The organism is Micromonospora sp. LOL_021 (assembly GCF_048060215.1).
In the GTDB taxonomy this organism is placed as follows: domain Bacteria; phylum Actinomycetota; class Actinomycetes; order Mycobacteriales; family Micromonosporaceae; genus Micromonospora_E.
In genome coordinates, this window is record NZ_JBHMIN010000014.1 from 1 (window position 1) to 55,880 (window position 55,880).

Below are 55,880 nucleotides of genomic sequence, written 5' to 3' on the forward strand. Positions count from 1 at the left end.
GGGGGCACACCACACCGGTCACGGGCGGGTGCGCGGTAAACGGTCATCCGGGTGGTACGGGATCGGGCGCGGGGGCGCTGCTGCGCGCCGTGACCATGTACAACCACGCCGGCCCGTCGACGATTCCCGACCGGGTCCGCCCGCCGGGCCGCCCGGCCGGTGCCTGACGGCTACGGGCCTGTGCCCGGTGGCCCGGCGGCCGGTGCCCGACCGCGGGCCCGATTGCGTGGCGCGACCATGCACAACGACCCCGCCCGCCGGATCATTCCGCGCCGGCCTGAGCCTCAGGAACCGCACACGCTCAGCGCGCAGCGTCACCTTTGGCACCCCGGGGCAGCCGGAACGCTCATCGAGGTGACGCTGACGCACGCCATCTCCGCGTTTCAGCGTGCGTCAGCGTCACCTCGATGAGCCACTGGGCGACGGACCGGGAGACCGGGTCGCACCCAGAGCCATCCGGCAGCCCGGCTGAGGGTTGGTTGATTTGGGCGAGGCCGATGCCACAGGTGCATCTTGATGCACCTGTGGCATCGGGCCACTGGACACATCATGGGTCAGGCCCACGGGTCAAAGGGGATACCTGCCGGTTTCGACCTGTTCAGCAGGTTACGGAACCGGTCGTCCCGATCGGTGATCTTGATGCTGGCGGAGCCGAAGTCAGCGGTCATCAACCGGTCCCGCAGCGCCGTGCCGGGCCAGCCGTTCCAGTCGACTACCGGCGGGTACCGCCAGGTGCCGTAGTGGTTCTCCGGTGGGTCGTCGTTGCCGTTCGCCAGCCGGAAGTTGTGCGAGCCGAAGGCGCCTTCCTTGTGGTAGACGACCTTCGGGTGGGTGCCGTCGAACCGTACCGAGGAGCGGGGATAGGTCTGCACCTCACCGTGCACCGTGCGGGACACGTAGTCGACCCGGTCCGACGCCTGGTTCACCCAGGAGACGACGTGCTCCCAGTCGTGCCGGTGACCGCAGCAGCCCGGCAGAACCTGGTCCTTCTCGAAGTAACTCGCGTACACGATGGCGCACCAGCCGTTGTTGCACTTCGACCTGGCGTACGTCTGAGTCCGGTCGAGGTCCTCCCGGTCACGGCAGTTGCCGTTGACCGCCCCGGTGGTGTTCAGTCCGCCGTTGAGGGTGCCGTCCGGAGCGATCGCCGCGACCGGGTAGCACCCGTCACCGTCGTAGTCGTAGGCCGGGGAGAAGGTCAACTCGTAGCCGCCAGCGGACTGCGGCAGGTTGGGCAGGTTCGCGGCCCGTGCGGCCGTGGCGGGAGCGACGATCAGCACAGTGGACAGCGCTGCGGCTGCGATCCAGTTCCGGCTGCGGGTCGGCGTACGGTTCGGGCTGGCGGATCGACGCAAGGCGGCCTCCCTGGATGACCGAAGTGACCAGCTTATTGTGGTCCACGTCGATATCCAAGGAGTTGACTACCGGTGGCCGTACGGTGCACAGCCAAGCGGTGATTCAGAGCCCGTGCGGCAGGGCCCGGTCGGTGTGGCCGAGGCTGAGATCGGGCGCGATACGGTCCCGTACCAGTCTTTTCAGCTCGGGGATCCCCGGGAAGCCACTCTCCCCCCGCGACCAGATCGTCTCGCCGTCCAGCCGGACCTCGAACACGCCGCCGGTGCCCGGCACCAGCGCCACCTCACCGAGCCGCAGCGCGAATGTGGTGAGCAGCTCCTGAGCCGTCCACGCGGCGCGCAGCATCCAGCGGCACTGCGTGCAGTACTCGATCTCCAACCGTGGCTGTTTGGTGGTGGTCACCAACCGAGTATGCCTGCGCCGGGCACCGGGTCGACAAGGTCGCTGCCCGGCATGTTCGGCACGCACCGCCGGCCGGGCCACCGTACCGGCAAACGCTCTTGCCGATCTGGCAAGCTGGGTGCCATGGACGACGACCTCGACCATGCCCTCGACTCGGTCGGCCCCCGGCTGCGGGCGCTGCGCAAACAGCGCGAGACCACGCTCGCGGAGCTGTCGGCTGCCACCGGCATCTCGGTGAGCACCCTGTCCCGGCTGGAATCCGGTGCCCGCCGACCCACCCTGGAGCTGCTGCTGCCCCTCGCCCGCGCCCACGGGGTCAGCCTGGACGAGTTGGTCGACGCGCCACCGACCGGCGATCCGCGCATCCACCTGCGGCCGGTCACCCGATTCGGGATGACCATGCTGCCGTTGAGCCGACGGGCCGGCGGCATCCAGGCGTACAAGCTGATCATCCCGCCGCGCAGCCCGCGCCGGGAGCCGGAGCTGAAGACCCACGAGGGCTACGAATGGCTGTACGTCCTCGACGGGCGGCTGCGCGTCCTGCTCGGTGAGCACGATCTGATCCTCTCCCCCGGCGAGGCGGCGGAGTTCGACACCCGGGTGCCGCACTGGTTCGGCGCGATCGGTGACGAGCCGGTCGAGTTCCTCAGCCTCTTCGGCCAGCAGGGCGAACGCGCCCACCTGCGCGCCCGCCCCCGGGCCAGGGATCGGGCCAAGGAGGGTGGCAGGCCCTGAACCGGGTACGTGTCTGGGCCGCGCTTGGTTTCGTCTGCGTCGCCGTCGGTCTGTCGACCGCGATGGCCTCGCCGTACCTGACCCTGTTCCTCGACGACGCGGTCCGGGCCAGCGCCGGACAGATCGCCCTGTGCCTGGTCGCCGCCCCGGTCTCGGCGGTGGTGATCGCCACCGTGGTCGGACGGCTGTCCGACCGGCTGCCGAGCCGCCGCTGGCTGCTGGTTGCCGCCGCATCGGCCGGATGCCTGTCCAGCGCGCTCACCTCGGTCGTCCGGGACTTCCCGGTCTTTCTACTCATCACCGTCACACTGACCGCGTCGGCGCAGGTGATGGTCCCGCAGATGTTCGCCTACGCCCGGGAGGCGCTGGCCGGGTCCGGGCGGATCGCGATGGCGATGAGCACCTTCCGTACGCTGTTCTCCGTCGCCTGGGTGGCCGGCCCGCCGCTGGCGTCGCTGCTGCTCACCACCGGCGGGTTCCGGCTCACCTACGCCGCGTCCGCCGTGGTGTACGCCGTCGCCGCCGGCGTCGTCCTGCTCGCCTTCCGGCACCGTCGCCGCCCGGACGTCGGTGCGGCGCGGGACACCCACCGGTACGGGGCGGACGCCTCCCGCCGGACCATCTGGTTGAGCGTCGCCGCGTTCGTGCTGACCTGGGCCGCCAGCAACCTCGCCATCCAGGCCCTGCCGCTGCATGTCACCCGGGACCTGGGGTCCGGTGTCGGGACCGCGGGCCTGGCTCTGGGCCTGTGCGCTGGGCTGGAGATCCCGCTGATTCTCGGCTTCGGCTGGCTGTCCACCCGGCTCCCGGTGCACCGGCTGCTACTCGCCGGGGCCGGCTGCGGGGCGGCGTACATGACGGTGGTCGCCGTCTCGGACCAGGTGTGGCCGCTGCTGGTCGGGCAGTTGCTCAACGCGGCGTCGATCGCCGCGCTCGGTGGTCTCGGCATCACCTACATGCAGGACATGCTGCCCCGGCACCAGGGGCGGGCTTCCACGCTCTACTCGAACGCGATCCCCACCGGCGCGCTGCTCGCCGGCCCGGTTCTCGGCGCCGCCCAGCACGCCGGCTACCGGATGCCGTACGCGGTCGGCGCCCTGCTCTACGTGGGAACGCTCGGCCTGCTGCTGCTCGCCCGCCGCCGACCCGACCCGGCAGTACCCGTCACCCGGTGAGGCATCAGCGCGCCCACGACGTCAGCGCGCGTACGCGGCGAGCAGTTGCAGCCGTTCGGCGTCGGCGCTGCCCGGCGCGGCGGTGTAGACGATCAGGATCGGGCTGGTGCGCCCCGGCGGGGTGTAGGCGTCCCAGTCCAGCCGCAGCTCCCCGACCTGCGGATGCGGGAACGTCTTACTGCCGTTGACCGACTCGCGTACGTCGTGACGGGCCCAGAGCCGGCGGAACTCGTCGCTGCGGATGCTGAGTGTGCCGACGATCTCCCGGGCACGCGGGTGCTCCGGGTCAGCGGCGACCGCCGCCCGCAGGAAACCCAGGTAGTCCAGCACCGTCTCCTGCCAGCCGGGGCAGCGGCCGTGCGCCTGCGCATGGTCGAACATGTCGATCAGGGCGTTGGTCGGCCCGATACCGGGGTACAGCGCGGCGGCCATGGCGTTCCAGGCCAGCAGGTCCAGGTGCCGGCTGACCACCACGGCCGGGGTGTGCAGGCTGTGCAGCAGCCGGTGGGTACTCTCCGGGACGGTCTCCCGGGTGCGCCGTCGTGGTTTCGGGGGCTGCTGCGCCCGGCGGGCCAGCGCCCGCAGGTGGCGGGTCTCCTCGGCGTTGAGCGCCAGCGCGCGGGCGATGCCGGTCAGTACGTCGTCGGAGGGGCGCACGTCGCGGCCCTGCTCCAGCCGCTGGTAGTAGTCGGTGCTCACCCCGGCGAGCAGCGCCAGCTCCTCGCGGCGCAGCCCGGCTACCCGCCGACGCGGGCCCGGTGCCAGGCCGATTTCCTCCGGCCGCAGCCGGGAGCGGCGGTTACGGAGGAAGTCGGCCAGCTCGCGGGCGTAGACCGTGCTCGTCACACCATCGAGTGTGCCCGTCGACGCACCCCGCAGGGTAGGTCCCGTGGTCCCAGGTTGGCCAGGTCTGACCAGCAGCCCGTCCGGCTACCTAGCGTCGGCGGTCATGCAGGACATACGGAACTGGACCGAAGAGCAGATCCCCGACCAGCACGGCCGGCGCGCGGTGGTGACCGGCGCGAACTCCGGCGTGGGGCGGGTCACCGCGCTGGAGCTGGCCCGGCACGGGGCCGCCGTGGTGCTGGCGGTACGCAACGTGGCGGCCGGTGAGGAAGCGGCCGCCGCGATCCGGCGCGAGGTGCCGGGCGCCGACGTCGAGGTACGCCGGCTGGATCTGGCGTCACTCGCCTCGATCCGATCCTTCGCCGCCGACTTCACCGGCAACCTCGACCTGCTGGTCAACAACGCCGGGCTGGTGCTGACCGGCCCGCGACCGCCGCTGACCGTGGACGGGTTCGACCTGCAGGTGGGCACCAACGCGCTCGGGCCGTACGCGCTGACCGGCCTGCTGCTGGACCGGCTGGCCGCCGGAAAGGAGCCCCGGGTGGTCACCGTGTCATCAATTGTTCACAAATGGCGCAATCTCGACCTGAATGACCTGATGTTGGAGCGTTCCTACACCGGAAACCGGGCCTACGCGTTGTCGAAGCTGGTCGGCACGATCCTCGGCCTGGAGCTGGACCGGCGGCTGCGGGCCACCGGATCGCCGGTGGTCAGCGTGCTGGCCCACCCCGGCATGACCCGCACCAACCTGACCCCGCGCGCGATGGCCGACCGGGGCCGGCTGATGCGCGCCGCAAGCCGGCTCACCTCACTGATCGTCAGCGACGTCGAGGCCGGGGCCCGACCCCAGCTGTACGCGGCGACCGCCCCCGGCGTACGGGGTGGGCAGTTCTTCGGACCACGCGGGTTCCAGGAGGTCCGTGGCCCGGTCACCGAGGTGCGGGCCAGCGCCCAGGCCCGGGATCCGGGCAACGGCCGACGGATGTGGGCGACGGCGGCCCGGCTCACCGGCGTCACGTACCTCTGACCGACGCGAGATCCCGTTGGACCAACCCATCGATGAGCGTAAGGTCGACCTCGGCTGACCGTAGGACTCGACACGTGCGAGGTGTGCGTTGACGCTCGTAGCCGGAGTCGACTCGTCGACCCAGTCGACGAAGGTCGTGGTGTGCGACGCGGACACCGGTGAGGTGCTGCGCGAGGGCCGCGCCCCGCACCCGGACGGCACCGAGGTCGACCCGCGCGTGTGGTGGGCCGCCTGGGAAGGCCAGCGCCGGGCTGCTGGACGGGGTCGCCGCGCTGGGCACCTCAGGCTGTGTGTCCGGGGTGAGTGAGGTGCCGACCGCCGACCCGAGCGGGCTGGTGGCCGGCTACGCCGACGCGACCGGCCGGTTCCTGCCGCTGGTGTGCACGCTCAACGCGGCCCGGGTGCTGGTCACCGTCGCCGACCTGCTGGGCCGGTCGCTGACCGAGCTGAACGAGTTGGCGCTGTCGGCCGAGCCGGGCGCGGGCGGGTTGACGCTGCTGCCGTACCTGGACGGGGAACGCACCCCGAACCTGCCGGACGCGCGCGGGCTGCTGGCCGGGATCACTCGGGCGAACGCGTCGGCGGCGAACCTGGCCCGATCGGCGGTGGAGGGCATGCTCGGCGGCATCGCCGACGCCCTCGACGCGCTGCGCGCCCAGGACGTGCCGGTCGACCGGGTGCTGCTGGTCGGCGGCGCGGCCCAGTCCCGCGCGGTACGGGCGATCGCGCCAGCGCTGTTCGGCGCGCCGGTGAGCGTGCCCCGCCCCGCCGAGTACGTGGCGCTCGGCGCGGCCCGGCAGGCGGCCTGGGCGCTGTCCGGTGCTGCCGAGCCGCCACAGTGGCCGGTCACGGCCGAGGAGCTCACCGCCGCCGCCACCCCGCAGGTGCACGAACGCTACGTCGACGTCCGCGACCGGGCACTGCCGCTGCTCACCTGAGGCCGGCCGCCGCGCACGCCGGCACGATCCGGTCCCCGGTGCCAGATCGGCTCAGTCAAGGTCGAGCAGGTCCCTGATGTCGGCGGCGGACAGCTGCGCCGAGGCGAACTCGCCCCCGTCCAGCACACTGCTGAACAGCTCGGCCTTGCGCTGCTTCAACGCCATGACCTTCTCCTCGATGGTGTCCTTGGCGACCATCCGGTAGACCATGACGTTCGATTTCTGACCGATCCGGTGGACGCGGTCGACGGCCTGGGCCTCGGTCGCCGGGTTCCACCACGGGTCGAGCAGGATGCAGTAGTCGGCCTCGGTCAGGTTGAGACCGAAGCCGCCCGCTTTGAGGCTGATCAGGAACACGTCGGCGGCGCCGCGTTTGAACTCGGCGATCACGGCGGCCCGGTTGGTCGTCGACCCGTCGAGGTAGCCGCACCGGACGCCGGCGGCGACGAGCCGGTCACGCGCCGCGCCGAGGAACCGGGTGAACTGACTGAACACCAGCGTACGGTGGCCTTCGGCGACCAGGTTGGTGATCTGGTCGGCCAGCACGTCCAGTTTGGTCGACGGAACACCCTCGTGTCTCGGGTCGACCAGGGCGACGTCGAGACTGGCCTGGCGCAGCAACGTCAACGACCGGAAGATCTCGAACCGGTTTTTCTCCAGGTCCCCGAGCAGGCCGAGGACCTTTTGCCGTTCCCGTTGCAGATAGGCCTGGTAGATCCGGCGATGTTTGCGGTCGAGGTCGAGCTCCAGCACCTGTTCCTGCTTCTCCGGCAGGTCGGCGGCGACGTCGGCCTTGCGGCGACGCAACATCAGCGGCCGGATGCGGCGGCGCAGCTGGGCGAGCCGGTCACCGTCGCGGTCCTTCTCGATCGGCGTACGGTAGTAGTCGGTGAACCGGTCCAGCCGGGGAAACAACCCGGGGGCGGTGATCGAGCAGAGCGCCCAGAGTTCGAGCAGGTTGTTCTCCATCGGCGTACCGGTGATGGCCAGCTTGAACGGCGCGGTCAGCTGCTTGGCGCAGCGGTGGCTCTGCGACTGGTGGTTCTTGACGAACTGTGCCTCGTCGAGGATCAGGCCGGCCCAGTCGAGCGCCTGGTAGTCGTCGAACTCCAGCCGCAGCAGCGTGTACGAGGTGACGACGATGTCCGCCCCGGCGGCCGCCCCGGCGAGTTCCATGCCACGCCGCGCCGAGGTCTGGGTGACCGCCCGTACGGTCAGGTCCGGGGTGAACCGCGCGGCCTCGGCGACCCAGTTGTGGATGACGCTGGCGGGGGCGACGACGAGGAACGGTACGTCGGCGCGGGCGTGCCGGATCAGGGCCAGCGCCTGCAGGGTCTTACCGAGGCCCATGTCGTCGGCGAGGATGCCGCCGAGTTGGTGTTCCCGCAGGGCGGCGAGCCAGCGGAACCCGTCGACCTGGTACGGGCGCAGCTCCGCCCGTACCTCCGGAGGCACCTGGTGGTCGACGGCGGCGCCGGCGGTGGCCAGCTCGCGGACCGCGCGCTGCCAGGCGGCGGCCTGGCCGGTGATCTCCCCCACTTCGGCCAGTTCGGCCCAGAGGCCGGCCTGGAACCGGCCGACGCGCAGCACGCCCGGCGGCCGGTCCTCCAGTGCCCGCGATTCGTCGATCAGCTCGCGGAGCTGGGCGAACTCGGGGCGGTCGAGGCTGAAGTACGTGCCGCTGGGCAGGATGAGGTACTGCCGGTCCTGCGCCAGCGCGGTGAACAGCTGATCGAAGACGACCTGTTCGCCGCCGACGCTGACCTGCACTGACAGGTCGAACCAGTCGTGTTCGCCGGGATGGTCGGTGCCGGCGAACCGAATGACCGGCGCCTCGTCGGATTCCCGGTAGTCCGGTACAGGCTCCGCTGCCGATTCGACCACCTCGACGCCGTCGATGTCGGCGAGCCGGGGCACGACCTCGCTGAGGAACCGGATCATGGCGTCGCCGCGGAGCGTGGTCAGGGCGGCGAGTCGTGCGCCGTTCGGGGTCGACTCGATCGCCTCCGGGACCGCTTTGGCCGTCACCTCGGTGACCTGGTCGACGACGGCGTCACGGGGGTCGGCCTGCCCACGTGAGTCGGCGTGCCCGCGCGGACCGGTGGCCCACAGCGGCTCGGTCTGCCGGTGCGCGCCGATCGCGCGGACCCACTGCCAGTGGATCGACAGCGCATGTTCCGGCATCGGTGTCATGGCCAGGGTCAGGGTAGGCGGCAGCACCGGCGGCAGGTGCACCGCCGGGCCGGCGGCAACGACCTCGACCTGTTTGAGCAGCTCCGGGTAGAACCGTTCGAGGAACCGCGCCTCGTCGGCCGCCGGGACGCGGATCTCGGCACCGGAAAGGGCCTTCGCCGCCGCCGGGGACACCGCGCCGGACAGCGGTGCCAGCCTCAGCACCCGGTCCCGGGGCTGCGGCTCGACGCCGCCGCGCTCGGCCCACCAGGCGATCCCGTGCGCCGGTCGGCCGATGAAGACGGAGAACTCGGCGGCGACGGGTACGCCGTCGGCCAGCAGCACCGGCTGCACGATCAGGTCGTCGTCGGCGCGGTCGACCTGCACCGACAGCCGGGCCGGCTGCCGGCCGACGACCACCGGCCGGCCGTACTTGCCAGGTTGGACCAGCGGCAGCCCGGCGTCGTCGGCCTCGGCCAACAGGTCCCAGATCCGCCGGCTCGCGAACGCGTCCAGGAAGATCGTCGTCGGGTGGCTGTAGTAGCCGTACCGGTCCTCGTCCAACCTCGACAGCGTGAGGATCTCGCTGAGCAGCTGGCGGTGCCGTTGGGATTCGGGCGACCGGCCGTAGCCGGCGTATTGCACGTTCGACCAGCTGATGCCGGAGCGGACCCAGCCGGTCTGGCCGGGTACGACCGGACGCAACGCGATGCGTCCGGCGGGCCTGCCGGCGCCGGCCGCGCCCGGTTTGACCAGCTCGAACTGCAGGCCGACGGTGGCCCGGGCCGGCGCGGCGGTGACGACCGGGGCGACGTCGCAGACCAGCGCCGACAGGCTCTTCTCCCAGTCCGCCGTCGGCGCGTCCGGTGCCTGCCGCCGCTGCGGTACCGTCGGCGCGGCACCGACGACGGCCTGCAGCACCAGCGCGTACGGGTGGCCGCAGGACCTCTCGCCGCAGGAGCAGGCACCGTCGACCGTGGCGACGAGGCCGTCGGGGTCGGTGGTGACCGCCGCCGTCACGGTGCCCCCGCGACCAGGGTCCAGTCGGCCCTGGGCGTGCCCGGTCGCCGGATCCCAGCGGGCGTCGGTCAACTCGCCGTCCGCGAGTTGCGCACGGGCGCGCAGGAACGCCCGTACGCCGACGATCTCGCACAGCGCCGCTTCTTCGACGGTGAGTTCCAGCTTCGCCACTGTTCGTCGTCTCCCGAATAGGCCGCGTCGCGAGGTAGGTTAGCCGGGTGCCAGCGCAACGATTGATCGCCGGTCCCGGTGACGCGCCGTGACCCGTACCGATTCGGCAGCCCGGGTGATGGCCGCCCCGGTTGCGCGCGTCTACGCCGCTCTGGTGGACGCGGACGCGCTCGCCGTGTGGCTGCCGCCGCAGGGGATGACCGGCCGGTTCGAGCGGTTCGACGCTCGGCCCGGCGGCGGCTACCGGCTGGTCCTGACCTACGCCGACGCGACGACCGCGCCGGGCAAGGCCACTGCCGACTCCGACATCGTCGAGGCCCGCTTCGTCGACCTCGTTTCGGGCGTACGGGTCGTGCAGGCCGTCGACTTCGTCGCCGACGATCCCGCGTACGCCGGCACGATGACGATGACCTGGGAGGTGACCGCCGTCAACGGCGGCACCCGGGTGGAGATCCGCGCCGACGACGTACCGGCCGGTATCAGCCCGGCGGACCACGCCGCCGGCCTCGCCTCCTCGCTGACGAACCTCGCCACGTACGTCGAGCAGTAGCCTCCGGCGGCTCCGCTGCGGCTGCTTTCCGACTGCCGAGCGACTCACAGGTTGATCAAGCCGGATGGCTGGCCGCCGGGATGGCGTACTGATGGAGATAGTCGTCAAGCTCCAGAAACCCGAGAAGGGCCTGCCTCATCCCCTCCATGTCGGGGCCACCTGTGCTGCACGACGCGACCTGAACCCTTTCGGCCACCTCCACTAGGCCGATGAGCTGGGCAACCGTGTGTCCGGTCGCCCAGGCATCGTGACGATGTCCGGCATCTTTGCCACCTGCTCGCCGACGATGCTGCGCGACAGCGCAGTCGCCAGCTCATCCGCCTGGGCGTGACACACCAACTCGCTGGCGTTCTGCCGAATCTCCCGCAGCTCGATCTCCCGCACCCAACGTTTGTAACACCGTCGAGCTCGATCCGCGGCCCGGCGGCACGCGGTGGTGGGAGACTTGTGGCAGCATCCGTCAGGAGGTGAGTCTGCCGATGAGCGTTGCCGCACTTGATCACCCCGAGCCGTGGACCGAGTCCGAGTACTTCGCGCTCGGGGAGACCCGAAACCGGATCGAGTTGGTCGACGGAGGACTGTGGGTGAGCCCCGCACCGAACAGGCCACATCAGGACATCTCGTTCCTCCTCTTGACCGCGATCCGGCCGGCCGCGCGGTCGGCGGGTCTGCGCGCACACGAGGCGGTGAACGTACGACTGGCCGCCAACCGGATCGTGATCCCGGACCTGGTGGTGGCGAAGGTCGGGCGACTCGGCGGCGTCGCCGACGCACACGAGGTCGTCCTGGCCGGCGAGATCACCTCGCCGAGCAGTGTCGCCACTGACCGCGTACAGAAGATGCAGTTCTACGCGGCCGCGCGGATCGGCTGGTACCTGCTCGTCGAGCCCGACATGGTCGAGTACGAATCACTTACGCTGCGACTGTTCCGGCTTGAGGGCGAGCACTACGTCGAGCATGCGGTTGCCGCAGACGGGCAGCGGCTGACCTCCGACCTTCCGTTCCCGATCGACGTCACGACCGACGCCCTGCTCGACTTCTAGCGCCGCACAGGTGACCTGGTCAGTCACCGGCGCAACGTGTCGAAGCTGAGGCAGATATCTGCAGGTGCGCCCGGCACCGACGCCACCTCGGACCGGTGCCAGTGCGGTCCGACCGCGTCGGTCGCCACCCGCTGCCAGAACGGCTGCGCTCCTGGGTTGTACGCCTGGAAGGCGATCCGCCACCGGCCCGGCCACCCGGCGATGACCTGGCCAGCGGCCACACGTCCCACCCCGGTCCGCCGCAGCGGCCGGACCACGAAGAAATCGTTGATCGAGGCGACCTGATCCACCCGGCCCGCCATGACGAATCCGCCAAGCCCGCCCGCCACTGTGATCAGCCACGCCCGAGTGTCCGGATCCGCACCGGCCAGAAAGCGGTCGAGACGGCGATTGTGGTAGGTGCCGTCCGCGTTCGGCAGGTGACGGTACGCTTCGGCAAGGTCGTACCGGTAGAGCTGCCCCAGGTTGCCGAGCACCGCACGGTGCGACCGGTCGACCGACGTCAGGCCGATCGGCGTCGACGGAAGCTCCGGCGGGCGCATGCCGGCCCCGGTGGTCAGCGTACGGCTGACGGGGTGTGGGCGACGAAGGCGGACCAGGCGGCCGACGCGAAGGCCAACGTGCCACCGGCCCGGTCCTTCGAATCGCGCACCAGCACCCGGCCCGGCAGATTGTCGGCGACCTCCACGCAGTCGCCGCCGTTCGAGCTGCTGCGGCTCGACTTGCGCCAGATCGGCTCACTCGTTTTCATCGATCATCCTCACGTTCAGATCGCGGTGCGGCCCCGGAGAGCTGGGCCCGAAACCGAGCCTGCCAGGCGCTGAACCGGTCACGCAATGCGGCCACATCGTTGGCGTCGAGCCCGTAGTCGATGAAGTCCTGGTCATCGAACCGTGCGATCGAGCCGAGCATCTGTGCGAAGAGCTGCTGGTCGAAGCCAGCATCTGCGGCTGTCGCAAGTGCGCAGAGCTCGTCATGGGTGTACCGGCCACGTGTTACGGCGGCGTCGATGTCGAGGAAGTCGCGTGCTGCCGCGCGGTTGTAGAGCGCGTCCATCTTGCCTGCCATCACATCGTCAGGGTGGAGCACCGGGCCGATCTGCATCTCAACGGGCGGTTGCGTGCGCCAGTTCGCGACAAGTTCGACGCGGTGCTGCTCGCCCGGGGCATCGCCGTGACTGATGTGCAGTCGAGCGAAAGTGTCCAGCCGAAGATCGACGGTGACGTTGAATCCTTCGGCTTCGTAGGCAGCGATGAGGACGTCAACAGCTTGGGGAAAGTCGGCGCGACGCTGCCAGTCGGAAAAGAGATCGACGTCTTCACTCGGCCGATCGAGGATCCCATGCGCTGCCACCGCATGGCCGCCGGCCAACGCGAAGCCGAAGGGTCCGCCCGCTCGCAGACCGATTTCAGCCAGTTGTCGATGGAGTGGGTGAGTCTCGTGCGGCACTACGCGGCGGCCTGCCGCGCATGCGCGAGAACCTGGTGCTTGGACTCCCACACCTGCCGGACCTGTGGAGGCAGGACCAGCGTAGGCCAGATGCGGACCAGCGTCGGGCCGTCCAGCCATTGAATAAGGTCATCCACTGTCGTCGCTTCGCGGAGCACTGTCTCGTACATGCTGGCGAGCCTGCGAGGGTTGGCCAGGTCGTACTGCGCCCGCCCCGACCAGTCCAGACTTCTACTCAACGTGACCTGCCCACTGACCGGGCCATGGAGATCGTCCAGGTTCTCGCTGACCACGTACGGACGCTGGTCGGCGTAACGCGACCCGCTTGGTGCGCCACGCCCCGCCCTGCCGAACTCGTCCACGTCCCAGTCCCCGATCCTGGCCAACACATCGTCAACTACCACGAATCATAACGACGGCGGGCTCGGCTCACCGCCAGCGCGCCGTCAGCCCACGCTGCCACACCAGCATTGTCCCGCCACCGGTCACTCGATGGTGTCCGACCGGCTCGCCCGCTGATGAGATGGGGGCGAGCCGGTCGGCTGAGCGCACATGCCCGAGGGCTTGGTGGGGCGGCGTTGGGGGTGGGTCAGCGTACGGCGGACGGGGTGTGGGCGACGAAGGCGGACCAGGCAGCCGGCGCGAAGGCCAACGTGCCACCGGCCCGGTCCTTCGAATCGCGCACCAGCACCTGGCCCGGCAGGTTGTCGGCGACCTCCACACAGTTGCCGCCGTTCGGGCTGCTGCGGCTCGACTTGCGCCAGATCGGCTCACTCGCGTTCATCGATCATCCTTAGCATCAGGTCGCGGCTCTGGCTGACGGTGAGCGCCAGTCCCGACACAGCATCCCACGACTGTTCCAGGTCGAGCACGTCCTGATCGTCGGTGACGATCCGGCCACCGAGATGGTCGTCGAGGTAGCCGATCCGCCGGGCGTTGGAGAGGCAGGCGACGACGAACGCGCCGGCCAGCCCGACGTGCATGCCGACGTCGGCGGGGAGCACCCGGATCTGCACATCCGGGCGGTGGCCGATGTCGACCAGGTGCTCCAGCTGGTCCTTCATGAAGGCACCGGTCACGCGCAGCGCCGCCTCGGCGATGATCGCGGTGAACTGGATGTCCTCGTCGCGGGCCAGCGTGGCCGACTGGCGTTCCAGTCGAATGGCGAGCGCCTCGTCGAGCCGCCGTCGGGTGCGGGTGCCGACGGCGAGGACGGCGCGGGCGTACGCCTCGGTCTGCAGCAGCCCCGGGATCACCAGCGGCTCGAACGAGCGCAGCACCAGCGCGCGGCGCTCACTCTCCAGCCAGGAGCGCAGCCACAGGGCCTGCGCGTCCTCCCGGGCGGTCCGGGACAGCCGCTGGACCTGGTCGCCGGTCTCGTAGATGCGGTCGAGGTCGACGGCGGTGTCCGGCAGCGGGATCGACTTGCCGGTCTCAAACGCGCCGATGAGGGAATTGCTGACCCGGATGGCCTCACCCACCTGGGCCTGGGTCAGGTTGCGCTTGAGGCGCTCACTGCGCAACAGATCCTGAAGCTCGCTCATCTCCTGGCCTCCATTGGAATCCACTGGTACGCGCTGGAATGACTGACGCACGGCAATCGGTGAACTGAGTATTCCGTGTCGAAGTCGCACAGTCCAGGGTGGAAATCGCCACAGGCGCTTTGACGGCGGCAAGGGAGATCACGTGTTACGCAACGACGGGATCGGCGGCACACCCCGCCTCGCCCGCTACACCTCGATCGGCACGCCACCCGGCGGGAAAAAGGATCATGATCCGACACCGAACCGACCGCCACTGCCGGACAGCGTCCACCTGTCAGTTGATCATCCGGTGGTACAGCGGGCGCGGGAGATCGTCAGCACGCATCTGCCGAGCCGACTCGCCGAATGCCGGGTGTGCAATTCGGCTGCACTCTGCGAGCCGTTCATGAAGGCACTCGCGGTGCTGCGCCGGCACGATCCGGGAAAGGCCCGACGGGTGATGGCCGTACTCTATTTCGCTGGCCTGTGGCCTCCGGTGACCCTCGACGACGACACCGATGGGGGCGGTGACGATGTCGCGTGACGAACTGCTCCGCATCGGCGACACGCTGCGCCTGGGCAAGGCCGACTGGGTGTACGCCGACCGGTCGATGATCGTCCGGGTCGCCGACATCCGCTACGGGCTCGACCAGGAGCAGTCGCAGGTCGTCGGGCTCATCGGCACCGTCGTCGCCGGTGGCCGGGACGGCCGGATGGTGGCGATCGCGGTCTACAAGAGCGCGCTGACCCGCCCCGGTGTCGTCGAGCGCCCCCGCCCCGTCAACGGCGAGACCTACGACAATCAGCCTCATGAGCACTGAGCGCACATCGGCCGTACCACCCGACTCTGCGCACGCGGTGACCGCGAGCCGCCTGTTCGCCTGGCTCATCATGGCGGGTTGGCCGGCTGAGCAGGTTCTTCAGGCGGCTGGGGTCCGGATCCCCGGACCAGACGGCGACGGGGGCAGGATCCCGGACATCCGAGTACGCCTCGGCGGGCATTCCGCAGTACTGGGTGGTCGACTCCGACGGCGCGCAGACCGTCACCCTGCACCGGCTCGCCGCGCACGGCACCTACCAGGAGAGCGCCAAGATGCCCCTGGCCTGGCTGCTGCAGACGTCCCCGGCCGACCATCTCGGCTGAAGGAAACGCGGGGTCAGCGGTCCATCATCCGCAGCGCCATGGTCGGCGCGTCGGCCATCACCGACGTCGGGTTCGACACACCGCCGGTGGCCCAGACCTTCGACCGGGCGATGTGCACCCCCGGGTAGAGCTCGACGACGTCGGTGGCCTGCAACGGCCGGGCCTGGCGTTTGATGGTGCGGCGTTCGTCGTCGTCGGGTGAGCCACCCGGCCGTACGCCGGTGCCGTTGGTGCTGACGTCCTGCACGACGAGCTCCTTGCCGTGCAGCTCGAACCTGACGTGGCTGCGGCTGATCCAGCGCCGCGCCTCCTCGGTGAGCCACTGGCCGAGCATGATGCCTTCGCCGCGCTCGGGTGCCCGGCCGACCACCATCGGGTGGTCGGCGGAGACGACGAACCGCTGCCGGACCATCCCGTCGATCCGGATCGACAGCACCTCGGCCGGCGGGCGGGCGCCGGCCTCGGTGAGTCGTTCCCCGTGCCGGGGGCAGGTCGGCTGGCCGGTACGCAGCGTCGGCGGCGGCTGCCCGCCGGGGCGGCCGACCCGCATCCGGCCGAACAGCGCGCACTCCGGGTCCGGGCAGCTCCACAGCCGGGCCAGCAGCTGGGCACCGGCCGGCGACGGTTCGGCGGTCGCCGGTGTGTTGCCGCCGCCGGCGCGGGCGGTCAGCGCCGGTCCGCCGTGGCCGGGCAGCGGGGCGAGCAGCCGGCCAGGCTGATCGAGCCACTGGTAACGCCCGCGCATGCCGTCGAACCGGTGGCGGCTGAGCACCGGCAGGCCGAGCAGTTCGGCGACCTCCAGCAGCCGGTCGGCGGGGTCGGCGAGCACCTCCACCAGGCCATCGTCGGACCACCGGCGGGCAACCATCCGCTCGTTGGAGGTCAGGTCGGCGTCGGAGAGCAGGCCGCGGTGCACGACCACGTACACCGGCACGTTCTCCTCGGCGACGCTGCGGCCGAGGGCGTCGATCAGCTGCCCGAGGCGCAGCATGTTGGCCGGTCGCCCGTTGTCGAAGTCGACGTACCGGACGACCTCGGCCAGGTCCACGACGGCGCGTGCGGTCGCCGGGTCGGTGCTGAGTCGGCGCTCGATCGCGTCGAGCACCTTGCTGACCTCAAATCTCACCGCGTACCTCTTCCCCGTCAGCCCTGCGCCGCGACGATCTCGTCGATCCGGCGGGCCAGCTCGATGTCCAGGGCGGTGGTGCCGCCGGCCGAGTGGGTGCGGCACCGGAAGGTCAGGGTTCGCCACCGGATGTCGATGTCCGGGTGGTGGTCCATCTCCTCGGCGGTGATCGCCACGCGGGTCACCACGGCGACCGCGTCGGGAAAGGTCGCCAACGAGACGGTACGGGCGATCGCCTCGGGGTCGCCCACCCAGTCGGTCAGCTTCGCGAGCGCGGCCTGCACCTGTGCGGCGTCCAGCACCTCTGCCATGCGGTGACCTTACCGTCTGTCGGTGCGCACGAGGTCGTTCACCTTGTCGGCCGGTTCGGAGTCGTTCCCGCTGCCCCGGTACGCTGCCTGCCGCCCCTTGACCACATCACGCTGCCGAAATACCCCTGCTACCCGAATGATCGAAATTTCCGGGAATGTAGGAATCAATGACTGATTGGTGGATTTCATGAAGACCCGCCGGCTGACCGGGTCTCCGGTCGGCACCCTCACCACGCTCACTTTCGGACTCACCTTCGCCCTCGCCGGATGCGGCGTGGCCGTCCCGACGCCGAACTCCTCACCAAGCACCTCCCCAAGCACCACGGCCAGCTCGACCGGCACGCCCGTTGAGGCACCCGAGGCACTGATCGCCGCCGCTCGCAGCCTCAACGAACAAAGTTCGCGGATGGTGATGGTGGTGTCCAGCCCGTATGGCGGGATGGACATGAACGGACAGTTCGACCCGATCACCCTCGATGCCAGGTACCAGCTTTCGCTCGACGCGGGCGGCGAACAGATGCGGATCGACATGATCCTGCTCGACTCGGACGCGTACCTGCAGATGTCCGATCTCGAACTGCCCGGCCTGCCCCCAGGCACCTGGCTGCACGTCGACGAGTCGAAGATCCAGCCGGGCAGTCCCTTCGATGTGCTGTCCGAGGACGATCCCGCTGGCGCGGAAGGGTTCGTCAACGGTGTGACCACAGCCGAGTGGACCGGTGACGGCACCGTAGCCGGCGAATTGGACATGCGCAAGTCGCCCACGATCGACGAGCAGACCCTCGAGATCCTCGGCGACGGGCCGGCGTTGGCTCCGTTCACCGCCGTCATCGACGGCGAGGGTCGACTCGTGGAGCTGGTCGTCGACGCGGACCGGGCCCTGCCCGGGTTGGGGGAGATCACCTCCCGCTACTCCAACTTCGGTGAGCCGGTCAATCTGACGGCTCCGCCCGCCGACGAGGTCGTCCCACTGCCGGATGAGCTCCTGGGCCTGTTGGAGGCCTGACCGAAGCTCGGCGTTGTCGCCGTGCTCTCGCTCGCGGTCTGGGGCTGGGGGCTGCGGCGGGGCAGCGGCGGAGACCCGGCCGGTGACAGGTCGAACATCGTGCGGTGCGGGGCCACCCCCTGGGGCGGCCCCGCACCTGCTACCCGGCGGCTCATCATGATCACTTGATGCTGAGCTGGGCGACACGCCGGCACCACGCCGAATTTTCGTCAACTGATCATGAGTGCGGCGGCAGCCGCAGGATCAGCGGGGCGCAGCGGCGGCAGCCGGCCGGCTCAGCGCAGCGGCTGGCCGACGGAGTGCAGGTGGCGCAGCGCCTCGGCGTACGAGTCGATCAATCCGGCCTCGGTGTACGGCAGGCCGCGTTCCTGGCAGTAGCCGCGCACGATGGGTTGGGCGTAGCGCAGATGCGGCCGCGGCATGCTGGGGAACAGGTGGTGCTCGATCTGGTAGTTGAGCCCACCGAGCAGCACGTCGACGAACCAGCCACCGCGCACGTTGCGGGAGGTCAGCACCTGCTTGCGCAGGAAGTCCAGGTCGTCGTCCGGGCCGAACATCGGCATCCCCTTGTGGTTCGGCGCGAACGCGCACCCCATGTAGAGACCCCACAGCGCCTGGTGCAGCGCGATGAAGGCCACCGCCCGCAGCGGCGACAGCACCGCGAAGACGATCCCGAGGTACGCGACGGTGTGCACCGCCAGCAGCGCCCCCTCCACGACACGCCGCTTCACCGGGCCGTTGATCACCGACCGGACGCTGGCCACCCGTAGCGACAGGCCTTCGAGCAGCAGCATCGGGAAGAACAGGTACGCCTGCCGGCGGGCCAGCCAGCGGCCGAAGCCCCGGGTCGCGGCGGCCTGCTCCTCGGTCCAGACCAGCGCACCGGCTCCGACGTCCGGGTCGTCGTCGACGTGGTTCGGGTTGGCGTGGTGCCGGGTGTGCTTGTCCATCCACCAGCCGTAGCCGAGCCCGACCCCGAGATTGCCGAGCAGCAGGCCGGCGGTCTCACTGGCCCGACGGGTACGGAACATCTGCCGGTGTCCGGCGTCGTGGCCGAGGAACGCCACCTGGGTGGCGGCGACCGCCAGCCCGACGGCGGTCAGCAGCTGCCACCAGCTGTCCCCGCCGGCCAGCAGTACCGCCCAGCCGGCCAGGTAGGCCCCGACGGTCAACACGATCCGGGCGGCGTACCAGGCGGGTCGGCGGTCCAGCAGCCCAACCTGGCTCACCCGCCGCGACAGGTCAGCGTAATCGCTGCCCCGTGGGCGGGGGCTGGTACGGGTGGGTGCGGCAGCAGTCATCGAATGCCTTTCGTGGCTAACCCGGCCCCTCGGGGCCGGCGATTCGGGGGTGGCGGCATCAGGGTGGCGGCCGTGCCTGGGAATAGTGGCCGTGCCTAGGGTGGTGGCTGGTGCCGGGGTGGCGGTGCCAGGGCTTGCAGGACCGACGGCGTCTCCAGTCTGCGGGGATCCGCCGCGCGGGGTAATCCTGTCTGCCCCCGGAACCCGGGTGACGCTAGCCCCCTCCCGGTCAGGTCATCCGGCCGACAACAGTACGCAGTCTGCGCAGATCCCGGCGCCGGCGCTCGTAGGTGACCGCCAAGGTGATCAACGCCAGGCCGCCGACGGCCAGGAAACTCCACCGGGGCAGCAGGTCCCAGACGGCGACGAGTTCCCGCACCGCGAGGACCGCCAGCACCGCACCGCCGATCATCACCGGGGCCTGCCGGCGGTACGCCGCACCAGCCAGCACCGCCGCCACCGCCCCGGCCCCGAGCAGGAGCCGACGCACCGGCTGGCCGTCGGCGACCAGCACCGAGCCGAGGCTGGGCAGCAGGGCGGCGGCCAGGCCGGGGGCGTACCCGAGCCAGCTGGAACGCTGCGGATGGGCGCGCAGAGTCAGCCAGCCGACGCCGAGCGCGGCCAGGGCCAGCGGCAGCGTGTACGCCTCGGTCAGCGCCACCTGCGCGCTGCTCAGCAGCAGCCACCAAGCGACGATCTCGCTGGCCAGGGCCGTCATGGCCAGCACCCACGGCCGGTGCGGCACGGCCGGCCGGCCCAGCGCCGGCCGCCCGCCGGACAGTGGCGCCGCCGGCCGTCCCCCGAGCTGCGGCACCGGGTGGGCGGTCGCCAGCAGTGCCCGGGCACCCAGTACCACGCCCCACAGGGTGCATACCCCGGCGGCGTACCGGGCCGAGCCGACCGTCATCAGCAGGGCCGCGCCGGCGGCGGCGTGCCCGGCCACTTCGACGCCGATCGACTCGGCCCGCCCCCGTACGCCCCCGGTGGCCGACCGGAGGGCCAGCACCGCGCCGACGGCCAGGGCCAGCGCGGCGACGGCGAGGACCGCGTACCCGCCGACCCGGACCGGTAGGTCGGCGGCGCGCACGGCGGTCGCGGCGAGAACACCGCCGGCGACCACCGCGACGACCCCGGCAGCCACCCGCACCGGGGTACGGCGACCCGCCGCGCCGATTCCGGCGGCGCACGCCACCACGGCGGCCAACGCGGTCAGGGTGCTGACCCGGGTGGGCAGCAGACCGGCCAACCCGGCCCCGGCCAGCGTGGCACCGACCAGCAGGGTGACCGCCGCCTGCGGCGCGGCGGTGGACCGGGCGGCGACCGCCAGCCCGGCCAGTCCGGCGATGAGGCTGAGTGCCGGCACCACCGGCCACGGCGTACCGGCGCTGGCCAGGGCAGCCAGCAGAGCGACCAGGGCGACCGGGCCGCCGGCCACCACCGCGTACCGCACCCGGTGACCGGCCACGGCGGCCACGCTGACGGCGGCCGCGAGCGCGGCCACGGTGACGGCGGCGGCGAGCACGGCCAGGGTGACCGCCCCGGCGGCGGGGACCGACACCGGCAGCGCCGGGCTGAGTCCGGTCCCGGCCGGTACGCCGGCCCAGCTGGCTTCCAGCCAGCGGTACGGGGTGAGCAGCAGCGACGCCAGTACCGGCAGGGTGCTGACCGCCGCCGGCAGCGCCAGGGCTGCGGCGACGCCGGTCAGTAGCAGGCGCAGCCCGCCACGGGAGACGAGGGTGGCGGCGACGGCCAGCAGCAGCGCCGCTGCGGCGGCGTACCCGCCGGTGGACTCCCCCGGCACGTACGGCACGGTGCCGGCGGCCGGGGCGACGAGGGTGCCGACGACGGTGACCGGCAGCGCCGCCCCGGCGTACCAGAGGTATCCGGGCCACTGGCGACGGACCGCGACCAGCGCGACCGGCAGCCCGATCGTGGCGGCCGCCCCGGCGCGGGCCAACCAGCCCGCCGACGTTTCGAGGGTGTGCACGGCGAGCGCGACGAGGGCCGGCCAGCCGGCCACCGCGACGGCGACGCCGAGGCCGCCGATCGGGGCCTGCCACCAGCGGGCTTCAGGTCGCCGCACGGCGCGGCGGGCGACGGCGGCGCCGGCGAGCGCGGTGCTGACCACGACCGCGACGGCGGCCGTGGCGACCGCCGGGCGACCGGCGCTGACCAGCAGCGCGTGGCCGGTCAGCAGGGCGGCGACGGCCGCACTGGGCAGCGCGACGACGGCATGCCGCGACCCGGCGGCCCGTACCGCCGCCACTGCCCCACCGGCCAGGCCGCCGACGGCGACCGCCCACCACGGCACCGGGATCGCCGCCGGTACGGTCAGCAGCCCGGTGGCGGCGCCGACGGTGAGCAGCATGGGCCGGACCGCCCGGGGCAGCAGCAGGATCAGCGCCCCGGTGACCGCGACGACGGCGAACGGCAACTGCCAGTCGCCGGGCACGTCGACCGGTCCGGTGCCGGCCCGCCAGAGTGGGCGGGCCGCCACGATGCCTCCGGCGGCGACGGTCAGAGCGGCCAGCAGTACGCCGGCCCCGAGCAGCCCGGTCACCAGCAGCGCACCCGCCCACGGCCCGGTACGGACCACCGCCGGCAGCCGACCGCGCAGGTACCGGCCGGCGAGGGCGAGCCCGACGGCGGTGCCGGCGACGATGGCCAGCGCCAGCGACGGCGCCGGTTCGGTGCCGGCCCGGACCACGGCGGTGGTGACCGCCGGCGCCAGCCCGGCCAGGCTGATCGCCAGCAGCGCCGGTACGCCGGTGAGCCGGCCGGTGACGACCAGCACGGCGGCGACCGCTAGTAGCGGCAGCCCGGCCAGGGCGGGGGCACCGGCCGGGTGGCCGAGGATGACGGCGGCCAGGGCGGCGATCCCGGCGGCGGCCAGTGCCGCGCCGACGGCCACCCAGCCGGTGATCCGCAGCGCCAGCCGGGCCGGCGGGGTGAGCGCGATCATCGCCAGGGTGCCCAGGGCGGTGCCGAGCAGCAACAGGGTGGTGCCGGCGGCGTCGGCGCGCAGGTCGACGGCGAGCAGCGGCAGCACGGGTTGCGCGGCGAGCAGGGCGGCGAAGCGGGCCGCAGCCAGGCCGGTGATCAGCTGGTAGCCGGCGGCGACCAGACCGGTGACCGCGAAGGTCACGGCGGCGTACCGGGCGGCGGGCAGATCGGCGGCGCCGAACAGGTCGACGTAGCGGGCGGCGTAGCCGTCGAGCAACACCAGCAGCAGGCCGAGCGCGGCGAACGTCTCGGCGGTGCCGCGCAGGCCGCGCCAGGTGGCCAGCGGCGGCAGGGCGAGCAGTACGGCGGTGACGCCGGCCAGGATCGCGGCCCGGCCGCCGACGCCGACGCTGGCCCAGGCGACCGCGGTGAAGACGATCGCGGCGGTGCCGAGCAGCAGTCCACCGAGGACGAAGAGGATGGTCTGCACGGTACGGGTGGAGGTCTCCGGCCGTACCGACGGTGTCGCGGCCGGACCCGGCTGGCCCGGGGCGACCGGCCCTGGTGGCGGGCCGGCGGGTGCGGCGGCTGGTCGGGCCGGTGGGACGGGCGTCGCCCGTACCGCCGCCTGCACCTGGACCGCGAACTGCTGCCGGCGGACCTGCGCGGCGTGCAACTGCGCACCCAGCGTGGCCCACGCCGATCGGGCCTGTTCGACGCGGGCGGCCAGCCCGGCGATCTCACCGTCGAGCCGGATCACCTCGCCGGCGAGCGGGTCGGGCCCCCGGCCGCAGCCCGGGCAGCCGGCGGCGAGGCTCGCCGGCGTGCCGCAGGCCGGGCACGGATAGTGGGCTGTCGCGGTACTGCTCATGACCGCATCGTCGTCGCCCGGCCGGGGCCGCCGACAGAGTGCGGATACTCAGTCCGACCGAGGGAACGACTCGGGTACGGACGGTTCAGGACCAGCCGGCCACGAATGGACGACTGATAGCCGACTCAGGGACGGGTGTGGTCGTACACCCACCGGGCGTAATCGGGATTGCCGGCTTCGATGACGGCAACCAGGATCTCGGGTACGTCGTAGGGGTGCGCGGTGCGGAGATAGGTGACAAGTGGGTCGCTACGGTCGGTGGCGGTCTTGAACTGCACAGACCACTCCTTCGTGGTCTCCACCCGGCCTTCCCACCAGTAGGTGCTGGCCACCGGACCACCGATCTGGGCGCAGGCGGCGAACCGGCCGGCCACTGCGGATGCGGCGAGCACCTCGGCGACCGAGCGGGCATCCACCACCGTCGTCACAACGGAGATTTGATCCACGGGGCGAACCCTACGCCCTCAAGGTGTCCGAGCGGTTCTTCTCGATCCACAAATCGATCCGCGCCCACCAGTCGTAGAGCCATTCGATGCGTTCGTCACGGCCGGCCGGGATCTCCTCGGGCGGCACCGACCAGAACCGCATCACGATCCGTTTGTCCATCGGGAGTTCCCGCCACACGTCGGCGCCGGTCAGCATCCGGTCCAGGCCGGTGTGCGCGACGAAGATGACTCCCGCGTCGGGGGCCGCGTCCAGCGCGGCGAGCAGGCCGCCGGGACGCGGCGCGAGGACGTGCCGCATCGATTCGGCGCGGGCCGCCATCCCGTGCAGTCCCAACGCGTGCAGCCGCTCGATGGCCCGGCTGCGCCGGCCCGGGGTGAAGTTGCCGCCCTCGGGGAAGATGACGAACGCGTCGTTGGCGTCCAGCCCGGTCGCCAGGTGCGCGATCTGGGTCTCGACCGGCTCGGCGCGGCTGTCGCCGGGGGCGATGAACCGGTTGGGCAGCCGGTTGAGCAGGACGTCGATCGCCGGATCCCACTGCAGGGTCTCCTTGAGCACGATGCGCGGCTCCCGGTCGAACCAGTTGACCAGGCCGTGGATCAGGATGAACGAGTCGCCCGGGCCGGCGTGCCGGGACACCACCAGCTCGGGACGGCCGGGCAGGGCGGTGTCCGGGTCGGTGCCGACCACGTCGATACTCAGCCGCAACGCCCAGCGGGCGTGCCAGAAGAAGAACGTCAGGAACCAACCGGTCAGTACGTAGTGGGCGCGTTGGAAGGCCGGGCTGCGGATCTTCCAGCCGCAGCCGGAGGCCAGCCAGAGTCCGAAGAGGGCGATCAGGGCGGCGGTGTCCCACAGCAGGTAGACCACGGCGATCCAGAACAGTCGCAACACCCGCAGCCGGCCGGGTACCAGCAGCGAGGCGGCGGCGGCCAGGAAGACCCAGAACGGCAGTGTGGTGAGCACGGCCGCGGCGAGCAGCGGTACGGCCGGGGCGAGCAGTGCCCGGCGTACCCAGCGGGGCGGCAGCGGCATCAGCAGCCGGCCACGTTGGTCTTGAGGTAGCGCCGGGAGGCGGTGTAGGCGCGGCTGATCCGGCGGCCGACAGCGGTCATGTCCCGGTACGCCCAGGGTGTGTCGTCACGTGTCTCTCCCCCACCGGTCGGCAGTACGTGCACCTCCACATCGTGACCGAGCGCCGCCAGCTCCCGGGCGAACCGGTGCCGGCGGGCGATCTCGAAGGCGACCTGGGCGACCTCCCAGGGCCGCCGGGGCGCGCTGAGGGGCCGCTCGATCCGGCCGACCTGGAGCACGAAGATGCGCTTCGCCCCGGCTTCGACGGCCTTGCCGATCGGGATCGAGTTGACGATCCCGCCGTCGATGAAGTGCTCGCCGTCGATCTCGGCCGGGGGCAGCAGGCCGGGCACCGCAGCCGAGGCGAGCACGGCCGGCACCACCGGGCCGGTGTCGAACCAGTGTTCGGCGGCGCGTTCGATGCTGGCGGCACAGCAGTGGAACGGCACGGCCAGGTCGGCGAAGGTGGTGGTCTCGCCCAGTTCGGCCGCCAGCAGCCGGCGCAGTGGCCGTGGCGAGTGCAGGTGGGTACGGGCGGCGAACCGGCGCAGCTGGCGGGCCATCGAGTCGCCGTACACCTCGCTGGCCTCCGGGGAGGCCCAGAGCCGTACCAGCCGCAGGGTGACCGCCTCGGAGGGGTCGGCGGCGACCAGCGCGCCGTTGACGGCGCCGATCGAGGTGCCGACGACGAGATCGGGCTCGATGCCGGAGCGGAACAGGGCGCGCAGCATGCCGACCTCGACCGCGCCGAGGACCCCGCCGCCGCCCAGCACGAAGGCGACCGGACCGTTGACCATGGCGTTCATCCTGGCACGGGCCTGGTGGCCGCCGGTCGGGGTCGGCGCCGTGCCCGGACTCGCTCGGTATTACCGGCTCATCGGCAATGCCGACCTATGTCGGGTTAAATGATAAATGTTCACCTGTTTAACGTGCCGTTGACAGGACGTGCCAGTTCGCGCAGCCTGATACGACCTCCACTCCCCAGGCAGGTGCGACAACGATGGCATCGCTGCAAGCGGGCGAACTGCTCGCCCGCAGATACCGTCTCATCGACCGGATCGGTGCCGGCGGCATGTCGGTGATCTGGCGCGCCCGCGACGAGGTGCTCGACCGGGTGGTCGCGGTCAAGGTGCTCGCCGCGTCGTTGGCCGCCGACGCACGGTTCCGCAGCATGGTGCGGGAGGAGGCACGGTCCGCCGCCCAGTTGATCCATCCACACGTGACCGCGGTCCACGACTACGGCGAGGCGGTCGCACCGGACGGCACCGTCACCGCGTTCGTGGTGATGGAGCTGCTGTCCGGTGAGGAGCTGGACGCCCGGCTCACCGCCGGCCCGCTGACCTGGCCGGCGGCGGTGGAGACCTGCGCCCAGGTAGCCGAGGCGCTGGCCGCCGCGCACCGGTTGGGCATCGTGCACCGCGACGTCACCCCGGCGAACATCATGATGACCTCGATCGGCGCCAAGGTGCTCGACTTCGGTATCGCCACCCAGATCGGCGCCCCCGACGAGGACGAGGAGGGCGAGACCTTCGGCACCCCGGCGTACGTGGCCCCGGAACGCCTCGACGGCCGACCGGCGCAGCCCGCCACCGACGTCTACTCGCTCGGCGTCCTGCTCTACGAGACGCTCACCGGCCGAGTGCCGTACCCCGCTGACACCTGGGACGATCTGCACCGCGCACTCGATCAGGAGATCCCGCCGCTGACGGTGCCCGGACTGCCCACCCAGGTCGCCGAGATCTGCCTGCGCTGCCTGTCCCGGGACCCGCTCAGCCGCCCTACCGCGCACCAGATCGGCGCCGCGCTGCGGGACCAGTTGCTACCGGCCGATCCACAGGCGGCGACCATGCTCGCGCCGACGATGACCCTGCCGACGATGGCCAACTCCGACGTTCCGTCGGCCGCCGACGCCGAAACACCGGCCCCCAACGCCGGGACACCGGCTGTCGACGGTCGGCGGCGGGTCGGCCGGCTCGACGCCAGGGTCGCCACGCTACTGGTGGTCGGCGCGGTCGCGGTCGCGGTGATCCTGCTGCTGCAGCCCGAGGTGCTGCGCCGGCCGGGCAGCGACCATCCGCCGCCCGTCGGGCAACCGCAGTCCACCGGTACGCCCGCCGACACAGCCCCGCCGACACAGCCGGCCCAGCCGGGGCCGTCGGTGGACGCACCTCCCACCGACCCTCCCGCCACTGGTGCCGCGCCGACCCCAGCGGCGACCGACACCGCACCGGCGCCGACCGCCCCGGTCGTTCCGACCGTCGACGAGGCGATCACCCTGCTCGGTCAGGTGATCGACGACGGGCTGGCGGACGGCGCGATCCGCCGCGACGCCGGCCTCGACCTGCAGAACCTGGTCCGTAACCTACGGACCTCGTTGACCAGTGGCACCGCCGACATCGACCGGGACGTCGACCAGCTGCGCCGCAAGGTGCGGATCCGCGCCGACGAAGGCGCGATCACCTACGCGTACGCCGACGAGCTGGACTCGGCACTGGACCAGTTGGCCAGTGCCGCCGTCTGACTCCCGGGGCACCCCGAGCGACGACCGACCCGGCTGCGGCGTCAGCTCAGGCGTGGAAGCAGACGTCAGTCCAGACGTGGGTGCAGGCGGATACGGTGCCCGGACCGGTCGAACAGTAACAGCCGGTCCAGATCCAGCGCCATGGTCATCGTCTCGCCGGGCTGCGGCGGTGCCGCCGCCGGCACCCGAACCACGACGTCACCGTCACCGTCCGGTGGATCGGAGGGATCGGGTTCGTACACCGGGTAGAAGCCGTACCGGGTCCGAGCGGTCGCCGGCGGGTCCGGACGGCGCTGCTGCGGAATCATCCGGGCGATGGTCTCCCGCAGCTGGTGCCGGGGCGGCGGATCCTCGGCCAGCAGCTCGGCCAGGTGGGTCTGCGGATCCGGCAAGTCCAGTTGCGACTCGGCCGGGGAGGTGGGCAGGCCGCCGGTGTCCACCCAGACCAGTGCCTCGTGGCCGAGGTTCTCCACCGCCCGGACCGTGCCGCGCAGGGTGACCGACAACGTCCGGTCGGACCTGGCCGGGTCCGGGCCGTCGGGCAGCGCCGGGTCAGCGCCGGTCGGCGGTACGGGGTGCAGCGCGTCGGCCCGCAACGCCACGGTGACCCGCTCGGTGTGGTGCTCGGCCAGCCGGGCCACCCAAGCGTCACCCACCGGCAGTTCCAGCACCTGCGAACCGAGATCGATCACCACCCGGTCCGGCTCGGCGTAGACCGCCCCCTGCAGCAGGCTGGTCCGTGGGGTGCCGAGGAACGCCGCGACGAACAGGTTCGCCGGGTCACCGTACACCTGCTCCGGCGGCCCGGTCTGCTGCAGCCGACCCTTGCGGAGCACGGCGAGCTGGTCCGCCATGGTCAACGCCTCGGTCTGGTCGTGGGTCACGTAGACGGTGGTCACCCCGTGCCGGCGGGCCAGCGCCGTCACGTCGGCACGCAGCTCGGCCCGCAACCCGGCATCCAAGTTGGACAGCGGTTCGTCCAGCAGGAACGCCTTTGGCTGGCGCACGATGGCCCGGGCCATGGCGACCCGCTGACGTTGCCCGCCGGACAGCACGGTGGGCTGCCGGTGCAGGTGTTCGGCGATGCCCAGCTCTGCGGCAACCTGCCGGATCCGCTGTTCGACCGCCGGGCCGTGTCCCACGCGCAGCGGAAAGGCGATGTTCTGGGCGACCGTCAGATGCGGGTACAGGGCATAGTCCTGGAACACCATGGACACCTGTCGTCGCTGCGCCGACCAGCCGTCCACCACCCGGTCGTCGATCAGCACGTGCCCGGACGTCGGCGTCTCCAGGCCGGCGACCAGCCGCAGGATCGTCGACTTTCCGCACCCGGTCGGCCCGAGCAGCACCAGGAACTGGCCAGACGGGACCGCGAGACTCACCCCGTCGACTGCGACGGTGCCGTCGTCGAAGACCTTCGTCAGTCGGTCGGTGGCGATGGCGACCACGCGATCACCTCCTGACCCCATCGTCAGGCCCGGCGGCCGTCGGCGCCAGTCCCTGTCGACGGACGGCCCACACCCGCCGGTGAGCGGTCGTCGGCACCGCCACCGGCGGCGACCCTCAGGAAGGTCAGCGCAGTTCCTCGGGAAGCCGCAGATTGTCGCCGATCAGCCCGCCACCGACCGGGGGCGGCGACGGAGGCGTCGGCGGGGGCGGTTCGGTGGTCGGCGGCTGGTTGGTGACGCTGCGGTCGAGCCAGCCGTCACCGTCGTCGTCGTAGTGGGTCCGTTCGAAGAACCCGTCACCGTCGGTGTCGTACGCCGCGGAGTCGACCAGACCGTCGGCGTCGTCGTCGCGGCCGACGAAGTCGGCCCGACCGTCGCCGTCCCGGTCGACCAGGATGTCCACCCCGCCGTCCGCCCGGCCCCGGACGATGTGCCGGTCCCACTGGCCGTCGCCGTCGACGTCCACCCGGGTCCGATAGTCCTCGGGCACCGCCGGTTCGACCGGCTGGGGTGCCGCGCCGAACCCGGCGGGCCGGTCCGGCACCGAAGGGCCGGCCGCGTCCGGCCGCGCCCCGAACCCGCTGTCCGCTCCGGCCGGCCCGTGCCCACCGCCGGACCCGGCCGAACCGAAGCCGCTCTGCGCCCCAGCAGAACCGAAGCCGCTCTGCGCACCGGCAGAGCCGAGAGCCTCGTCGACGGCGCCGGCCGCCGCGCCAATGTCGCCGAAGCCACCCATCATCCCGGTCAATGGGCTCAGCAGCCCGAACGCGCTGGACTGGTTCGCCCGCGTCTCCACCGCCGCCGTCGGGCCCGTCGCGGCGCCGCCCATCTGGGTCTGCAGCAGTTCCTGCTCCTCGGCGGTGAGCTGGTACCCGGCGAGCGCGGTCGTCGGGTCGGCGGCCAGCGCAGCAGCGAATCCAGGGTCGGTCAGCAGGCGTTCGAGCACGGTGTCGAAGTCACTCATCGCCGTTCCCCTCGTCGATGTCGCTCCAGGGTAGTCCGGGACGACAATCCGCAACGAGCCCGGCAGCGCCCAGTCCGGGCCTCCGGCGGCTGACGGCCCGCGGTCAGTCCAGCTCCGGCATCGGTACGGGCTGCGGTCTGGGCCGGCAGGTGCCGCACTGCAACGCGTCCTCGACGACCAGGCCCTCCGCCCGACCCCGACGCTCCGACCGGTGCACCTCCAGCAGGTACGGGCCGAAGCGGGCGTGGTCCTCGCACACGCCTCGACCGCAGAACCGGCAGCCACCCCGCGCCGCCTTCGGGCAGAACCAACAAAGCACCTGTATCTCCGCTCGAATCGATGTCTACGTCACAACGCCGGGTTCGTCCCCGCAGTCGACGACCTCTACCTTGCTCTCCACCTGGCGGCTGAGTCCTCCGCTGTCCGTGACGGTGACCGTGATCGTGACGATTCCTCCGGCGCCCTGCCGGCTGGCCACCGGACCGATGGAGCCGCTGTGTGTCCCGGCCCCGCTGAAGGTCTCCGTCTTCTCCACTGGTCCACTCTGCCTCGCGACGACGGTCAGCCCGTCGGGCGCGTCGTCGGAGACCACCACCATCCAGCGCACGCTGGTCGGGTGATCGCTGCAGGGTTCGTTGTTGACCAGCTGAGTAATCCGGCCCTGCGGCTGAACCTCCCAGAAAATGGTCGGGGGCTCGTTCGGGGGCGGCTCGGTGGTCGGCGGTGGTTCGCTGGTCGGCGGCGGCGTTCTGGTCGGTGACGACGTCGGCGGATCGGTTGTCGGCGCTGCCGTGGTCGGTGGTGGTGGCGCGGTGGTCGGGGGCGGGCCGGGCGGGCTCGGCGGTGGGGCCGTGGTGGTCGGGCCGGGCAGCGGCTGAGTGGCCCCTGGGTTCGGCACCGGGTTCGGCGTCGGCTGGCTGGTGGCGGAGAGATCCGGCGACGGGCTCTGCACCGTCGGTGATCCGCTGGTGGCGCCCGGAGCGGGAGCGCTCGGCGTACCGCCGGGCGGGTCGACCACCCGGCCGTCACCGCAGCCGAGCTGCTCCCCGGTGGCCCGCAGGGACACCCCGTTGCGCCGCACCTCGCCGAGCGACACCCGGGCCGTTCCGGCGTTCACCGCGAACCAGGCCTCGCCCCGGTTCGCCAGGACGGCATCCTGGCTGATCACGGTCATCGCCAACGGCCGGAAGGCACCGGAGACGCTGGCGGTGTCGGCCAGGATCCGGCCCCGGTCCAGGGTCAGCTCCCCGCTGGGCGCGACGGGCCGGGTGCCGTCGCTCCACAGCGCCCCCACCTCGGCTTCGACCCAGGCGCAGAGCACCGTGGCGGCCCCGCCACGGAAAACGAGTTCACCGGCCGACCGGTCGGCGACCTCGATCCGGTCCCCCTCGGCGACGTACGCCGCCGCACCGTCGCGCAGCGTCAACAGTCGCCCCCCTGCGGTGCGCACCTCGACGGTGCCCCGCTCGGCCCGCAGCAGCGCCCGGTCGGTCGGCATTTCCGCCCAGGCCGGTCCGGGCATCAGGTTGCCGCCGCTGATCAGCAACGCGAACAGCAGCAGGAGCAGCACCAGCCACCACAGCCGGCGCTCGAACCGCCGGTCCACCCGGTCGTCGGCGTCCCCCGGCGGCGGGCCGGGCGGGGCGGCCAGCGGTGGGTAGTCGGCGGGCGGATGCACGCCGCTGGTCGGCGGACCGCCGCGTACCGTCGCCGCAGCGGCCTCGGCCACCTGCGACGGTGCCGCGCCGAGCAGCATCGGCAACCCGGCGACGGCCGGCAGCTGCCACAGCCGGGTCTGCGTACGGGTGGTCGCGACCACGTCCGGCGGGTCGGCGCCGACCGGGCCGATCATCGTGCCCCGGCGCAGTTCGAGGCCGTTCATCAGGGCGATCACACCCGATTCGAGGACCACCGCGTCGTACGGGCCGGCCAGCCGGACCGGCGCGCCGGGCGGCAACGTCACCGGTCGCGCCCGGGACACCAGCCCCAGCCGGTCCTCCGGGGTCAGCCCGGCCAGCGCGGGGGTCTCGGCGAACAGCGACTCGGCGGCGGTCCGATCGGCCGGCGGCGGACCGGGCAGCGGGCCGACGACCGTGGCGACTGCGGTCGGCGGCAGCGCCAGCAGCGTCGTACCGGCGGTGCGCCAGCTGAGCGTGGCCGGCGTACCGGTCAGGGCGCTGGCCAGACCGACCAGGCCGCCCGGTCCGAGCCGCTGCCGGACCGTACCGGCGGGGTCGCCGGGGGCGCGGCCCTCCACCGCGCCGTCGACGACGACGTAGACCGCCGGCTGGGCGGCGCCGGCGGCGACGAGCTGCTGGCCGGTACGTGGGTGCACCCAGCGCGCCTGGGCGGCGAGCCGGTTCAACGCGCTGGCCGGCAGCGTCCGCAGCGCGCTGGCGCGCAGCGCGTCCAGCCGGCGCGGGGTGTCGGTGGCGTGCCGTCGCTCGGCGAACACGCCGCGCAGCCGCCGCCAGCGCCGGGCCAGCCAGCCGGCCGCCAGGTAGACCAGCGGGGCAGCCAGACCGGCGACCACCGCGGCCAGCAGCAGCCGGGCCGGCCAGCCGGACCGCCACAGGCCCAGGACCAGGCCGGCGACCCGGTCGGTCCAGATTCGCCAGAACAGGTTCACCGCGATGACCACCCAGAGCACGGCGAGCATCCCGTACAGGGCGACCAGCCGGCCCTCCCGGTCCAGCGCCGACCAGCGCGGGCCACGCCGGCGCAGCCGGCCGGCGACGTAGGCCAGCCCACGGGTACGCAGGTTCGGGATCTCCAGCCAGTCCATCAACAGGTAGTAGCCGTCGAGGGCGAGGAACGGGTTGAGGTTGAACAGCGCGTTCAGGTACCAGGCGAAAGCGAGTTTGAACGTCCACGGCGCGGTCGCCGGAAAGATCAGTCCGACGATGCCGGCGACGCCGGCCAGCACCAGCCCGGCGGCCGGCCCGGCGGCGGTGGTGATCAGCCGTTGCCGGCGGCCGGCCAGCCAGACGTCGGTGGTGTCGACGAAGACCGACGGGATGCCGAAGTAGATGAGGAACCCGGCGGCCGGAACCCGGCGGCCGGCGTGTTTGGTGGCCAGGGCGTGGCCGAGTTCGTGGCAGGCGAGGGCGACGACGTTCAACCCGAGCAGCACCGCCGCGCCGGCCGCGTACGACCCGCCGGTGAGGAAGACCGCCTGCTCGCCGCGCCACCAGGTCCAGCAGAACGCGGCGAACCCGACCAGCGCGACGACGGCCAGCAGAACCGCCGCCAGCCGGGTGAACAGGAACCGGCCGCCGCCCCGGTAGAGGGCGCCGACCAGCGGGTCGACGTCGGCCAGCACGGTACGCCGGCCCTGCGCCACGGCCAGCAGGGTGCGGCCGAACCGCAGCGGCCACGGCTGGCGGCGCACCCGGGCCAGCGGGCGGAACGCGTCGACCGGCAGCTCGGCGAGCATCCGGTTGCCGGCCAGGTCGGCGACGACCCGGGTGACCTGGTCGGGGGCGAGCCGGCCGGCGATCCGGGCGAACTCGGCGACCAGCCGGGCCACCGTACGGCTGCCGTCCATCAGCTGGGCGAGCCGCCACTCGTCCGGGGCCAGCCGCAGGTAGCAGGCACCGCCGCGACCGTCCGGCGAGCGGAGCATCACGTACGGCATGCCACGTACCGAGGTCAACTCGACGTGCTCGATACCGGGCCGCAGCACCGGCCGGGCCCGTGCCGGGTTGAGCCGTTCGACGACGGCGTCCCACAGGCCGGCGTCGGCCGGGGCGACCGGCTGGCCCGGTGCCCGACCGGCCAGGGCCTCCCACACGCTCATCCTGGTCTCGACGACCGCCACTGTGCCTGCTCCTCCGCGGTTCTCGCGGCTGCAGGTTAGACCGCCTTGTCGACCGTACGCGACTGCTCGACCGCTTTCGGACAGCATGTCGTGCGGAAAAAGTCTCGTCGATCGACTACGCCGGGGTCAGCCGCTCATCCTTTCGGCCAGGGTACGGGCCCGGAACATCTGCACCCGCCTGGCCGTGTGCACCACATAGGAGCGCAGCGGGGTCGCCAGGTGGGCGTACACCCGGTCCGGTGCCGCCGTGCCGGTGAACCGGTCGGTGAAGGTCTCGGTGCGCACGCCGGGAGATTGGCGAACGGCGGGCGGCGTGACCAACCCCCTTGGTCACACCACCCGCCGCTCTTTTCTGGGGAGGCAAGTCAATCTGTCGTCATGTCGTGATCACGGCGCGTCGACGAGAGTGGCGGAGGCGGTCCGCGCCTCGCCGTCGCGCTCGTAGGTGATCTCGATCTGCTCCCCGACCTGGCCGGACTGCACCGCCGCGACGAGGTCGTCCGAGTCGTTCACCGGGGTCTGGCCGATCTGCACGACCACGTCGCCCTGGGCCAGGCCGGCCTGGTCGGCCGGGCTGCCGTCCTCGACCGCCGCGATCAACGCGCCCCCGCCGTCGGCAGCGGTCACGCTCACCCCGAGGTACGGGTGGCTGACCTCCTCGCCGGCCATCAGCGCTTCGGCGACGTCGGCGGCCTTGTTGCTGGGGATCGCGAAGCCGACCCCGATGTTGCCCTCGCCCTGCCCGGAGGTGGCGATCGCGGTGTTGATGCCGATCACCTCACCGTTGGTGTTGACCAGGGCGCCACCGGAGTTCCCCGGGTTGATCGGGGCGTCGGTCTGCAGCAGCCCGGACATCGAGCTGACCTGGCCTCCGCCGCCGAACGGGTTCTGCTGCTGGCCGCCCACCGAGATGGTGCGGTCCTGCGCGCTGATGATCCCGGCGGTCACCGAACCCTGCAGGCCGAGCGGGCTGCCCAGGGCCAGGACGGTGTCGCCGACCCGCATCGTGCTGCTGTCGCCGAGGGTCGCCGGGGACAGCCCGTCCACGTCGTCGACCTTGACCACGGCCAGGTCGGTACGCGCGTCGGTGCCGACCACACTGCCGGACGCGGAGCCGCCGTCGGCGAAGTACACGGTGACCGATCCGCCGCGCGCCGACGCGACGACGTGGTTGTTGGTCAGGATGAAGCCTTCGGCGTTGAGCACCACGCCGGAGCCTTCACCCGAGCCGATGGAGATCGACACCACGCTGTCCTGGACGGCGTCGGCGATCTCGGCGAGCGACGACCGGTCGATCACCGGCGCCGCGCTACCGCCGCCGTTGCTGCCGGTCTGCACCGCCGGCGCGGCGCTGCCGTTGTCGAAGGCGGCCACCACCGCACCGCCGACCGCACCGGAGCCGAGCATCAAGGCGAGGACGACCGCCGAGCCGGCGACGATCCGGCCGACCCGGTTCGGCGGCCGCTGGGCGCCGGCCTGGGCGGCGGCACCGGGCGGCGGTGACCAGTTGACGTGCGGCTGGCCGTAGCCCTGGCCGGCGTACGGCTGGCCGTGGCTCCACTGCCCGTGCTGGCCGTGCCCGTACGGCACCTGGGCGTAGCCGGGGGCGTACGGGCCGGCCTGCGGCTGGCCGCTGAGCGGCGGTCCGGTAACCGGCTGGGCCGACGCGGGCTGGGCCGGCTCGGCTGCTTCGGACCCGGGCGTCACAGCCACGGGCGCCTCAGGCGCGGACGAGTTGGGCGCGGGCTGGGCTGGCGCGGGTGAGCCGGCGTACGGCTGGTTGGTCGGCGTCCAGTCAGTGGACGGACGACCGGCGGCCGGGTCGGGCTGGCCCGACGCGGCAGGGGCCTGCCAAGGGCTGGCCGGCGGTTGAGCCTTGTCCGACGGCTCCGCCGGCGGCGTGGTCTCGTGCTCGCTCATGTGTTCAGATTGCCCCACGGCACTTCGACGTACCTGATTTGCGGCTGAGGCTTTGCTGAAAATCATGATTCGTCGCCGTCGATGTCGGAGTCGACGAGGTCGGTGTCGGCCAGCGGGAGCCGGACCCGGAAGGTGGCGCCCTCACCGGGCTCGCTGTGTACCTCGACGGTGCCCGAGTGGGCGGCGACGAGGGCGGCGACGATCGCCAGCCCGAGGCCGGTGCCGCTCGGCCGCTCCGCGCTGCGGGTACGGGCGGCGTCGGCCCGGTAGAACCGCTCGAAGACCCGTTCGGACTGCTCCGGCGTCAGCCCGGGCCCCTCGTCGGCCACCTCGACCGTGGCGAAGCCCGGCTCGGCGGCCCGCAACCGCAGGGTGACCGGTGTGTCGGCCGGGGTGTGGTTGATCGCGTTGGTCATCAGGTTGCCGATCACCTGACGCAGCCGGGCGTCGTCGCCCAGCACTACCAGCCGGCCGGCACCGGGCCCGATGTCCAGCTCCACCCGGCGCTGCGGGTCGACCGCCCGGGCCGCCTGCACCGCGTCGCTGGCCAGCACCGGCAGCTCGACCGGAGCCAGATCCAACGGGCGTTCCCGGTCGAGGCGGGCCAGCAGCAGCAGGTCCTCCACCAGCAGGCCCATCCGGGCCGCCTCGTCCTCGATCCGGCGAACCAGCCGGGCCGCTTCCTGCGGCGACGCGGCGGCTGCCCCCTGCCGGTACAACTCCGCGAAGCCGCGGATGGTGGTCAACGGGGTCCGCAGCTCGTGCGAGGCGTCGGCGACGAACTGGCGCATCCGCTCCTCGGACCGGCGGGCCCGGGTCTCTGAGGACTGGGCCGCGACGGCGGCTTCCCGGGCCGACGCCTCCGCCATCCGGGCCGCCCACTCGGAGCTCGCCCGGGCGGTGAACGCCGCCTCGATCTGGGTCAGCATCGTGTTGAGCGTGCGGGACAGCCGGCCCAGCTCGGTCTGCGGCACGTGCGCGCCCGGCTCCGGGTCGGGCACCCGCCGGCTCAGGTCACCGGCGGCGATGGCCGCCGCGGTCTGCTCGATCTCGACCAGCGGTCGTAGGTTGGTCCGGACGATCGCGGCACCGGCCAGGGCCAGCAGCGTCACCACTCCGATGCCGACCAGGATGTCGATCCAGACCAGCCGGCTGACCGCCCGGTCGACGTCGACGAGGCTCTGCCCGACCGCGATGACGTCGCCGGTGGGCAGCGACGCGTAGAGCATCCGCCAGCGCGGGGCGCCGTTGCGGGCGTACACGGTCTTCGGCTCGCCCTGCAGCGCGACGAAGCCGTCCCAGTCGGCCGGCCAGCGCGGCAGCTCGCCGGTGGCGATTCGGTCGTCGTCGTAGTAGGGCCCGCCGAGCGGGCCGTCCTGGTACGAGACGACCACCAGGTAGTTGGTCGGCAGCGGGGCGGTGACTGAGGCGCGCTGGTCCCACACCGGCAGGCGTTGCGCCTTGCTCACCTCGTCGCGCAGGCCCGTGACGTAGTCGCGCAGGTCCGTGTCGATCTGGTCGACCAGGTAGCTGCGCAGGAAGAACGCGCTGCTCACGCTGATCACCAGCAGCGCGGTGAGGACCAGGCTGAGCACCGAGGTGACCAGCTTGACCCGCAGCGGTACGCCGCGCAGCCAGCCCGTCACCGGGGCGGGTGCCAGCGTCGGCCTGTTCACGCCGCTGGTTTGCGCAGCACGTAGCCGACGCCACGCAGGGTGTGGATGAGCCGGGGTTGGGTGTTGTCGATCTTGCGGCGCAGGTACGAGATGTAGGACTCGACGATGTTGTCGTCGCCCCGGAAGTCGTAGTTCCAGACGTGATCGAGGATCTGCGCCTTGGACAGCACCCGGTTGGCGTTGAGCATCAGGTAGCGCAGCAGCTTGAACTCGGTCGGTGACAGCTGCACCCGGTTGCCGGCCCGGTAGACCTCGTGGGTCTCCTCGTCCAGCTCCAGGTCGGCGAAGGTGAGCCGGGAGGAGGTCTGACCGCCGTTGCTGGTGCGCCGCAGCACCGCCCGGATCCGGGCGGTCAACTCCTCCAACGAGAAGGGCTTGGTGACGTAGTCGTCGCCGCCGAGGGTCAGCCCGCGGATCTTGTCGTCGGTGGCGTCCCGCGCGGTGAGAAAGACCACCGGGGTACGGGTACCGGCCTCCCGCATCATCCGAATCACCTCGAAGCCGTCCAGGTCGGGCAGCATGACGTCGAGCACCACGAGGTCGGGCCGGCGCTCGCGGGCGGCGTTGAGCGCGGCGCTGCCGCTGGTCGCGGTGGTGACGTCGAATCCGGCGAACCGCAGACTGGCGGAGAGCAGTTCGAGGATGTTCGGGTCGTCCTCGACGACGAGCAGCTTCGCCTCAGTCTGCGATGCGGTCATGACCGCATCATCCCGGATCGGTCTGGGTTCGGCCTGGGGAGCCGCTGACAATCAGCTGAGAGTGAGCTCGATGTCCGGGACGAGTGAGCTCAGCCGACGAGGTCGAGGGCGGAGCGGGTCGGTGCCGGGTCGCGGTCGGCGAGCCGGGCGAGTACCCGCCGGTGCCGGGACCGGTCCGGCGGCAGTGGTGCACCGGCGTCCAGCGTCACCACCAGATCCCGCAGCCCCAGCACCCGCCGTACCGACGGCCACAACGCCTCGTCCCCGATGAACGCCGCCACGCTGGTCGGCACCGGCCCGGCCGGTGCCAGGTCGACCGACCCGGCCGCCGGCGTCCCGGCCGGGCCGGCGAAGTGGTACGTCAGAGTGAGCGGGACGACCGGCACCTCCGCGTCGAGCGCGGCCTGGAACAACGCGGGGCGAAACGGTGCCGGGCGCGGCGCACCCGAACTGCACCGACCGGCGGAGGTGACCCGGCCGGCGGTGCCGCAGGTCGTGGTGGCCTGCGGGAACACCGCGATCTGGTGCCCGGCGCGCAACGCAGCGGCGACGTCAGCGACCGTGCCGGGCAGCGTACGGGGCCGGTCGCGGTCGATGAACAGGGTGCCGCCGACCCGGGCCAGCGCGCCGATCACCGGCCAGCCCCGGATCTCCCGCTTGGCCAGCAGGCGGGCCGGGGAGACGGCGAGGATGGCCAGGGTGTCCAGCCACGAGACGTGGTTGGCGGCCAGCAGCGCCGCCCGGACCGGCAGCCGGCCGACGAGCCGCAGCCGGACGCCGAGCGCGCGCAGCAGTCCGCGCGCCCACAGCCGCCCGGCGACCGGACGCAGCCGCCGGGTGAGCAGCGGCAGCAGCACCAGCAGGACCAGCCCGGCGGCGAGCATGCCGAGCACGCCGGTCAGCCGGGTCAACCGGGTCAACCGGCCGGCGGCGGGCACGGTGGGCGGGGGCGGCAGGCAACCGGCCCCACATCCTGATCGGGGTCGCCAGAAGGTGCCGTGCCCGAGCGGTCGCGGTGACCTGGCGAGCGGTCGCGGTGACCTGGCAGGCGATCTCGGTGCCATCACAGCTCCAAAAAGTGACGCAGGTAACGGGGATCGATCCGGTCCAGCGACAGCAGCACGTACAGGTCGGCGACTGCGAAGTCGGGGTCGTACGCGGGTTCGCCGCACACCCAGGCGCCGAGTCGCAGGTAGCCGCGCAACAACGGCGGCATGCCTACCCGGCCGGGCCTTGGCGGGGCCGGTGCAGGTGGCGGTTCGGGTTCGGCGAGCCAGGGTCGGCGTGGCCGCACCCGCAGCAGCGGCGGGGCCAGGTGCCGGTCCCGGACCGTACGCCAGACGGCATGGGCGGTCGCCCCGCCGTCGTGCAGCGGTACCGAGGCGCAGCCGCCCAGCCAGCGCAGGTCACGTTCCCACAGGTAGCGGGCGATGCCGGCCCAGATCAGGTTGATCACCGCACCGCCCCGGTGGTCGGGGTGCACGCAGGCCCGGCCGGCCTCCACCAGGTGGTCACCGATCAGCCGCAGTGGTCTGGTGTCGAACTCGGTGTCGGCGTACCGGCGGCCGAGCCGGGCGGCGCGGTCCGGCGGCAGCAGCCGGTAGGTGCCGACCACGGCACCGGTCCGGGTGTCCCGGACGATCAGATGGTCACAGTGTTCGTCGAACCCGTCCACGTCCCGGTCGGCGTCCACCCCGCCGGAGCGGGTGTCGGAACCGGCACCGAACTCGGCGGCGAACACCTGGCGACGCAGTCGCTGTGCGGCGGCGACCTGATCGGTGTCGTCGGCGACAGAGACGACGTACTCGCTGGTCCTGGCTGGGGCGGCGGCGGTCAGCAACACGGCCATGAGATGTGTGTAAGGTGCCCCGGAACCGTCGACGTGTCGGCAGCGGATGGCACCGGTGTCGATCCGGTGAACGGCGGTGGCGATCGACTGCGAGGATGGTCCGGTGCTGATCTCCGCCCGGTTCAACGGCCCGACCGGCTCCGCCAACGGCGGGTACGCGGCCGGCCGGTTCGCCCAGGCGCTGCTGCGCGCCGAGCCGGCCACCGTGGTCCCGGGTCGGCCGGTTCGGGTGACCCTGCGCCGGCCGCCGCCGCTGGACACCGAGCTGCGGGTGGTGCGTACCGCCGATGACGCCCTGAGCGTGGCGACCGGCGGAGATCCGGTCACGCTGATCGCCGAGGCCGAGGCGGTCGACGGCTCGATCGACGGGCTGACCGGGACGGTCTCCGGGCCGACCGTACCGCCGGTCGATCCGGCCACAGCGGAGGCCGCCAGCGCCCGGTACCCGGGGCACGCCGCGCATCCGTTCCCGGACTGCTACGTCTGCGGCCCGCGCCGCCCCGACGGTCTGCGGGTGTTTCCCGGGCCGGTGGGTGACGGGCGCAGCGCCGCGCCGTTCGTCGTCCCCGACGGCCGCGCGGTGCCGACGGTCTGGGCCGCGTTGGACTGCCCCGGCGGTTGGACGGTGCTCGCCCCCGGCCGGCCGTACCTGCTGGGCCGGATGACCGCGACGGTGGCCGCGCTGCCGGCACCGGGCGAACGCTGCGTGGTGGTCGGTGAGTTGCTCGAAAGCAGCGGCCGCAAGGCCGAGGTACGCACGACGCTCTACGATGCTGCGGGACAACCGCTGGCGGCGGCCCAGGCGACCTGGATCGCCATCGCCGGCCTGCCGCCGGGTGACGGGGCGGTGTGACGAGAGGAGCTACATGTCGCAGGACGGACGCATCGTCGTCTCCGGGCTGACCAAGCAGTACCGCAATGTCCGCGCGGTCGACGATCTGTCGTTCACCGTGGAGCCGGGGCGGGTGACCGGCTTCCTCGGCCCGAACGGGGCCGGCAAGACGACCACCCTGCGGATGATGCTCAACCTGGTCACGCCGACCAGCGGTCATGCCACCGTGGGCGGGCGGCGGTACGCCGACCTGACCGATCCGCTGCGCCACGTCGGCGCGGTGCTGGAGGCGTCCAGCGCGCACAAGGGCCGCTCGGGCATCAACCACCTACGGGTGATCTGTGCCGCCGCCGGGTTGCCGCTGCGCCGCGCCGAGGAGACGCTCGGCCTGGTCGGGTTGACGCCGGCCGCGAAGCGCAAGTTCAAGGGCTACTCGCTCGGCATGCGGCAGCGGCTGGGGATCGCCGCGGCGATGCTGGGCGACCCGAAGGTGCTGATCCTCGACGAGCCGGCCAACGGCCTGGACCCGGAGGGGATCCGCTGGATGCGGGACCTGCTCAAGTCGTTCGCCGCACAGGGCCGTACGGTCCTCGTCTCCAGCCACCTGCTGGCCGAGATGCAGCTGCTCGCCGACGACGTGGTGATCATCGCGGCCGGTCGGCTGGTGCGGCACGGCCCGGTCGCCGAGGTGATGGCATCGATGTCCGGTGCGTCGACGATCCGGGTCCGCACGCCGCACGGCGAGAAGCTGACGGCGGCGTTGAGCCGGACAGAGGCGACGGTGCAGACCGCGCCGGACGGCGCGCTGCTGGTCGTCGGGGCGGACGCGCCGACGGTCGGCCGGACCGCCCTGGCCGAGGGCGTCGAGCTGCACGAGTTGACCACCGAACGACCCGACCTGGAACGGGTCTTCCTCGAACTGACCAGCGCGAAGGCGGCCATCCGATGAACCTGGTACGCAGCGAGCTGCTCAAGATCACCACCACCGCCACCTGGTGGGTCTTCGGCCTGATCTACCTGCCACTGTGGGCGGTCACCCTGCTGGTCAACTACGTGCAGACCAGCGTGCTGTCCGACCCGGGGCGGTTCGGCCCGACGACGGCGGAGAACGACGAGGTACTCAGCGCGGTCAGCGAGGCGCCGGCGCTGGCAGCCAACCTCTACACCAACGGCCAGTTCTTCGGGCTGCTGGTGGTGATGCTGCTCGGTGTGATCGTGGTGACCAACGAGTACTTCCACCAGACCGCGACCACGACCTTCCTGACCAGCCCGCGACGCACCGAGGTGGTGCTGGCGAAGCTGGCCGCCGCGTCGCTGCTCGGCTTCGTCTTCTGGCTGATCACCACGGTGGTCAACCTGATCGCCGGCGCGCTGGTGCTGGCCACCTTCGACATCGGTCCGGAGTTCGGCTCGGCCGCGGTCTGGGAGGCGGTCGGGCTCAACGGCCTGGCCTACCTGCTGTGGGCGATCTTCGGGGTCGGCTTCGGGGTGCTGATCCGCAGTCAGCTCGGGGCCACCGTCTCGGCGATCCTGCTCTACCTGGGCGGCTACATCGGTGCCGCGCTGGTGCTGACCACGCTGGCGTCCCGGTTCGGCGACTGGATCAACGACCTGCAGATCATCGTGCCGTCGTTGGCGTCGCAGCTGATGGTCGCCGGCACCGACCTCCCGGGCAACCCGCCCCGGTGGACCGGTGCGCTGATCCTGATCGGCTACGCGCTGTTGACCGGCATCGTCGGTACGGTGATCACCCGCCGTCGGGACATCTCCTGACCGGTCGGGCATACCACCTCTGACCTGCCATTCCGGCCGGTACGGCGAGCGCCGTGCCGGTCGGTGCGGCTGGGGCAGCCGTTGTGAAAAGTGACACGAGCCGCATGCGACAATGCCGCCCGTCGGCGTACGGCGTAGCCTGGTAGCCGTCCCCGACCAGCGCCCCGACCCTGGTGGCGTCCCCCGCGTGACAATCCGACCGCGTGAAAGAGGCGATTACCGGCCGTGTCGACCCAGCAGACCTCGCAGGACAATCCGCTGGCGGGCTTCGGCCCGAACGAGTGGATCGTCGATGAGATGTACCAGAAGTATCTCACCGATCCCGCCAGCGTAGATCCGGCTTGGCACGACTTCTTCGCCGACTACAGCCACGAGCAGGTCGCCTCGCCGACCGAGGCAGCCGCCGCGACGGCGACCACGGCCGCCGCCCGGGCCGGCACCGACGCGCCGGCCGCGCAATCCGTCCAGCAGACCGAGGCACCCGCGCCGGGTCGCGGGACCACCCGCCGGGCGGCCGAGCCGGCTACGCCCAAGAGCAGCCCCACCCGGGCGAACGCGCCGGCCGGCAGGATGGCACCGGCGGGCAAGACGGCACCGGCCAAGCCGGCCGCCGGCCAGGACGGCACTGGCAAGACCGCCGGCAAGTCGACCGGCGGCCGGTCCGCCGCGACGAAAACGGCGGCCAAGGCACCCGCAGACAAGGCACCCGCAGACAAGGCAGCAACCGGCAAGGCAGCAGCCGGCAACGGTTCGATGGCCGGCGGCAGCCGGCAGACCCCGCTGCGCGGCGTCGCCGCCCGGATCGTGCAGAACATGGACGCGTCGCTGGCGGTGCCGACCGCGACCAGCGTGCGCGCGGTCCCGGCCAAGCTGCTGGTCGACAACCGCATCGTGATCAACAACCACCTGGCCCGGGGCCGTGGCGGCAAGGTCAGCTTCACCCACCTGATCGGGTACGCCATGGTCCGGGCGCTGGTCGAGCACCCGGAGATGAACAACTCGTTCGCCGAGATCGACGGCAAGCCGAACATGGTCGCGCCGGAGCACGTCAACCTCGGCATCGCCATCGACCTGGCCAAGCCGGACGGCTCCCGAACCCTGGTGGTGCCGTCGATCAAGGCGTGCGAGCAGATGGACTTCCGGCAGTTCTGGCAGGCGTACGAGGACGTGGTCCGCCGTGCCCGCCGGGGCGAGCTCACCATGGACGACTACAACGGCACCACGATCTCGCTGACCAACCCGGGCGGGATCGGCACCGTGCACTCCCAGCCCCGGCTGATGACCGGGCAGGGGGCGATCATCGGCGTCGGCGCGATGGAGTACCCGGCCCCGTACGCCGGGATGTCCGAAGAAACCCTGGCCGACCTGGCGGTCAGCAAAGTCATCACGCTGACCAGCACCTACGACCACCGGATCATCCAGGGCGCGCAGTCCGGCGAGTTCCTCAAGACCATGCACGAGCTGATCCTCGGCGAGCACGGCTTCTACGACCAGCTCTTCACCGCGCTGCGGATCCCGTACGAGCCGGTGCGCTGGGTGCGCGACGTGGCGGTCAGCTCCGAGGGGCAGATCAACAAGACGGCGCGAGTCAACGAGCTGATCCACGCGTACCGGGTGCGCGGGCACCTGATGGCCGACACCGACCCGCTCGAGTTCAAGATCCGTAAGCACCCGGACCTGGACGTGCTGCAGCACGGCCTGACCCTGTGGGACCTGGACCGCACCTTTCCGGTGGACGGCTTCGCCGGCCAGCAGCGGATGAAGCTGCGGCAGATCCTCGGCGTGCTGCGCGACTCCTACTGCCGCCGGGTCGGCATCGAGTACATGCACATCCAGGACCCGGAGGAGCGCCGCTGGATCCAGGAACGCATCGAACGCGGCTACGAGAAGCTCGACGCGGCCGAGCAGAAGCACATCCTCAACCGGCTCAACGCCGCCGAGGCGTTCGAAACCTTCCTGCAGACCAAGTACGTCGGGCAGAAGCGCTTCTCGCTGGAGGGCGGCGAGTCGCTGATCCCGCTGCTGGACGAGGTCCTGCAATCCTCGGCCCGGGCCGACCTCGACGAGGTGGTCATCGGCATGGCCCACCGGGGCCGGCTCAACGTGCTCGCCAACATCGTCGGCAAGCCGTACGAGAAGATCTTCTCCGAGTTCGAGGGACACCTCGACCCGAAGTCCACCCAGGGCTCCGGCGACGTCAAGTACCACCTCGGTCAGGTCGGCAAGTTCACCACTCCGGACGGCGAGCACGGCATCACCGTGTCGGTGACCGCCAACCCGTCGCACCTGGAGGCGGTCGACCCGGTGCTGGAGGGCATCGTCCGGGCCAAGCAGGACCGGATCGACCTCAAGTTGGAGGGGTACACCGTCCTGCCGCTGCTGGTGCACGGTGACGCCGCGTTCGCCGGGCAGGGCGTGGTCGCCGAGACGCTCAACCTGTCGCAGCTGCGCGGCTACCGGACCGGCGGTTCGGTGCACGTCGTGGTCAACAACCAGGTCGGGTTCACCACCGCGCCGGAGCACAGCCGCTCGTCGCTCTACTCCACCGACGTGGCCCGGATGATCCAGGCGCCGATCTTCCACGTCAACGGCGACGACCCGGAGGCGGTGGTCCGGGTCGCCCGGCTCGCCTTCGAGTACCGCCAGGCGTTCAACAAGGACGTCGTGATCGACCTGGTCTGCTACCGGCGGCGCGGGCACAACGAGGGCGACGACCCGTCGATGACCAACCCGCTGATGTACGCGATCATCGACTCGAAGCGCAGCGTCCGCAAGCTCTACACCGAGGAGCTGATCGGCCGGGGTGACATCACCATCACCGACGCCGAGGAGCTGCTGCGCGACTACCAGACTCAGCTCGAGCAGGTGTTCAAGGCGACCCGGGACGCCGCCACCTCGGCGACCAGCCGGTTGCCCAGCCGCCAGCCGGAGCCGGAGCCGCAGGTGGCGACCGCGGTGGACGCCGCCGCCGTGCAGGCGGTCGGCGACGCGCACGTGGACCTGCCGGAGGGATTCACCCCGCACAAGCGCATCCAGCAGCTGCTGGAGCGGCGGGCGAAGATGTCGGTCTCCGGCGACATCGACTGGGGCTTCAGCGAGATCATCGCGTTCGGCACGCTGCTCGCCGACGGCGTCACCGTCCGGCTGGCCGGCCAGGACTCCCGCCGTGGCACCTTTGTGCAGCGGCACGCCTCGGTGGTCGACGCCCGCACCGGGCGGGACTACCTGCCGCTGGCCAGCCTGGTCACCGACGAGTCACGGTTCTTCGTACACGACTCACTGCTCAGCGAGTACGCGGCGATGGGCTTCGAGTACGGCTACTCGGTGGAGAACCCGGAGGCGCTGGTGCTCTGGGAGGCGCAGTTCGGCGACTTCGTCAACGGTGCCCAGTCGATCGTCGACGAATTCGTCTCCTCCGGCGAGGTCAAGTGGGGGCAGCGGTCGGCGCTGACCCTGCTGCTGCCACACGGCCACGAAGGGCAGGGCCCGGACCACACGTCCGGGCGTCCGGAGCGTTACCTGCAGATGTGCGCCGAGGACAACATGCGCGTCGCGATCCCGACCACCCCGGCGAACTACTTCCATCTGCTGCGCCGGCAGGCGCTGTCGCCGAAGCGCAAGCCACTGGTGGTGTTCACCCCCAAGTCGCTGCTGCGGCACAAGCTCTGCGTCTCCTCTGTCGCCGACTTCACCTCCGGCACCTTCCAGCCGGTGCTGCCGGACCCGGTGGCCAACGGTCGGCCGGAGGCGGTCAAGCGGGTACTGCTGTGCACCGGAAAGATCTACTACGACCTGCTGCAGGCCCGCGCCGAACGGCACGCGGTCGCCGGCGGCAACGGTCAGCTCGACACCGACACCGCGATCGTCCGGATGGAGCAGCTGTACCCGTTGCCGGTGGAGCAGATTCAGGCGGCGCTGGCCGGCTACCCGAACGCCGAGGACTTCGCCTGGGTCCAGGAGGAGCCGGCCAACCAGGGTGCCTGGTCGTTCGTCGCGCTCAACCTGCTGGAGCACCTCGACGGCGTACAGCTGCGGCGGATCTCCCGGCCCGCGGCGGCGGCACCGGCGGTCGGCTCGACGAAGCTGCACGACGTCGAGCAGTCCGCGCTGATCGACGCCGCGCTGCCGCGACGCTGACCGGGAGGCACACGTGTACTTCACCGACCGGGGCATCGAGGAACTGGCGCAGCGCCGCGGCGAGGAGGAGGTCGCCATCTCCTGGCTCGCCGAGCGGCTGCGTGACTTCGTCGACCTGCACCCGGAGTTCGAGACCCCGGTGGAACGGTTCGCCACCTGGCTGGCCCGGCTCGACGACGAGGACGACTGATCACCGTTGACGCTGGCCCCACCCGGGCCGGGACCAAGGTCACCAGACTTCGGCCGCTTCCGCCTTGTACGTTGGGGCGGTGGCGCGAAGTGTCTACCTGGCCGGTCTCGGCCCCGGTGGCGGCAAGTCCACCGTCGCCCTCGGCCTGGCCGAGCTGCTGTCCCGCCGGGTCGAACGGATCGGGGTGTTCCGGCCGCTGGTCGCCGGCGCCGGCCCGGACGCGACCCTGACCCTGCTGCGTGAGCGCTACCGGATCGACCTGCCCGACGACCAGCTGTACGGCGCCAGCTACGCCGAGGCCGCCGAGCTGGTCGCCGACGGCCGGCGGGAGGAGCTGATCTCCCGGATCGTCGACCGGTACCGCGAACTGGAGCGGAGCTGCCCGGCGGTGCTGGTGATCGGCAGCGATTTCGACGACACCGGCGACAACGGCGGGCTCCCCCGCGAGCTGGCGTTCAACGCCCGGCTGGCCACCGAGTTCGGCAGCGTGGTGGTGGCTCTCGTCGACGGGATCCGTCGGGACGCCGCCGAGGTCGCCGGCGCGGCTCGCAGCGCGTACCACTCGTTGACCGAGCTCGGCGCGACGGTGCTGGCGGTGATCGCGAACCGGGTCGACGCCGGAGTGGTGGCGCCGACGCTGCCGGTGCCGGTCTACGCCATCCCGGAGATCCCGGCGGTCTCCGCGCCGACCGTCGCCGAGGTCGCCGCCGCCCTCGACGCCACCGTGCTGGCCGGCGACGAGGCCGCGTTGGGTCGCGACGTGCTGGACTTCGTGGTCGGCGCGGCGCACGTGCCGGTGCTGCTGGACCATCTCGTCGACGGCGCGCTGGTGATCACTCCGGGCGACCGGGCGGACCTGCTGGTCGCGGTCAGCGCGGCGCACGCCGCCGGGCTGGTGTCGCTGGCCGGGGTGGCGCTGACCCTGGGCGAACGGCCGGACCCGCGGGCGATGCGCCTGGTGGAGCGGCTCGGCACCAACCTGGCGGTGCTGTCCGCACCGGCGGACAGCTTCCACGCGGTCGCCACCGCCGGGCGGATCTCCGGCCGGCCCAGCACCGCCAACCCCCGCAAGGTGGAGGCGGCACTCGGCGCCTTTGAGTCCAGCGTGGATACTACCGAGCTGGCCCGCCGGCTGGACGTGACCCGGTCGGCCCGGGTCACCCCGATGATGTTCGAGTACGCGCTGATCGACCGGGCCCGGGCCGCCCGCCGCCGGCTAGTGCTGCCGGAGGGCACCGACGAGCGGATCCTGCGGGCCACCGAGATCCTGCTGCGGCGCGGCGTCGCCGACCTGACCCTGCTCGGCGACGCCGACGACATCGGCCGCCGGGCCCGTGAGCTGGGCGTGCAGATTGACGGGGTACGTGTCGTCGACCTAGCCGTCAGCCCGTGGCGCGACGACTTCGCGTCCCGGTACGCCGAGCTGCGCCGACACAAGGGCGTCACCTGGGAGTTGGCGCACGACGTGATGGGCGACGTCAACTACTTCGCCACGATGATGGTGCACGCCGGGCACGCCGACGGCATGGTCTCCGGGGCCACCCACACCACCGCCGCGACCATCCGCCCCGCCTTCGAGATCATCAAGACGCTGCCGGACGTGTCGGTCGCCTCCAGCGTGTTCTTCATGCTGCTCGCTGACCGGGTGCTGGTGTACGGCGACTGCGCGGTCAACCCGGACCCGGACGCCGATGAGCTGGCCGACATCGCGGTCAGCTCGGCGCAGACCGCCGCCCGGTTCGGCATCGAGCCACGGGTCGCCATGCTGTCCTACTCCACCGGGACCTCCGGCAGCGGCGACGACGTCCGAAAGGTCGCCGCCGCCACCGACCTGGTCCGCAAGCGGTGCCCGGACCTGCTGGTCGAGGGCCCGATCCAGTACGACGCGGCGATCGACCCGACGGTCGCCGCCACGAAGCTGCCCGGCAGCGACGTCGCCGGGCGGGCCACCGTCTTCGTCTTCCCCGACCTGAACACCGGTAACAACACCTACAAGGCGGTCCAGCGTTCGGCCGGTGCGGTCGCCGTCGGGCCGGTCATGCAGGGTCTGCGCCGGCCGGTCAACGATCTGTCCCGAGGGGCCACCGTGCCCGATATCGTCAACACCGTGGCGATCACCGCGATCCAGGCGGCCGCGCGATGAGCGACGTGGCCCGGATCCTGGTGCTCAACTGCGGCTCGTCGTCGCTGAAGTACCAGCTCTTCGACGGCGACCGGGTGGTCGACAAGGGCACCGTGGAACGGATCGGCGAGCCCGGTGGCGGGCCGGCCGATCACGCGGCCGCGCTACGGCTGATGGCCGAACGGGTCGACCTGACCGGGCTCGGCGGGGTCGGGCACCGGGTGGTGCACGGCGGTGTCCGGTTCGCCGAGCCGACGCTGATCACCGACCAGGTGGTCAACGAGATCGAGCGGCTGGTGCCGCTCGCTCCGCTGCACAACCCGGCCAACCTGACCGGGATCGCCCAGGCCCGCCGGCTGCTGCCGGGCGTACCGCAGGTCGCGGTCTTCGACACCGCCTTCCACCGCACGCTGCCACCGGAGCAGGCCAGCTACGCGATCGACACCGACACCGCGCAGCGGTACGGCATCCGACGGTACGGGTTCCACGGCACCTCGCACGCGTACGTGTCCCGGCGGGCGGCCGCACTGCTCGGCCGGGCACCGACCGACATCGATGTGATCACCCTGCACCTGGGCAACGGGGCCAGCGCCTGCGCGGTGGCCGCTGGCCGCAGCGTGGCCACCTCGATGGGGCTGTCACCGTTGGAGGGTCTGGTGATGGGCACCCGCAGCGGCGACCTCGATCCGGCGGTGGTGTTCCATCTGGAACGGGTCGCCGGCTGGTCCACCGCCGACGTCGACCGGCTGCTCAACCAGCGCAGCGGCCTGGTCGGGCTGACCGGGGCCGGCGACATGCGCGAGGTGCTGCGCCGCCGCGCCGACGGGGATCCCGCAGCGCGGCTCGCCTTCGACATCTACTGTGCCCGGATCCGGTTCTACGTCGGCGGGTACCACGCGCTGCTCGGTCGGGTCGACGCGATCGTCTTCACCGCCGGGGTCGGTGAGAACGCCGCCCCGGTGCGGGCGGCGTCGCTGGCCGGGCTCGACCCGATCGGTGTCCAGGTCGACGCGCGGCGCAACGACGAGGGCCGAGGCGAGCGGGTGATCTCCCCGGACGGCACGCCGGTGCAGGTGTGGGTGATCCCCACCGACGAGGAGTACGAGATCGCCAGCCAGACTCGGGCGGTGCTGACCGACGGCTGATCCGGGCCGACCGGGGTTGAGCGGGGAAGGTCAGAAAACCAGCCAGAGGGCGATCGCGACCACGATCGCCACCGCGACCGCGACACCGATGATCAGCGGCAGCCGGGACGGCTGGTCGGCGACCGGCTGCGGCGACGTCTGGAAGGCCCGGAAGGCCTCGGTGTTGCCGCTCGGATCGACGTACTCGTCAGACATGACGAAGACCCTAGCGAAGTCGGCCGGACGCTGCCACGACCGGCCGGCGCGAGCCGGTGGTCGACCAGGCGGATGCCGGTAACAATCGTCCAATGCGTGACTTCCGTCCGGCGGTAGCCGGCCTGCTCACCGTCGGTCTGCTCACCACCTCGCTGGCCGGCTGCGGCACCGCCGCAGCGCCCGGCCCGGTGGCCGACGCCCCGACTGCGACGCAGAACGCTGCGGCGGCGGGACAGCCTGACCCGACGTCGGCGCGGCCCGACCAGCCGCCCGGCCGACCGGCACCGACCCGGCGACTCGACGTCGAGACCCGCACCCTCGATCTGAACCGCGGTGACCGGCCGCTGCCGGTCACCGTCTGGTACCCGGTCGGCGGGGACGGCCGGCACCCGGTCGTGCTGTTCAGCCACGGCCTCGGCGGCGAGCCGGCCGACTATCGCACGGTGCTGGCCGAGTGGGCGGCGGCCGGGTTCGTCGTCGCCGCCCCGACCTACCCGTTCACCAGTCAGGGCGGCTCCGGCGGCAACGCGCTGGACGTGCTCAACCAGCCGGCGGACGCGTCGCACGTACTGGACGAGTTGCTGGCGCTCGACGGCCGCGTCGGTGACGAGTTCGCCGGCCTGCTCGACGTCGAACGGGTCGCCGCCGCCGGGCATTCAGCCGGTGGCATCACCACCGTCGGGTTGTTCACCGCCGCCCGCGACGACCGGTTGGACGCCGGCGTCGTGCTGGCCGGCAGCGCGCTCGGCGTCGGTACGGCGTTCAGCGGTGCCGCCGCGCCGCAGCTGTTCATCCACGGCGAGCTGGACGAGGTGGTGTCGTACGCGTCGGGCAAGGCGGCGTACGACCGGGTGCCGTGGCCGAAGGCGATGCTGAGCCTGCCCGACGGCGACCACGGTCAGTCGCTGCTGCGGCCCGGCAACCCGGCGTACGACGTGGTACTCGACACCAGCACCGACTTCCTGCGGTGGACGCTGTACGGCGACGACGCCGCCCGGCAGCGGCTGGCCGACGACCCGCCGACCGGGGTCGCCGTCTTCGACGACCAGCTCTGACCCGGCCCGGGGTACGGCGTCAGCCGCCCGGCTGGTCAGCGCTGGTGGTCAGCGCTGGTGGTCAGCGCTGGTGGTCAGCGCTGGTGGTCGAGCACCAGCTTGCCGAACGTGCTACCGGCGTGCAGCCGGGTGAATGCGTCGCGCACCTCGCTGAAGGCGTACTCGGTGTCGACGACCGGCCGGATGCCCCGCTGCGCGCACAGCGCCAGCAGATCCCCCAGCTCGTCGGAGGTGCCCATCGAGGTACCGAGGATCTCCAGCTGCATGGCGAACACCCGGCGCAGGTCGACGGCGGGCAGATGGCCACTGGTGGCACCCGAGACGACGATCCGGGCACCGGGCGCGGCGGACTTCATCGAATGTTCGAAGGTCGCTGCGCCGACGGTCTCGATCACCACGTCGACCCGTTCCGGTAGTCGGCTGCCCGGCGCCAGGGCGGTGGCACCGAGCTCGGCGACCCGGTCCCGCTTGTCCGCGTCCCGGCTGGTCGCGTAGACCCGCTTGCCCAGCGCAACGGCGAGCACCACGGCCGCCGTCGCCACCCCGCCGCCCGCGCCCTGGACCAGTACCGACTCGGCCTGGTCGGCACGGCCCCGGGTGGTCAGCATCCGGTACGCGGTCAGCCAGGCGGTGGGCAGGCACGCCGCCTCGGTGAAGCTCAGCTCGGCGGGTTTCGGGATCAGGTTCGACCGGGGCACCGCGACCCGGTCGGCGAACGTGCCCGGGTAGCGCTCGGACAGGATCGACATGCCGCGCGGGTCCGCCGGGTCGGGCACCACCGGGTGGACGACGACCTCGTTGCCGGCGTCGTCGACCCCGGCGGCGTCACAGCCGAGGATCATCGGCAGCCGGTCGGCGGGCAGCCCGACGCCACGCAGCGACCACAGGTCGTGGTGGTTGAGCGAGCTTGCCCGGACCTCGACCACCGTCCAGTCCGGCGCGGGCAGGTCCGGTTCGGGCAGCTCACCGACGCGCAGCGCGGCAAGCGGGTCGTCGGCGTCGACGGTCGAGGCGAAGACAGCTCGCATGCACCGCACGCTAGCAGCCGTGGTGCCGGCCGGCGCGCATGTGCCCGCCCGGCACCGCAGGTCAGCGGCCGGCACCGCAGGTCAGCGGCGGGCGACGCCGTCGCGGCGGGCGGCGTCGGCGACCGCAGCAGCGACCGCCGGCGCGACCCGGGGGTCGAGTGCCGACGGCACGAACGCCTCCGGTTGCAGCAGGTCGGCCACGACGCCGGCGATCGCGTCGGCGGCGGCCACCTTCATCCCCTCGGTGATCCGGGTGGCACCGGCGTCCAGGGCACCCCGGAACACGCCGGGGAAGGCCAACACGTTGTTGATCTGATTGGGGAAGTCGCTGCGGCCGGTGGCCACCAGGGCGGCGTACCGGTGGGCGATCTCCGGGTGGACCTCCGGCGTCGGGTTGGCCAACGCGAAGACGATCCCGCCGGGTGCCATGCCGGCGACCGCCGATTCGTCGATCTGCCCGCCGGAAAGGCCGATCAGCACGTCGGCGCCGACCAGCGCGTCGGCGATGCCACCGGCACACGCGGCGGTCATCGCGGCCAACTCGGCCTTGACGCCGGTGAGGTCCGCCCGGTCGGAGTGGATGATGCCGCGGGAGTCGCAGACCACGGTCTTCGCCGGGTCGACGCCGCCGGCGATCAGCATCCGGGTCACCGCGACGCCGGCCGCGCCGGCACCGCTGACCACCACCCGCAGGTCGCCGAGCTTGCGGTCCAGCAGGGCGACCGCGTTGCGCAGGGCGGCCAGCACCACGATCGCCGTGCCGTGCTGGTCGTCGTGGAAGACCGGGATCGGCAGCGCCTCGTCGAGGCGGCGCTCGATCTCGAAGCAACGTGGCGCGCTGATGTCCTCCAGGTTGATCCCGCCGAACGACGGAGCCAGGGCGGTGACCGTCGCCACGATCGCGTCGATGTCCCGGGTGTCCAGGCAGATCGGCACCGCGTCGACGTCGCCGAACTGCTTGAACAGCACCGCCTTGCCCTCCATGACGGGCATCGCGGCGCGCGGACCGATGTCGCCGAGGCCGAGCACCGCGGTGCCGTCGGTGACGACGGCGACCGCGTGCGACACCCAGGTGTAGTCGTCGACCAGGGTCGGATCGGCGGCGATCGCCTCGCACACCCGGGCCACCCCCGGGGTGTACGCGAGTGAAAGGTCGTCCCGGTCGGTCAGCGCGACGGTGGGCGTGATCGCCATCTTGCCGCCCCGATGCAGGTCGAAGACCGGGTCAGAAATTGCCACAGTAGACATGGTGACTCCAGAGCCGTTGAGCGTGATAGATCGCCGCCGGCTCGGCGCGAGGTCAGCGTTGACCGGCGAGGCGCTGCGGGGGTCACCCGGATTCCGTGTCGAGCATAGTGTCACACAGCACGGTTTACCGCGAAGCGGTTCACCGCAGTCCGTGCCCCGTACCCACTCGGCGTGGCCGCGGCCAGTAGCGACACAGCACCCGACCATGCACCTCAGCCACCCCGAAGGCGCGCGAGTCGTCGGTGACCAGATCGTTGTCCCCGCGCAACCACCAACCGCCGGACTCGGCACGTACCACTCGTTTGACCACCAGCAGTCCGGGACGCGACCGGAAGGTGGCGACCACCACGTCCCCCGGGCGGACCGCCCGCCCGCCCCGGCGGACCAGCAGCGCGTCGCCGTGCCGCAAGGTGGGGGCCATCGACGGTCCGTGCACGAGCACGGCGAACAGTGGTGAAAGCACTTGCACCTCCCGCCAGGTCAGCGAGCCCGATGCGCGATAGGGTCGGCAGGGAGGATCATCCTCCAGCTTACGCGTGCCGGCGATCGTGCCGCCGGCCAACACACGGAGGGTCCTGATGCGACTTCTACGCATGTTTACTCCGCGCACGGTGGTCAGCGCCCACTGCGACCTGCCCTGTGGCGTCTACGACCCGGCGCAGGCCCGGATCGAGGCCGAATCCATCAAGGCGATCGCGGAGAAGTACCAGGCGAACACCGACCCGGAATTCCGCACCCGGGCGCTGATCATCAAGGAGCAGCGCTCCGAGTTGGTCAAGCACCACCTGTGGGTGCTCTGGACCGACTACTTCAAGCCGCCGCACTTTGAGAAGTACCCGCAGCTGCACCAACTGTTCAACGAGGCGACCAAGCTCGCCGGTGGCGGCGGCGGGACCAAGGCGTCGGTCGACCCGGCCAAGGCGGACGAGCTGCTGGTCAAGATCGACGAGATCGCGAAGATCTTCTGGGAGACCAAGCAGGCGTGATCCCTCGGTCCGGCCGGTGCGCACCGCGCACCGGCCGGACCGGGTCCGCCGGGCACGGGCCGCTCCGTCGAGGCCCTGGTGGGCGTCGCGCGCACGACCCGCCCGGCTCGGTCGGACGACGAATCGCTCCGGATGACACCGCAGGGATAGACGTCAACCGGTAGAGTCCACGCGGGGGTAACCGGGATGAGTTCGCTGGTCACACAATCCGAGCCGACCGTCGACGACGACGTGGTGCTGCTCACCGTGCCTGCCGACGGTGGCTACCTGAGCGTGCTGCGTACCGCGACGGCCGGGCTGGCCGCACGCCTGCACTTCGCGCTGGACGAGATCGAGGATCTGCGGATCGCGGTCGACGAGGCCTGCGCCATGCTGCTCGCCGTCGCCACCCGCGACGCGGACCTGCAGTGCCGGTTCTCGGTGACCGACGACGCGCTGACCGTCGAAGTCGCCGTCGCGGCGGTACGCGGTGCCCGGCTGCCACCGGACTCGTCCTTCGCCTGGAAGGTGCTCCGGGCGCTGACCACGTCGGCGACGGCGACCGCCAGCAGCGGCCAGGCCAGCATCAGACTGCTCACCCGCCGGTCCGGCGGGCACTGACCGACCGGGCACGCACAGGCCTGGCACTGAGCGGCTGGTGGACCCACTCGGCCGGCAGCCGGTCGGTCACTCCAGCCCGAAGGCCCGGGTCGTCGGCGGGGCCACCAGCAGCGCGGTCACCACCAGGCCCAGGGCGATCAGCGGTACGCCGAGCCAGGCCAGGCCGCCGACGATCATGTAGTAGCCGACCGGGAGCAGCATCAACTGCGCGACGATGGCCGGTGCCCGGGCCGCGCTACGGCGGCGGGCCACCGCACGGGCCAGCACCGCCAGCAGCACCGCGCCGCCGACGGCGAACCCGGTGACGATCAGCGCCGAGGCGAGATCGGTCGCGGTGCTGGTGAGATCCTGGTACGCGAGGTAGCCGGCGACCAGCCCTACGGCCACCGCCTCCCCGGCCAGCGACCTCACCGCCCACCGCAGCGTCATCGGGGTGGGCTGTGCGTCGATGGTCACGGCGTCACGATACCCGCGCCGGCTCGCGATAAAGTGCCGCCCATGCGGGCCCTCTTGGTGGTCAATCCGAAGGCCACCACCACCAGCGAGCGCACCCGGGACGTGATCGTCCGGGCGTTGCGCAGTGAAGTCGACCTGTCGGTGGCGTCCACCCACCGGCGCGGGCATGCCGTCGCACTGGCCAGGACGGCCGCCGAGGACGGCTTCGACGTGGTGGTCACGCTGGGCGGCGATGGCACCGTGAACGAGGCCGTCAACGGCCTGATGACGTCCGCGCCGGCGGTGGAGACGCTGCCGGGTGCGGCAGCAGACCGGTTGCCGGCGCTGGCGGTGGTGCCGCTCGGCTCGACGAACGTCTTCGCCCGTGCGGTGGGGCTGCCGCCGCAATGGCCGGAGGCGACGAGCGTACTGCTGGAGGGTTTGCGGACCGGGCGGTTCCGTACCGTCGGTCTGGGCCGAGCCGACGACCGTTACTTCACCTTCTGCGCCGGGCTGGGGCTGGACGCGGCGGTGATCCGGCAGGTCGAGCGGGCCCGGCTACGCGGGCGCCGGTCCACCGTCGGGCTCTACCTGCGGTCGATGGTCAGCGA

Annotated in this window: 56 protein-coding genes and 1 pseudogene (1 of these 57 running past the window's edge); 23 read left to right on the top strand and 34 right to left on the bottom strand. The window is 72.0% G+C overall.

The features are described 5' to 3' along the window. Positions 1-554: 554 nt before the first annotated feature. Both ACFHWT_RS11765 and ACFHWT_RS11770 read right to left on the bottom strand, forming a co-directional pair. Positions 555-1,355, bottom strand: coding sequence for an NPP1 family protein (locus ACFHWT_RS11765; RefSeq protein WP_416594637.1), 801 nt, complete (start codon positions 1,353-1,355; stop codon positions 555-557). Positions 1,356-1,458: 103 nt separating this feature from the next. Next, positions 1,459-1,758 (bottom strand): SelT/SelW/SelH family protein, encoded by a 300-nt coding sequence (locus ACFHWT_RS11770; protein WP_233605653.1) that lies wholly within the window; start codon positions 1,756-1,758, stop codon positions 1,459-1,461. A 123-nt stretch (positions 1,759-1,881) separates the two neighbouring features. On the opposite strand from ACFHWT_RS11770, the gene ACFHWT_RS11775 reads away from it, so the two are divergent. Continuing rightward, positions 1,882-2,493, top strand: coding sequence for a helix-turn-helix domain-containing protein (locus ACFHWT_RS11775; RefSeq protein ID WP_416594638.1), 612 nt, complete (start codon positions 1,882-1,884; stop codon positions 2,491-2,493). After that, positions 2,490-3,668, top strand: coding sequence for a sugar efflux transporter (locus tag ACFHWT_RS11780; RefSeq protein WP_416594745.1), 1,179 nt, complete (start codon positions 2,490-2,492; stop codon positions 3,666-3,668). Before ACFHWT_RS11775 ends, ACFHWT_RS11780 begins: the two co-directional genes overlap by 4 nt. Before the next feature lie 21 nt (positions 3,669-3,689). Here ACFHWT_RS11780 and ACFHWT_RS11785 read toward each other — a convergent pair whose 3' ends face one another. Continuing rightward, positions 3,690-4,514: a helix-turn-helix domain-containing protein gene (locus ACFHWT_RS11785; protein ID WP_416594639.1), complete on the bottom strand. Its 825-nt coding sequence runs from the start codon at positions 4,512-4,514 to the stop codon at positions 3,690-3,692. 103 nt (positions 4,515-4,617) lie between these two features. On the opposite strand from ACFHWT_RS11785, the gene ACFHWT_RS11790 reads away from it, so the two are divergent. From ACFHWT_RS11790 to ACFHWT_RS11800, 3 genes and pseudogenes are all read left to right on the top strand, one after another. Next, the gene (locus ACFHWT_RS11790) at positions 4,618-5,541 is read left to right on the top strand and encodes an oxidoreductase (protein WP_416594640.1); all 924 of its coding nucleotides are present in this window, start codon (positions 4,618-4,620) and stop codon (positions 5,539-5,541) included. Positions 5,542-5,629: 88 nt separating this feature from the next. Further along, the gene (locus tag ACFHWT_RS11795) at positions 5,630-5,848 is read left to right on the top strand and encodes a hypothetical protein (protein WP_416594757.1); all 219 of its coding nucleotides are present in this window, start codon (positions 5,630-5,632) and stop codon (positions 5,846-5,848) included. After that, a pseudogene (locus ACFHWT_RS11800) lies at positions 5,787-6,479 on the top strand (FGGY-family carbohydrate kinase); the annotation flags it as partial. The gene ACFHWT_RS11795 and the pseudogene ACFHWT_RS11800, both read left to right, overlap by 62 nt. A gap of 51 nt (positions 6,480-6,530) precedes the next feature. On the opposite strand, the gene ACFHWT_RS11805 reads toward ACFHWT_RS11800, so the two are convergent. Beyond that, positions 6,531-9,842, bottom strand: coding sequence for an SNF2-related protein (locus ACFHWT_RS11805; protein ID WP_416594641.1), 3,312 nt, complete (start codon positions 9,840-9,842; stop codon positions 6,531-6,533). An 88-nt stretch (positions 9,843-9,930) separates the two neighbouring features. On the opposite strand from ACFHWT_RS11805, the gene ACFHWT_RS11810 reads away from it, so the two are divergent. Then, positions 9,931-10,392 (top strand): SRPBCC domain-containing protein, encoded by a 462-nt coding sequence (locus ACFHWT_RS11810; protein ID WP_416594642.1) that lies wholly within the window; start codon positions 9,931-9,933, stop codon positions 10,390-10,392. A 201-nt stretch (positions 10,393-10,593) separates the two neighbouring features. Here the strand turns inward: ACFHWT_RS11810 and ACFHWT_RS11815 are convergent, their stop codons facing one another. Continuing rightward, a complete protein-coding gene (locus ACFHWT_RS11815) occupies positions 10,594-10,776 on the bottom strand; it encodes a hypothetical protein (protein WP_416594643.1) in 183 nt (60 codons plus the stop codon). A 95-nt stretch (positions 10,777-10,871) separates the two neighbouring features. On the opposite strand from ACFHWT_RS11815, the gene ACFHWT_RS11820 reads away from it, so the two are divergent. Continuing rightward, positions 10,872-11,435, top strand: coding sequence for a Uma2 family endonuclease (locus ACFHWT_RS11820; RefSeq protein ID WP_416594644.1), 564 nt, complete (start codon positions 10,872-10,874; stop codon positions 11,433-11,435). Between the two features lie 23 nt (positions 11,436-11,458). On the opposite strand, the gene ACFHWT_RS11825 is transcribed toward ACFHWT_RS11820, so the two are convergent. From ACFHWT_RS11825 to ACFHWT_RS11850, 6 genes are all read right to left on the bottom strand, one after another. Continuing rightward, on the bottom strand, positions 11,459-11,977 hold the full coding sequence (locus ACFHWT_RS11825; RefSeq protein ID WP_416594645.1) for a GNAT family N-acetyltransferase: 519 nt from the start codon (positions 11,975-11,977) through the stop codon (positions 11,459-11,461). Between the two features lie 14 nt (positions 11,978-11,991). Further along, complete coding sequence (locus ACFHWT_RS11830) at positions 11,992-12,186, bottom strand: DUF397 domain-containing protein (RefSeq protein WP_416594646.1); 195 nt, start codon at positions 12,184-12,186, stop codon at positions 11,992-11,994. Further along, complete coding sequence (locus tag ACFHWT_RS11835) at positions 12,183-12,884, bottom strand: nucleotidyl transferase AbiEii/AbiGii toxin family protein (protein ID WP_416594647.1); 702 nt, start codon at positions 12,882-12,884, stop codon at positions 12,183-12,185. Before ACFHWT_RS11835 ends, ACFHWT_RS11830 begins: the two co-directional genes overlap by 4 nt. After that, on the bottom strand, positions 12,884-13,288 hold the full coding sequence (locus ACFHWT_RS11840) for a hypothetical protein (RefSeq protein ID WP_281553535.1): 405 nt from the start codon (positions 13,286-13,288) through the stop codon (positions 12,884-12,886). Before ACFHWT_RS11840 ends, ACFHWT_RS11835 begins: the two co-directional genes overlap by 1 nt. Positions 13,289-13,473: 185 nt before the next feature. Beyond that, entirely contained in the window at positions 13,474-13,668 is a 195-nt protein-coding gene (locus ACFHWT_RS11845; RefSeq protein WP_416594648.1) for a DUF397 domain-containing protein, read from the bottom strand. Further along, positions 13,655-14,428 (bottom strand): helix-turn-helix domain-containing protein, encoded by a 774-nt coding sequence (locus tag ACFHWT_RS11850; protein ID WP_416594649.1) that lies wholly within the window; start codon positions 14,426-14,428, stop codon positions 13,655-13,657. Before ACFHWT_RS11850 ends, ACFHWT_RS11845 begins: the two co-directional genes overlap by 14 nt. Positions 14,429-14,570: 142 nt before the next feature. Between ACFHWT_RS11850 and ACFHWT_RS11855 the strand changes: the two genes are divergently transcribed. From ACFHWT_RS11855 to ACFHWT_RS11865, 3 genes are all read left to right on the top strand, one after another. Next, a complete protein-coding gene (locus tag ACFHWT_RS11855) occupies positions 14,571-14,951 on the top strand; it encodes a hypothetical protein (protein WP_416594650.1) in 381 nt (126 codons plus the stop codon). Continuing rightward, a complete protein-coding gene (locus ACFHWT_RS11860; RefSeq protein WP_416594651.1) occupies positions 14,941-15,228 on the top strand; it encodes a hypothetical protein in 288 nt (95 codons plus the stop codon). The genes ACFHWT_RS11855 and ACFHWT_RS11860 overlap by 11 nt, the downstream gene beginning before the upstream one ends. 179 nt (positions 15,229-15,407) lie before the next feature. Then, on the top strand, positions 15,408-15,551 hold the full coding sequence (locus ACFHWT_RS11865; RefSeq protein ID WP_416594746.1) for a hypothetical protein: 144 nt from the start codon (positions 15,408-15,410) through the stop codon (positions 15,549-15,551). 13 nt (positions 15,552-15,564) lie between these two features. Here ACFHWT_RS11865 and ACFHWT_RS11870 read toward each other — a convergent pair whose 3' ends face one another. From ACFHWT_RS11870 to ACFHWT_RS11880, 3 genes are read right to left on the bottom strand one after another with little or no spacing between them, the layout of a single operon-like run. Then, positions 15,565-16,677, bottom strand: a complete 1,113-nt coding sequence (locus tag ACFHWT_RS11870; RefSeq protein ID WP_416594652.1) for an FHA domain-containing protein — start codon at positions 16,675-16,677, stop codon at positions 15,565-15,567. Positions 16,678-16,694: 17 nt separating this feature from the next. Then, a complete protein-coding gene (locus ACFHWT_RS11875; protein ID WP_416594653.1) occupies positions 16,695-16,988 on the bottom strand; it encodes a 4a-hydroxytetrahydrobiopterin dehydratase in 294 nt (97 codons plus the stop codon). Positions 16,989-16,997: 9 nt separating this feature from the next. Further along, positions 16,998-17,435 carry a hypothetical protein gene (locus ACFHWT_RS11880; protein ID WP_416594654.1) on the bottom strand — a complete coding sequence of 146 codons (438 nt, stop codon included), beginning with the start codon at positions 17,433-17,435 and terminating at the stop codon, positions 16,998-17,000. Here ACFHWT_RS11880 and ACFHWT_RS11885 point away from each other — a divergent pair. Next, positions 17,434-17,994 (top strand): hypothetical protein, encoded by a 561-nt coding sequence (locus ACFHWT_RS11885; RefSeq protein ID WP_416594655.1) that lies wholly within the window; start codon positions 17,434-17,436, stop codon positions 17,992-17,994. The genes ACFHWT_RS11880 and ACFHWT_RS11885 overlap by 2 nt on opposite strands. Positions 17,995-18,269: 275 nt before the next feature. Here ACFHWT_RS11885 and ACFHWT_RS11890 read toward each other — a convergent pair whose 3' ends face one another. The 5 genes from ACFHWT_RS11890 to ACFHWT_RS11910 all read right to left on the bottom strand — a co-directional run bounded on the left by ACFHWT_RS11890 (position 18,270) and on the right by ACFHWT_RS11910 (position 25,424). After that, a complete protein-coding gene (locus ACFHWT_RS11890) occupies positions 18,270-19,295 on the bottom strand; it encodes a fatty acid desaturase family protein (RefSeq protein WP_416594656.1) in 1,026 nt (341 codons plus the stop codon). A 229-nt stretch (positions 19,296-19,524) separates the two neighbouring features. Continuing rightward, complete coding sequence (locus ACFHWT_RS11895; protein ID WP_416594657.1) at positions 19,525-23,109, bottom strand: SCO7613 C-terminal domain-containing membrane protein; 3,585 nt, start codon at positions 23,107-23,109, stop codon at positions 19,525-19,527. A 125-nt stretch (positions 23,110-23,234) separates the two neighbouring features. Continuing rightward, the gene (gene cutA / locus ACFHWT_RS11900) at positions 23,235-23,555 is read right to left on the bottom strand and encodes a divalent-cation tolerance protein CutA (protein WP_123605207.1); all 321 of its coding nucleotides are present in this window, start codon (positions 23,553-23,555) and stop codon (positions 23,235-23,237) included. A gap of 10 nt (positions 23,556-23,565) precedes the next feature. Continuing rightward, complete coding sequence (locus ACFHWT_RS11905; RefSeq protein WP_416594659.1) at positions 23,566-24,588, bottom strand: 1-acyl-sn-glycerol-3-phosphate acyltransferase; 1,023 nt, start codon at positions 24,586-24,588, stop codon at positions 23,566-23,568. Continuing rightward, entirely contained in the window at positions 24,588-25,424 is an 837-nt protein-coding gene (locus tag ACFHWT_RS11910; RefSeq protein ID WP_416594660.1) for a patatin-like phospholipase family protein, read from the bottom strand. Before ACFHWT_RS11910 ends, ACFHWT_RS11905 begins: the two co-directional genes overlap by 1 nt. A 203-nt stretch (positions 25,425-25,627) precedes the next feature. On the opposite strand from ACFHWT_RS11910, the gene ACFHWT_RS11915 reads away from it, so the two are divergent. Then, positions 25,628-27,148, top strand: coding sequence for a protein kinase domain-containing protein (locus tag ACFHWT_RS11915; protein ID WP_416594661.1), 1,521 nt, complete (start codon positions 25,628-25,630; stop codon positions 27,146-27,148). 65 nt (positions 27,149-27,213) lie between these two features. Here ACFHWT_RS11915 and ACFHWT_RS11920 read toward each other — a convergent pair whose 3' ends face one another. The 10 genes from ACFHWT_RS11920 to ACFHWT_RS11965 all read right to left on the bottom strand — a co-directional run bounded on the left by ACFHWT_RS11920 (position 27,214) and on the right by ACFHWT_RS11965 (position 39,523). Next, on the bottom strand, positions 27,214-28,596 hold the full coding sequence (locus ACFHWT_RS11920) for an ABC transporter ATP-binding protein (protein ID WP_416594662.1): 1,383 nt from the start codon (positions 28,594-28,596) through the stop codon (positions 27,214-27,216). A 124-nt stretch (positions 28,597-28,720) separates the two neighbouring features. Continuing rightward, a complete protein-coding gene (locus ACFHWT_RS11925; protein WP_416594663.1) occupies positions 28,721-29,560 on the bottom strand; it encodes an Os1348 family NHLP clan protein in 840 nt (279 codons plus the stop codon). A 103-nt stretch (positions 29,561-29,663) separates the two neighbouring features. Continuing rightward, the gene (locus ACFHWT_RS11930) at positions 29,664-29,819 is read right to left on the bottom strand and encodes a hypothetical protein (protein WP_233606460.1); all 156 of its coding nucleotides are present in this window, start codon (positions 29,817-29,819) and stop codon (positions 29,664-29,666) included. Between the two features lie 84 nt (positions 29,820-29,903). Continuing rightward, entirely contained in the window at positions 29,904-33,380 is a 3,477-nt protein-coding gene (locus ACFHWT_RS11935; protein ID WP_416594664.1) for a cyclic nucleotide-binding protein, read from the bottom strand. Positions 33,381-33,506: 126 nt separating this feature from the next. Beyond that, positions 33,507-33,665 (bottom strand): hypothetical protein, encoded by a 159-nt coding sequence (locus tag ACFHWT_RS11940; protein ID WP_416594665.1) that lies wholly within the window; start codon positions 33,663-33,665, stop codon positions 33,507-33,509. A gap of 102 nt (positions 33,666-33,767) precedes the next feature. Next, positions 33,768-35,300: a trypsin-like peptidase domain-containing protein gene (locus tag ACFHWT_RS11945; protein ID WP_416594666.1), complete on the bottom strand. Its 1,533-nt coding sequence runs from the start codon at positions 35,298-35,300 to the stop codon at positions 33,768-33,770. Positions 35,301-35,362: 62 nt separating this feature from the next. Next, the gene (locus ACFHWT_RS11950) at positions 35,363-36,976 is read right to left on the bottom strand and encodes a sensor histidine kinase (protein ID WP_416594667.1); all 1,614 of its coding nucleotides are present in this window, start codon (positions 36,974-36,976) and stop codon (positions 35,363-35,365) included. Next, positions 36,973-37,674: a response regulator transcription factor gene (locus ACFHWT_RS11955; RefSeq protein WP_278167332.1), complete on the bottom strand. Its 702-nt coding sequence runs from the start codon at positions 37,672-37,674 to the stop codon at positions 36,973-36,975. Before ACFHWT_RS11955 ends, ACFHWT_RS11950 begins: the two co-directional genes overlap by 4 nt. 89 nt (positions 37,675-37,763) lie before the next feature. Further along, positions 37,764-38,612, bottom strand: a complete 849-nt coding sequence (locus tag ACFHWT_RS11960; RefSeq protein WP_416594668.1) for a lysophospholipid acyltransferase family protein — start codon at positions 38,610-38,612, stop codon at positions 37,764-37,766. A gap of 125 nt (positions 38,613-38,737) precedes the next feature. Beyond that, entirely contained in the window at positions 38,738-39,523 is a 786-nt protein-coding gene (locus tag ACFHWT_RS11965; RefSeq protein WP_416594669.1) for a GNAT family N-acetyltransferase, read from the bottom strand. Positions 39,524-39,626: 103 nt separating this feature from the next. Between ACFHWT_RS11965 and ACFHWT_RS11970 the strand changes: the two genes are divergently transcribed. The 7 genes from ACFHWT_RS11970 to ACFHWT_RS12000 all read left to right on the top strand — a co-directional run bounded on the left by ACFHWT_RS11970 (position 39,627) and on the right by ACFHWT_RS12000 (position 49,722). Beyond that, complete coding sequence (locus ACFHWT_RS11970) at positions 39,627-40,376, top strand: hypothetical protein (RefSeq protein WP_416594747.1); 750 nt, start codon at positions 39,627-39,629, stop codon at positions 40,374-40,376. Between the two features lie 13 nt (positions 40,377-40,389). Further along, positions 40,390-41,304, top strand: a complete 915-nt coding sequence (locus tag ACFHWT_RS11975) for an ATP-binding cassette domain-containing protein (protein WP_416594670.1) — start codon at positions 40,390-40,392, stop codon at positions 41,302-41,304. Next, entirely contained in the window at positions 41,301-42,128 is an 828-nt protein-coding gene (locus ACFHWT_RS11980; RefSeq protein WP_416594671.1) for an ABC transporter permease, read from the top strand. The genes ACFHWT_RS11975 and ACFHWT_RS11980 overlap by 4 nt, the downstream gene beginning before the upstream one ends. A gap of 225 nt (positions 42,129-42,353) precedes the next feature. Next, positions 42,354-46,265, top strand: coding sequence for a multifunctional oxoglutarate decarboxylase/oxoglutarate dehydrogenase thiamine pyrophosphate-binding subunit/dihydrolipoyllysine-residue succinyltransferase subunit (locus tag ACFHWT_RS11985; RefSeq protein ID WP_416594672.1), 3,912 nt, complete (start codon positions 42,354-42,356; stop codon positions 46,263-46,265). A gap of 13 nt (positions 46,266-46,278) precedes the next feature. Beyond that, positions 46,279-46,455, top strand: a complete 177-nt coding sequence (locus ACFHWT_RS11990; protein ID WP_199757927.1) for a DUF6104 family protein — start codon at positions 46,279-46,281, stop codon at positions 46,453-46,455. Positions 46,456-46,534: 79 nt separating this feature from the next. Next, complete coding sequence (gene pta, locus ACFHWT_RS11995; RefSeq protein WP_416594673.1) at positions 46,535-48,598, top strand: phosphate acetyltransferase; 2,064 nt, start codon at positions 46,535-46,537, stop codon at positions 48,596-48,598. 5 nt (positions 48,599-48,603) lie between these two features. Continuing rightward, the gene (locus ACFHWT_RS12000) at positions 48,604-49,722 is read left to right on the top strand and encodes an acetate/propionate family kinase (RefSeq protein WP_416594748.1); all 1,119 of its coding nucleotides are present in this window, start codon (positions 48,604-48,606) and stop codon (positions 49,720-49,722) included. 30 nt (positions 49,723-49,752) lie between these two features. Here ACFHWT_RS12000 and ACFHWT_RS12005 read toward each other — a convergent pair whose 3' ends face one another. After that, positions 49,753-49,917 (bottom strand): hypothetical protein, encoded by a 165-nt coding sequence (locus ACFHWT_RS12005; protein WP_416594674.1) that lies wholly within the window; start codon positions 49,915-49,917, stop codon positions 49,753-49,755. A 92-nt stretch (positions 49,918-50,009) separates the two neighbouring features. On the opposite strand from ACFHWT_RS12005, the gene ACFHWT_RS12010 reads away from it, so the two are divergent. Next, positions 50,010-50,972, top strand: a complete 963-nt coding sequence (locus tag ACFHWT_RS12010) for an alpha/beta hydrolase family protein (RefSeq protein WP_416594675.1) — start codon at positions 50,010-50,012, stop codon at positions 50,970-50,972. 74 nt (positions 50,973-51,046) lie between these two features. Here ACFHWT_RS12010 and ACFHWT_RS12015 read toward each other — a convergent pair whose 3' ends face one another. From ACFHWT_RS12015 to ACFHWT_RS12025, 3 genes are all read right to left on the bottom strand, one after another. Next, positions 51,047-52,000: a zinc-binding dehydrogenase gene (locus tag ACFHWT_RS12015; protein ID WP_416594676.1), complete on the bottom strand. Its 954-nt coding sequence runs from the start codon at positions 51,998-52,000 to the stop codon at positions 51,047-51,049. Positions 52,001-52,081: 81 nt separating this feature from the next. Further along, positions 52,082-53,248 carry an NAD(P)-dependent malic enzyme gene (locus ACFHWT_RS12020; RefSeq protein ID WP_416594677.1) on the bottom strand — a complete coding sequence of 389 codons (1,167 nt, stop codon included), beginning with the start codon at positions 53,246-53,248 and terminating at the stop codon, positions 52,082-52,084. Between the two features lie 139 nt (positions 53,249-53,387). Then, positions 53,388-53,732, bottom strand: coding sequence for a S24/S26 family peptidase (locus ACFHWT_RS12025; RefSeq protein WP_416594749.1), 345 nt, complete (start codon positions 53,730-53,732; stop codon positions 53,388-53,390). 94 nt (positions 53,733-53,826) lie between these two features. Here ACFHWT_RS12025 and sodN point away from each other — a divergent pair, with 94 nt between their 5' ends. Beyond that, on the top strand, positions 53,827-54,234 hold the full coding sequence (gene sodN, locus ACFHWT_RS12030; RefSeq protein ID WP_123605226.1) for a superoxide dismutase, Ni: 408 nt from the start codon (positions 53,827-53,829) through the stop codon (positions 54,232-54,234). Between the two features lie 186 nt (positions 54,235-54,420). Further along, positions 54,421-54,834: an ATP-binding protein gene (locus ACFHWT_RS12035; protein ID WP_416594678.1), complete on the top strand. Its 414-nt coding sequence runs from the start codon at positions 54,421-54,423 to the stop codon at positions 54,832-54,834. 66 nt (positions 54,835-54,900) lie between these two features. Here ACFHWT_RS12035 and ACFHWT_RS12040 read toward each other — a convergent pair whose 3' ends face one another. Continuing rightward, positions 54,901-55,263, bottom strand: a complete 363-nt coding sequence (locus ACFHWT_RS12040) for a hypothetical protein (RefSeq protein WP_416594750.1) — start codon at positions 55,261-55,263, stop codon at positions 54,901-54,903. 69 nt (positions 55,264-55,332) lie between these two features. On the opposite strand from ACFHWT_RS12040, the gene ACFHWT_RS12045 reads away from it, so the two are divergent. Continuing rightward, positions 55,333-55,880, top strand: partial view of a diacylglycerol/lipid kinase family protein gene (locus ACFHWT_RS12045; protein ID WP_416594679.1) — the 5' portion only. It continues 403 nt past the right edge of the window; 548 of the gene's 951 nt are visible here — the first part of the coding sequence; the start codon lies at positions 55,333-55,335; its stop codon lies beyond the right edge, outside the window.

What these genes read in the sequence shown, in the direction of transcription:
- ACFHWT_RS11910 (WP_416594660.1), bottom strand. Translation starts at nt 25,424, where the DNA reads ATGGTCAACGGTCCGGTCGCCTTCGTGCTGGGCGGCGGCGGGGTCCTC.
- ACFHWT_RS11915 (WP_416594661.1), top strand. Translation starts at nt 25,628, where the DNA reads ATGGCATCGCTGCAAGCGGGCGAACTGCTCGCCCGCAGATACCGTCTC.
- ACFHWT_RS11775 (WP_416594638.1), top strand. Translation starts at nt 1,882, where the DNA reads ATGGACGACGACCTCGACCATGCCCTCGACTCGGTCGGCCCCCGGCTG.
- ACFHWT_RS11790 (WP_416594640.1), top strand. Translation starts at nt 4,618, where the DNA reads ATGCAGGACATACGGAACTGGACCGAAGAGCAGATCCCCGACCAGCAC.
- ACFHWT_RS12015 (WP_416594676.1), bottom strand. Translation starts at nt 52,000, where the DNA reads ATGCGAGCTGTCTTCGCCTCGACCGTCGACGCCGACGACCCGCTTGCC.
- ACFHWT_RS11845 (WP_416594648.1), bottom strand. Translation starts at nt 13,668, where the DNA reads ATGAACGCGAGTGAGCCGATCTGGCGCAAGTCGAGCCGCAGCAGCCCG.
- ACFHWT_RS11850 (WP_416594649.1), bottom strand. Translation starts at nt 14,428, where the DNA reads ATGAGCGAGCTTCAGGATCTGTTGCGCAGTGAGCGCCTCAAGCGCAAC.
- ACFHWT_RS12020 (WP_416594677.1), bottom strand. Translation starts at nt 53,248, where the DNA reads ATGTCTACTGTGGCAATTTCTGACCCGGTCTTCGACCTGCATCGGGGC.
- ACFHWT_RS12010 (WP_416594675.1), top strand. Translation starts at nt 50,010, where the DNA reads ATGCGTGACTTCCGTCCGGCGGTAGCCGGCCTGCTCACCGTCGGTCTG.
- ACFHWT_RS12005 (WP_416594674.1), bottom strand. Translation starts at nt 49,917, where the DNA reads ATGTCTGACGAGTACGTCGATCCGAGCGGCAACACCGAGGCCTTCCGG.
- ACFHWT_RS11875 (WP_416594653.1), bottom strand. Translation starts at nt 16,988, where the DNA reads ATGGCAGAGGTGCTGGACGCCGCACAGGTGCAGGCCGCGCTCGCGAAG.
- ACFHWT_RS11925 (WP_416594663.1), bottom strand. Translation starts at nt 29,560, where the DNA reads ATGAGTGACTTCGACACCGTGCTCGAACGCCTGCTGACCGACCCTGGA.
- ACFHWT_RS11880 (WP_416594654.1), bottom strand. Translation starts at nt 17,435, where the DNA reads ATGTCCATCCCGCCATACGGGCTGGACACCACCATCACCATCCGCGAA.
- sodN (WP_123605226.1), top strand. Translation starts at nt 53,827, where the DNA reads ATGCGACTTCTACGCATGTTTACTCCGCGCACGGTGGTCAGCGCCCAC.
- ACFHWT_RS11825 (WP_416594645.1), bottom strand. Translation starts at nt 11,977, where the DNA reads ATGCGCCCGCCGGAGCTTCCGTCGACGCCGATCGGCCTGACGTCGGTC.
- ACFHWT_RS11955 (WP_278167332.1), bottom strand. Translation starts at nt 37,674, where the DNA reads ATGACCGCATCGCAGACTGAGGCGAAGCTGCTCGTCGTCGAGGACGAC.
- ACFHWT_RS11975 (WP_416594670.1), top strand. Translation starts at nt 40,390, where the DNA reads ATGTCGCAGGACGGACGCATCGTCGTCTCCGGGCTGACCAAGCAGTAC.
- ACFHWT_RS11830 (WP_416594646.1), bottom strand. Translation starts at nt 12,186, where the DNA reads ATGAAAACGAGTGAGCCGATCTGGCGCAAGTCGAGCCGCAGCAGCTCG.
- ACFHWT_RS11820 (WP_416594644.1), top strand. Translation starts at nt 10,872, where the DNA reads ATGAGCGTTGCCGCACTTGATCACCCCGAGCCGTGGACCGAGTCCGAG.
- ACFHWT_RS11860 (WP_416594651.1), top strand. Translation starts at nt 14,941, where the DNA reads ATGTCGCGTGACGAACTGCTCCGCATCGGCGACACGCTGCGCCTGGGC.
- ACFHWT_RS11885 (WP_416594655.1), top strand. Translation starts at nt 17,434, where the DNA reads ATGAACGGACAGTTCGACCCGATCACCCTCGATGCCAGGTACCAGCTT.
- ACFHWT_RS11945 (WP_416594666.1), bottom strand. Translation starts at nt 35,300, where the DNA reads ATGAGCGAGCACGAGACCACGCCGCCGGCGGAGCCGTCGGACAAGGCT.
- ACFHWT_RS11980 (WP_416594671.1), top strand. Translation starts at nt 41,301, where the DNA reads ATGAACCTGGTACGCAGCGAGCTGCTCAAGATCACCACCACCGCCACC.
- ACFHWT_RS11965 (WP_416594669.1), bottom strand. Translation starts at nt 39,523, where the DNA reads ATGGCCGTGTTGCTGACCGCCGCCGCCCCAGCCAGGACCAGCGAGTAC.
- ACFHWT_RS12040 (WP_416594750.1), bottom strand. Translation starts at nt 55,263, where the DNA reads ATGACGCTGCGGTGGGCGGTGAGGTCGCTGGCCGGGGAGGCGGTGGCC.
- ACFHWT_RS11890 (WP_416594656.1), bottom strand. Translation starts at nt 19,295, where the DNA reads ATGACTGCTGCCGCACCCACCCGTACCAGCCCCCGCCCACGGGGCAGC.
- ACFHWT_RS12035 (WP_416594678.1), top strand. Translation starts at nt 54,421, where the DNA reads ATGAGTTCGCTGGTCACACAATCCGAGCCGACCGTCGACGACGACGTG.
- ACFHWT_RS11895 (WP_416594657.1), bottom strand. Translation starts at nt 23,109, where the DNA reads ATGAGCAGTACCGCGACAGCCCACTATCCGTGCCCGGCCTGCGGCACG.
- ACFHWT_RS11905 (WP_416594659.1), bottom strand. Translation starts at nt 24,588, where the DNA reads ATGCCGCTGCCGCCCCGCTGGGTACGCCGGGCACTGCTCGCCCCGGCC.